Below are 56,341 nucleotides of genomic sequence, written 5' to 3'. Positions count from 1 at the left end.
GTCCAACGAGAACCGGTTTCGCGTCGAGCAGCCTGACATCTTCTCAGAAGTCAGCAAGGCCGGCGGCAAGACGGGTGCGGTGACACATTCCTACTGGTCGGAATTCTTCCGCGCCTATCCGTTCGACCTGGTCGAGGACATGGAATTCGACGAACCAGACGGGCCGATCACGCATGGCCGCTTCCACACCATGACCGGCTACAACGCTCGCAACCAGATGACGCCGAGTGATGTTGACCTGTTCGCGACGCTGACCATGCTGACCAAACGCCACGGCATCGACTATGGCATCCTGCACACCTGCACGCTGGATTCGATGGGGCACCGCTTCGGCCACGACTGCCACGAGATGGACCATGCCGTCTATGCGATGGACGGCATGCTGGCGGCCTTCCTGCCGCGCTGGATCGAAGCCGGTTATGAGGTGATGGTCACCGCCGACCATGGCCAGACCGACCGTGGCCATCATGGAGGCCATGACGACGAGATGCAGGATTTCGCGCTGTATTATTTCGGCGCCGGCAAGGGACCGCAGGCCGATACGCTGCTCGATCAGCTGCAGCTGGCGCCGACGGTTCTGAGCCGGCTGGGTGTTCCCGTGCCCGCGACGATGATGGCTAAGTCTTTCTTGGGGTGAGAAGCGGTCCGCGTAGCGGACGAAAAGCCAATTGCTTGGCTTTTCGAGCTTCGAACGCCCTGAGCCTGCGAAGGGCCGGGTGGTGATAACCCATCCCCCCTGCCAGCCCTGCGCTATGGCTTCGGGCGTTCGTCACTTCAATCGACAAATCGTTGTCGATTGACCCGCCTCCGGCGGACGCTCCTCCCCCTCTGGCAACCGCCCCGCTCTTCGGTTAGCCTCCGCAAAATTCCTTGGCGGAGGATGAACCTTTTTGGACCGATCAGCGACAGAGCAGACAGGAGCCAGGCGGCTCGACCGGCCATGACGGCAGCGACGGAGACTGATCGCGCGCTTGTCGACCGGGTCGCGAAGGGCGACCGTGCCGCCGTGCGGCTCCTGTTCATGCGTCACCACGCGCGGGTCTACCGCTTCGTGGCGCGCCAGACGGGATCGGAAATGATGGCTGACGATATCGCCAACGAAGTGTTCCTCGAGCTGTGGCGCCAGGCGCCAAGCTTCGAGGGACGCTCCGAAGTCTCGACATGGCTGCTCGGCATCGCCCGTTTCAAAGCGCTGTCCTTGCTGCGCAAGAAGAAGGAAGACTGGATCGACGACGAGGCCGCTGCCGCGGTGCCCGACGGCGCCGATACGCCGGAAGTCGTCACCATGAAGGAAGACAAGGCTGCCGCCTTGCGGCGCTTCGTCAACGCATTGCCCGATGAGCATCGCGTGGTGATCGATCTTGCCTATTATCACGGACAGTCGGTGAGCGAGATCGGTGAGGTGCTCGACATTCCGGTCGCGACCGTCAAGACCCGGATGTTCTACGCCCGCAAGAAACTCGGCGAGGCCCTCAAGGCCGCCGGTCACGACAGGGGGTGGCCATGAGCGCCGCTGAAAAGATGTCGCGCCGCGACGAAATGGAAACGCTGCTGCCGTTCTATCTGAACGGCTCGCTGGAAGGTTCGGATCTGGAAGCCGTCGAGGAATGGCTGGCCAGCGATCCGGCCGCACTTGCCGCCCTTGGCGAAGCGGAAGCCGAATTCTCCGGCACCACCGCCGCCAACGAAGCGATCCGGCCGCCGGCCGATGCGCTCAGCCGCTTCGCCAGGGCGCTCGACGCCGAGGCCGGGCCTGCGCGCAAACCGGCAGGTTCGTCCTGGCTGGCGCAGGCCTGGGGCCGCTTCATGGCGGTGCCGGTTGGCGTCGCCTGGGCCGCGGCCGCGGTTCTGCTGGCCCTGGTCATGGTGCAGTCGTTTGTCGAGCCTGGCGGCAAGGGCAATGACTTCGAGATTGCCGGCGCGCAAGACGATCTGGCGAAAATGCCGTTCGCCCTGGTCAAGTTCAAGCCGGATGCCAAGATGTCGGACATTTCTGGCTTCCTCGGCAGCAACGGGCTGAAGATCATCGGTGGACCGACCGCCGACGGCGTGTTCCGGCTTGGCATGCCGGCTGCCAGCGCAGCCGACTATGCGAAGCAAATCGGCCTTATTGCCGCCCAGCCTTTTACGGAGACTGTGATCGAGGGAAGGAAACCGGTTGATGGCGGCTGAGGCAGTCATTCGATTTGCGGCAATGCTTGCGGCGGCGATGACAATCGCCGCCGTGCCCGCGTCAGCACAAACCAGCGACCCCAATCCCGATCAGACGAAAACCGACTGCCGCAACGGAGCCAACGCGTCGGGAGCCGACTGCGCCAAGGGTGGCAGTGATACAAAAAGCGGATCGGACGCAGGCCAATCCGGCGCTGTCTTCCTGCCGGCGCTGATCGTCGACCTGTTTCCCAATCCGGCGCCGGTGCCGACGCCACGGCCGGCGCCCGCAACGCCGCCGGCCGACACTCAAGCCGGCCCCCCGCCTGGCGGCCCGATCGTCTCGCCGACCGATCTCATCGCCGTTCAACCGCCGCGCGCGGTGGTCGGCGATTTCGTGCCCGACGAGGTGCTGGTGACCGTCGACGGCGATGCCGGCACTGTCCAGCAGATCGCCGCTTCCTTCGGCCTCCAGGTGCGCTCGCAGCGCCAGTCGCGGCTGCTTGGCACCACGCTGGTGCGCTTCGGCATTCCCGACGGCCGGCCCGTGGGCGCCGTGCTGGCGCAACTGGCCGCCGATGGCCGCACACAGCGGCGCGAGCCCAACCATGTCTATTCGCTGCAGCAGGCCGCCAGCATCGTCAACTATGCCTTCGACCGCATCGCGCTCGATGCCAAACAAGCCAGTGGCGAAAATGTCCGCATCGCGGTGATCGACACCGGGATCGACGACACCAACCCGGCGCTGGCGGGCGTCATTGCCGGGCAATTCGACGCCATGCCCGGCGTACCGATCGAAAAGCGCGATCACGGCACGTCGATCGATGGCCTGATCGCCGGCGTCGGCGCGCTGGAAGGCATGGCGCCCGGCGCCAGGATCTACCACGCCCGTGCCTTCGAGGGCGGCAAGTCGACCATGGACGTCATCCTGTCGGCGCTCGACTGGGCAGCGGAGCAGGACGTGCGCATCATCAACATGAGCTTCGTCGGGCCGAAGAACGACCTGCTCGGCGTCGCCTGCCGCAATGCCCGCGCGCTCGGCATGGTGCTGGTCGCCGCCGCCGGCAACAATGGGCCCAAAGCACCCTATGGTTATCCGGCCGCCTTCGACGGCGTCATCGCGGTGACCGCCACCGACGCCAGGGACGGGCTGATGCCGCAGGCCAATCGCGGCGCCTATGTCTTCATCTCGGCGCCCGGCGTCGAGATGGTGGCACCGAGCGGCGCCGGCTCGGACGTGGTCACCGGGACCTCGTTTGCGGCGGCGATCGTGAGCGGCGCCATCGCCAACCTCATCCATGCCGCGCCCGATCGCTCGGCCGACGACATCGAGAAGTCGCTCGCGGCAACGGCCAGGGATCTCGGCCCCAAGGGCCGCGACAATGATTTCGGCTACGGGCTGCTGGACATCAAGGCGGCGGCAAAGGAGTAGGTCTAACGTTGGCCGCCCAGCATTATGCCGTTTTCCTGAAGCTGTCGCCGCCTTGAAGGGTACGCATGCAGGGCTTTGATCTCCCTGCTTCGGTGTCGAGCGAAATTTTGGCCGGGCCGACAGAGGTGTTATCTTGCACCTATACCGGAGGGGGGACTATGCGGAACGCAGTGGTCTGTTCAGGCGGCATCGACTGCTATCTCGGCGCTGGGCCGCTGGCGAAGGCGTCACGTTCATCTTTGCCCACATCAAAGCGCTGCAACGACTCTGGCACAAGGGCCTGCGGCAAATGAGGAGCAACGCCAATGTCCTTGATGCGGTGGTCGTCGGGGCCGGCTGGGCCGGCCTAGGCGTCAGCTATTCGCTGACACGGCAAGGCCTGCGGCATAGCATATTGGAGCGAGGCCGCATCGGAGAAACCTGGCGCACGCAGCGGTGGAATACTTTTCGGATGAATACCCCCAACGTGCAGACTGTCATGCCAGGCGACAGCTATGACGGTTCAGACCCGTTCGGTGCCCTAACGCGCAACCAGTTCGTCGCCCTCCTTGAGGACTTCGCCGAGCGGAACGGGCTCCCGGTCGAACCGGACACCGCGGTGACCGAACTCACCGGCGTGCACGAGAATGGCGCGTATCGACTGACCACCTCGCGCGGCACATTTTTGGCGCGGAACGTGGTGATCGCGAGCGGTGATATGAACTGTCCGGCGCGCCCACCTTGGACCGCTGCGTTGCCGCCGAGCCTCCGCCAGATCGACGCTTCGGATTACCGCAGCGCCGCCGATCTCCCGGATGGAGCGGTGCTGGTGGTCGGAAGCGGCCAGTCGGGTGCCCAGATCGCGGAGGATTTGACAGAAACAGGCCGAACAGTCTTCCTTGCCACCAGTCGGGTCGGACGGCTCTCACGGCGCTACCGAGGTCGCGACATCATGATCTGGCTCGTCGAAAGCGGGTTTCTCGACGTACGTCGAGAGGAAATCATTCGACTTGCGGGACGCGTTCCACCTCGTGGTCTGCTTGGGGCGGAATACACGTTAAGCCTCCAGGGACTCAGTGCCCGCGGTATCGTGCTGCTTGGCCGGTTCGCAGGCGTCGAGGGCGGCGGCTGTCTCTTGTTCGACGACGATCTGGAAGCGAACGTTCGTTTTGCGGACGAAGCTTCGGCCAACGTCAAACGCTATATCGACGAGTATATCAGCCGCTCCGGAATCGATGCTCCCCTTTCGGAACCCGATCCAGCGGAGACTGTCGCAGTCCATCTACCCAATCCGGCTGTCCGTTCTCTTGATGTTGCCAAGTCCGGCATCACGACCGTGGCGTGGTGCACTGGCTTCCGGGGCGATTTCAGTTGCGTGAATCTCCCGGGGGTGCTCGACTCGCAAGGACAGCCTATTCATGAGGATGGCGTGGCCGTTCAGCCAGGCATCTACTTCGCCGGGCTAGATTTTGCCTCCACGCGCAAATCAGGCACAATATTGGCGATTGCCGAGGAGGCACATCGCCTTGTCGAACACATCGTGAGGCATTCCTGACGGGCTGTCTGCCCTACGCAGGTGCGCCGGCCACCGATCCCCTGACCACCAGGTCGACCGGCCAGACCTCGCCTCGCGCCCCCTCTTCCAGCCCCGAAATCCGTGCCGCCAGCCGCTCGGCGACGCGGGCGCCGGCGAGACGGATGGATGAACGCGTCGTCGACAGCGGCACCGAGAAATTCTCCGGCCTTAGCCAGGGGAAGACATCGTCATGGGCGATCAGCGACACGTCAGCCGGAATGCTCAGGCCGAGGTCGCGCACAGCACGAACGACGCCCAGCGCCATGATCAGGCTGGAGCAGGCGATCGCTGTCGGCGCGTCGCCCTCTTCCAGCAAACGCCTGGTGGCGCGATAGCCGTTCTCCTCGGTCATCGCCACCGAGCAGACATGGCGCTCGCCCAATGTCAGCCCGCTCGCGGCAAGCGCCCGGCGCACGCCGCGTTCGCGATGGATGGCGAAGGTCTCGCGATCGTCGCCGTTGATCAGCGCCAGCCGCCGGTGGCCGAGCTGGATCAGCAGCCTGGCCGCCTCGTGGAAGGCGCCCTCGTTGTCGATGTCGGTGAAGGCATAGTCGAAGTCGAAACCTTCGCTGCGGCCATGGACGATGAAGGGAATGCCGAGCGTGTTGACCAGCGCCACGCGCCGGTCGGCGGGCCTTGGCGACGAGATGTAGACAGCATCGACCTGCCGGTTGGCGACGATGCGCCGGTAGGTGGTCTCTTGGTCGTCGGCGTCGGCCGGCGACAGCACCAGGTCGAGTTCATGCGAGCGGGCGTAGTCGCCGAGGCCGGACAGGAACTCGACGAAATGCGGATCGATATCGACAGCGGCACCGGTCGGCAGGACATAGCCGATCATCCCGGTCTTGCCGGTCGCCAGCCGGCGCGCGCTCGGATTGGGGCGGTAGCCATGGCGCTTGGCGGCATCCATCACCCGCCGGCGCGTTTCCTCGTTGACCTCGGGATAGCCGTTCAGGGCGCGGCTTACCGTGGTCTGCGAAAGTGCCAGCATATGGGCGAGCTGCTTGAGGTTCACGAAAGGTCTCCATTCCCTCAAAGCGCTTTCAGATTGAATCGACCCAAGTGCCGTAAGGGCCGGTCCATAGGAGGATGAACCATAGACGCGGTTTAGGCCGGTTTGAAACAAAAATTGCTGCTGCACCGCCATAAAAGCATGTTGCAGCGCACTTTTTCTATCGCAAACGTGCGAAATTAAATCGATTAGTTCGCCAGCCTCTTGACTTCCAGGCGATTCAATGGCGAGATCAAAAAAGCCAAAGCGCTTTGGAAGACTCTTCGAAAGGTTGCGGTTCCTTTCTGACTGAGTCACAGTCCTGCGGCGTCGGCGGGCGGAATGGAGGTTCCGTCCGGTGTGTGTGACCCACTGGGAGGAATACCGATGAAGAAAATGCTTTTGCTGGGTGCTGCGTTTGCCACGCTCGCCCTGAACGCGCCCGCGCATGCCGAGCTGAAGTTCAAGCCAGGCGAAGACAAGCGCTTCAACTGGGCGAACTACGAAGAGCTCAAGAAAGTCGACCTCAAGGGTGAGACGCTGTCGATCTTCGGACCGTGGCGCGGTGAGGACGAAGGCCTGGTGCGCGGCGTTCTCGACTATTTCTCGGAAGCCACCGGCGTCGAGATCAAATACTCCTCCTCGGAGAATTACGAACAGCAGATCGTCATCGACACACAGGCCGGTAGCCCGCCCAACATCGCCGTGCTGCCGCAGCCGGGCCTGATCCAGGACCTTGCATCGAAAGGCCTTTTGACGCCCCTCGGTGACGACACCGCCAAATGGGTCAAGGACAATTACGGCGCCGGACAGTCATGGGTCGATCTCGGCACCTTCAAGGACAAGGACGGCAAGCCGGGCTTCTTCGCCTTCCCCTACAAGGCCGACGTGAAGTCGCTGGTCTGGTATTCGCCGGATAATTTCGAGGAAGCCGGCTACAAGGTGCCGAAGACGCAGGAAGAACTCGCCGATCTCGAAAAGAAGATCATCGCCGATGGCGGCAAGCCGTGGTGCATCGGTCTCGGCTCGGGCGGCGCCACCGGCTGGCCGGCAACCGATTGGGTCGAAGACCTGATGCTGCGCACCCAGCCTCCGGAAGTCTATGACAAATGGGTGAAGAACGAGATTCCGTTCAACGATCCGGCGGTGGTCAACGCCATCGACATCTTCGGCAAGATCGCCACCGACGACAAGATGGTCGATGGCGGCGCCAAGGCGGTTGCGGCGACTGATTTCCGCGACAGCCCGAAGGGCCTCTTCGCGGTGCCGCCGAAATGCTACCTGCACCATCAGGCATCGTTCATCCCGACCTTCTTCCCGGAAGGCACCAAGGTCGGCCAGGACGCGGACTTCTTCTACTTTCCGCCCTATGCCTCCAAGCCTGAACTGGGCACGCCCGTGCTCGGCGCCGGTACGCTGGCGATGATCACCAAGGACTCCAAGGCAGCGCGCGCGTTCATCGAATTCCTGAAGATGCCGCTCGCCCATGAGATCTGGATGGCCGAGGGCGGTTTCGTGACGCCGCTCAAGTCGGTCAACAAGGATGCCTATGCCAGCGACGCGCTGAAGAAGCAGGGCGAAATCCTCGCCAACGCCTCGACCTTCCGCTTCGACGGTTCCGACCTGATGCCGGGCAAGATCGGCGCCGGCGCCTTCTGGACCGGCATGATCGACCTGGTCGGCGGCAAGTCCGCGCAGGATGTCGCCACCGACATCCAGAAGAGCTGGGACGCCATCAAGTAGGTGACCGACAGGTAAGCAGCCGATCGTTCGGCTGGACGTTTGGACCATCCGATCCTGACTGGATCCGGGTCCTGGAGGCCCGGATCCGACCGGCGGCCCGCGCCGCGGCGACTATCATGAGCACACAGACATCCGGCATGAAGCGTGATCAGCAAAGGGAAAACCCATCTTGCCTGGCGATCGCGCTCTGAACAACTGAATCGGCGCATCTCACCGCCCGAACCGTTCGGCTTTGGCTGATGATGCGCAGGGGGAGGGACCCATGGCGGCTCAGATTTTCTCGGCCATTTTCGTCATCATCGTCGGCGTCGGCGGTTGCGTCGCCTATTTCTGGGGCGCCAACAAGCTGGTCGACCTGATATTCCCGTCGCGCGGCGTCGCCGGTGCCGCGGCCATCGACAATCTGCGTCGGCAAGGGCTGGTCCGTCCCTGGCTGTTTGTTGGCCCAGCGATGATCATCCTGACCATCTACCTGATCTATCCCGTGGTCGAGACGCTGCGGCTGTCCTTCCTCGATCGCGGCGGCATCAATTTCGTCGGCTTCGCCAATTACGAATGGGCCTTCGGCGACCGCGAGTTCCGCAACTCGATCCTCAACAACATCATCTGGCTGGCGGTCGTGCCCGCCGCCTGCACCTTCCTTGGACTGATCATCGCCGTGCTCACCGACAAAATCTGGTGGGGCACGATCGCCAAGAGCCTGATCTTCCTGCCGCTGGCGATCTCCTTCGTCGGCGCCAGCGTCATCTGGAAATTCATCTACGAGTATCGTGGCGAGGGGCAGACGCAGATCGGCATCCTCAACGCCATCATCCAGCATTTCGGCGGCCAGCCGCAGGTCTGGATATCGCTGCCGTTCTGGAACAATTTCTTCCTGATGGTGATCCTGATCTGGATCCAGACCGGCTTTGCCATGGTCATCCTATCCTCCGCCCTGCGCGGCATTCCCGAAGAGACACTGGAAGCCGCCGTCATCGACGGTGCCAATCCCTTCCAGATCTTCTGGAAGATCATGGTGCCGCAGATCTGGGGCACCATCGCTGTCGTCTGGACCACGATCACCATCTTGGTGCTCAAGGTGTTCGACATCGTGCTGACGATGACCAACGGCCAGTGGAACAGCCAGGTGCTGGCCAATCTGATGTTCGACTGGATGTTCCGTGGCGGCGGCGATTTCGGCCGCGGCGCCACCATCGCCATCATCATTATGATCGCGGTCATTCCGATCATGGTCTGGAACATCCGCCAGGCGAACAAAGAGACGGGAGGGCATTGAGATGGCCGTTGCGACCGGAAATTCCTTCGCCAGCCGCTTTGGCGTCCACATTGCCGTGCTTGTCTTCGTCGCGATCTGGACCATACCGACGCTCGGCATCCTGGTCTCTTCGCTGCGCGACAAGAACCAGATCATCGCCTCGGGCTGGTGGAATTCCTTCTCCAGTTCCACTCAGACGGAAGCCGGCCGCCTGCCGGCCGCCTCGACGCAAGTCGAAAAGGACGGCAAGTTCGTCCTTGAGGGCAACATCTTCGGCGACGGCGCCAAGCGCAACATCAGCGCCTTCGGCGTCAAATCGGCGGCACCGACGCAATATCCCGCCGGCACGACAGCCGATCTCGGAGACGGCGTGACATTGCTGCTCAACGCCGATGGCAGCTTCGTCATGGCCTCGCCCAAGGCGTTCGAAGGCGATCGCGGCCAACGCGTCTACTATGCCTCGTCGGCGCCACCGAAATTCACCACCGACAACTACAAGACGGTGCTGTTTTCGGAAGGCATCGGGCGGTCATTCATGAACTCGCTGACCGTCACCATCCCGGCGACCGTCATCCCGATCCTGATCGCCGCCTTTGCCGCCTATGCACTGGCCTGGATGCGGTTTCCCGGCCGGGCACTGCTGATCGCGGTCATCATCGGCCTGCTGGTGGTGCCGCTGCAGATGTCGCTGATCCCGCTTTTGAAACTCTACAACGGCGTCGGCTCTTTCTTCGGCATGCCGTCGAAGACCTATCTCGGCATCTGGCTGGCGCATACCGGCTTCGGCCTGCCCTTCGCCATCTACCTGCTGCGCAGCTACATTGCCGGCCTGCCGCGCGAGATCATGGAATCGGCGCGCATCGACGGCGCCAGCGATTTCGAGATCTTCGTAAAGATCGTCTTGCCGCTGTCGTTCCCGGTGCTGGCCTCGTTTGCCATCTTCCAATTCCTGTGGGTATGGAACGATCTGCTGGTGGCGATGGTTTTCCTGGGTACAGAGGCAGACCAGATCGTGCTGACCGCCAAGCTCAACGCCCTGTTGGGCTCACGCGGCGGCGACTGGGAGATCCTGACGACATCGGCTTTCGTGACCATCATCGTGCCGCTGATCGTCTTCTTCTCGCTGCAGCGCTATTTTGTCCGCGGGCTGCTTGCCGGCTCGGTGAAAGGAGGCTGAGACGATGCAATCCGCTTTGAAGGCCAGTTCGAAGCCCGATCTCGCCATCGATAGCGACTGGTGGCGAGGCGCGGTGATCTACCAGATCTATCCGCGCAGCTACCAGGACTCGAACGGCGACGGCATTGGTGACCTCAAGGGCATCATCGGGCGGCTGCCCTACATCGCGGCACTCGGCACGGACGCCATCTGGATTTCGCCGTTCTTCAAGTCGCCGATGAAGGATTTCGGCTATGACGTGTCCGATTACTGCGACGTCGATCCGATGTTCGGCTCGCTGGCCGATTTCGACGCGCTGACCGCCGAGGCACACAGGCTGGGCTTGAAGGTGATGATCGACGAAGTGCTGTCGCACACCGCCGACAACCATCCATGGTTCAAGGAAAGCCGGTCGAGCCGCACCAACCCGAAGGCCGACTGGTACGTCTGGGCAGACGCCAAGCCGGACGGCACGCCGCCCAACAACTGGCTGTCGATCTTCGGCGGCTCGGCTTGGCAATGGGACACCAGCCGCCAGCAATATTACCTGCATAATTTCCTGGCCGAGCAGCCCGACCTCAACTTCCACAACCGCCAAGTCCAGGACGCGTTGCTCGACGTCACCCGTTTCTGGCTGGAGCGCGGCGTCGACGGCTTCCGGCTCGACACCATCAATTTCTACTTCCACAGCCAGGGCCTGGAAAACAACCCGCCGCTGCCGCCGGAGGAGCGCAACGACCAGACCGCACCCGCGGTCAATCCCTACAATTACCAGGACCATCTCTACGACAAGAGCCGTCCGGAGAACCTCGGCTTCCTCGAACGCTTCCGCGCCCTGCTCGATGAATATCCGGCAACCGCCGCGGTCGGCGAGGTCGGCGATTCGCAGCGCGGGCTGGAAGTGGTGGCGGCCTACACCGCCGGCGGCAAGCGCGTGCACATGTGCTATTCCTTCGATTTTCTGGCGCCGGAAAAGATCAGTGCGGCCAAGGTCCGCTCGGTGCTGGAATCTTTCGGCAAGGTCGCCAGCGACGGCTGGTCGTGCTGGGCCTTTTCCAATCATGACGTGATGCGCCCGGCCTCGCGTTGGGCAGCCAATGAGGCCGACCCGATCGCCTACCTCAAGGTCATCTCGGCGCTGCTGATGTCCTTGCGCGGTTCGGTCTGCATCTATCAGGGCGAAGAGCTTGGGCTTGGCGAGGCCGACCTGCGGTTCGAGGATCTGCAGGACCCCTACGGCATCCGCTTCTGGCCTGAATTCAAAGGCCGCGACGGCTGCCGCACGCCGATGGTGTGGGACGGCAGCGCCAGCAATGGCGGCTTCTCGTCGGCAAAACCCTGGCTGCCGGTGCCGGCCAAGCATCTGGCGCAAGCGGTCAATGTCCAGCAGGGCGACGAGAGTTCGCTGCTCGAGCACTACCGGCGCTTTCTCAGCTTCCGCCGCGCCCATCCGGCGCTGGCCAAGGGCGATATCACCTTCATCGAAAGTGAGGGCGACACGGTCGCCTTCACGCGCCGCGCCGGCAACGAGCAGGTGGTCTGCGTCTTCAATCTGGGCGCCAGGCCGACCGAGGTTGACCTTGGCAACCGATCGCTGCAACCTTTGCCCGGGCACGGATTTTCGGGGCAGGCGAGCAGCGGCTCCATACAGCTTGGCGGCTACGGCGCCTGGTTCGGGCGCATCGACTGAATTCAAATCACTGGGAGGAAACCAATGGCCGATGTCACGCTAAGACAAGTGAAGAAGTCCTACGGCACTCTGAACATTCTCCACGGCATCGACCTCGATATAAAGTCGGGCGAGTTCATCGTCTTTGTCGGCCCGTCTGGCTGCGGCAAGTCGACATTGCTGAGGTCGATCGCCGGGCTCGAGGAAATCACCTCCGGCGAGCTCAGAATAGCCGGCGAGGTGGTGAACGACGTGCCGCCATCGAAGCGGGGCATCGCCATGGTGTTCCAGTCCTACGCGCTCTATCCGCACATGACCGTCTACGACAACATGGCGTTCTCGATGAAGATCGGCAAGGAAAACAAGGCCGAGATCGATCGCCGCGTACGCCAGGCGGCGGAAATCCTGCAGCTGACCAAATATCTCGACCGCCTGCCCAAGGCGATGTCGGGCGGCCAGCGCCAGCGCGTCGCCATCGGCCGTGCCATCGTGCGCAATCCGAAAGTGTTCCTGTTCGACGAGCCGCTTTCGAACCTTGACGCCGCACTTCGCGTCGCCACCCGCATCGAGATCGCCAAGCTCAAGGAATCGATGCCCAACACGACCATGATCTACGTCACCCATGACCAGGTCGAGGCGATGACGCTGGCCGATCGCATCGTGGTGCTCAAGGACGGCCATATCGAACAGGTCGGCACGCCGATGGACCTCTACAAGAAACCCGGCAACCTGTTCGTTGCCCAGTTCATCGGCTCGCCGGCCATGAACATCCTGCCGGCGACCATCGACAAGACCGGCAACCCGACCGTCGTCAGCCATGTCGGCGGCCGCAAGGCAACCGTGCCGATCACCACGCCGGCTTCGGCGAAGGGTACCGCGGTGAGTTTCGGCGTGCGGCCGGAGGATCTGATCATCTCCAGCGGCGCTGACTATCTGTTCGAGGGAACGGTCGATTATGTCGAGCAGCTCGGCGAGGTCCAGCTGGTCTATATCGACATCGGCCGCGCCGATCTGCCGCTGGTGACCAAGCTGCCCGGCAATGTCGAGGTCAAGCGCGGCTCGACATTGCGGCTGAGCGCCAATGGCGAGGACCTGCATATCTTCGATACGGATGGGCATTCCTTTGCGCTGCAAAAGCCGGAAGCAAAGGCGGCCAAAAAAGAGCGGCGGGCTTGGCCCGCCGCTCTTCTTTTGAAGATCAGCTTCGGCTGTTAGCGGCCGAAGAGGTTCCGGTCGCTGCCCTGAGGGGCGGACTTCTGTACGTCGCCCGACGAATTGAGCAGCTTCTCGACGAGGCCACCGCTGTTGCGGATCGAGCTCGTGTGCGCGGTGTCAACCGAAGTGACGGCAGGCTGGTTGGCGCCGTTGGAGCCAAAGTTGTCGCTACCGGCGAAGGCACTGCCGGTGATGGCCAGAACGGCGGCGGCAGCAATAAGGATCTTGTTCATTTTAGTCTCCTGAATTTCTAGATTTCGCCAGGACGGCAGGCATACCCGCCGTCAACTGGGAAATTGGTTGTTAGCGACCGAAGAGGTTGCGATCGCTGCCCTGAGCGGCCGTCTGGGCAACCGGTTCGGATGTCTTGGTGGAAGCCGTGTACGACTGGTCGACCGCCGCGGCAGGCTGATTGGCGCCGTTCGAACCATAGTTGTCGCTAGCGGCGAAGGCGCTGCCGGAAATGGCCAGAACGGCTGCGGTAGCAAGAATGATCTTCTTCATTTCAAGTCTCCTGAATTTCTGGATTTCGCCAGGACGGCAGGCATACCCCCCGTCAACTGGTGATTCGGCTGTTAGTGGTTGCCGAAGAGGTTACGGTCGCTACCCTGGGCAGGCGTCTGAGCAGCCGGTTCCGACTTCTTGACCGAAGCGGTGTACGAGCTGTCGACAGCAGTGGCTGCCGGGGCGTTCGAACCATAGTGGTCGCTACCATTAGCGAAGGCGCTGCCGGAAATGGCCAGAAGGGCGGCGGCAGTGAGAATGATCTTTTTCATTTTATGTACTCCAGTATTTTTAGTATTTTTCCCGTCCGTATAGCGGCGTGTCTTGGGAGGAAATCGCGTCGTTCGGACAGCCCCGATGTGGTAGGACCGGTCTGCCTTTTCCAATCACGAAGTTGTTCCGTGTGGACCATGAATCCGCCACTTGAAATTGCGCCAAGGGCTTCTACACAATACTTTTTCCATATATTTATCAATATGTTAGCCAAAGCCGCCAGTCATATCACCAACTGTTTCGTAGGCCCAGCGTTCACACCGTCCTGCACGCACCGTCAACAGAAACGAACCGTTCGGTTCGATTTTAGTGACCGCTAATAGTCACTTTTCGAAACTGTTAACCCTTTTTGACCTCGGTCAGGGGTCGGTTTCGAGGAGATTGCAGATGGGAAGGCCGCCGCGGAGATAGGATTTCAGCGCGGCAATCGCCAACCGGGGCGTTTCGCGTGCGTGTCGCGCCGCATGGATACGATGTCGTTTTCATGCCGATGACGCGTCCGCGATCGTGGTTAGATCATACCATCTCAGGTGCCACTTCGTGACGACGGGGCGGAGAATTGGGAAGCCGGTCAGAATCCGGCGCTGCCCCCGCAACGGTGGTGGAGTTCAAGTCGCAACGGGAGACCACTGGGCAACTGCCTGGGAAGGTGTCGCGATGGTCCGCAAGGACAACTCCAGAGCCCGGAAACCAGCCCAAGATTTCTAGACTCGACTGATCGCGGTGGGCGGTCAAGAGGTGGATCGTGCATGTCCGACGCATCGCCGGCCTGCGTCCAATCCTTCCTCCGTCACCACCAGTTCAGTCCTTAAAGCGAGGACAGGACATGGATATTCGCAACGACATGCTGAGGCTCTTAAACAGCCGCAGGCAAGGCTTTTCGCTAGAGCAGCCGTTCTACACCGATCCAGACTACTTCAAGCTCGACATGGAGCTGATCTGGTATCGCGACTGGCTGTTCATCGGCCACGATTGCGAGCTTCCGAAGCCGGGCAGCTACATCACAGTGCAGATCGGCGACTATCCGGTCGTTCTTGTCCGCGACCAGCAAGGCAAGATCAACGCCTTCCACAATTCCTGCCGGCATCGCGGCAGCCGCGTCTGCAACACCGAGAAGGGTACGGCGGCAAAGCTCGTCTGCCCCTATCACCAATGGACCTATGAGCTCGACGGCCGCCTGCTGTTTGCCCGCCAGATGGCCGACGGTTTCGACAAGAGCCAGTTCGGCCTGAAGCCGGTCGCCTGCGAAAACGTCGGCGGCTACATCTTCATCTGCCTGGCCAAGGAGCCGGCGGATTTCGCGCCGATGCGGGCGATGATCGAACCTTATCTTTTGCCGCACCGGTTGCGCGAAGCAAAGATCGCCTTCGAGAGCACGATCATCGAGAAAGGCAACTGGAAGCTGGTCTGGGAAAACAACCGCGAGTGCTACCACTGCGCCGCCAATCATCCCGAACTGTGCAAGACCTTCCCCGAGGCGCCGACCGTGACCGGCGTCAACGGCGCCGATAGCGACCCCGAGATGGTCGCGCATTGGGCCAAATGCGAGGCCGCCGGCCTGCCGAGCAAATTCCGCATCGATCCGGCCGGACAGTATCGCGCCACCCGCGCGCCACTGCTGCGCGATGCCGTCAGCTACACCATGACCGGCAAGCTGGCGGTCAAGAAGAACCTTTCCGACACCGTCTCCGCCGACCGGATCGGCACCTTGATGCACTATCACTATCCGACGACCTGGAACCACATCCTCATCGACCACGCGGTGACGTTCCGGGTGCTGCCGATCAGCGCCACGGAAACGGCGGTGACGACCAAATGGCTGGTGCACAAGGATGCGGTCGAGGGCATCGATTACACCATCGAAGACCTCACCCATGTCTGGACCGAGACCAACGACCAGGACCGCCGCATCGTCGAGGAAAACGCCTTCGGCATCCTGTCGCCCGCCTATGAGCCCGGCCCCTATTCGGAGCTGCATGAGGGTGGCGTGATCCAGTTCGTCGAATGGTACGCGTCGTTCATCGGTCCGCGCCTTGCCGAAGGCGAGCGGCCGACCCTGCGCAGCGTCGCCTAGCGCATGTCGCCCAAAAGTGCGCAGCGGTTTTGGGACATGCACAAAACAAAAGGGACAAGAGGATGAATGCGATGACGGATCTTGGCCTCTATCGCCATCTCGACCAGATGACGCCGTGGAACGACAGGCTGCAGGTGCTGGAAGTGATCGGCGTCAGCGACGAAGCGCCTGACGTTAAGACCTTCACCTTCCGCTCCGACAACCAGACCTGGTTCCGCTACAAGCCCGGCCAGTTCGTGACGCTGGAACTGCCGACCGCCGACGGGCCGCTGATGCGCACCTACACGCTGTCGTCCTCGCCATCGCGGCCGTTCTCGATCGCGGTGACAGTGAAGGCGCAGGCCGGCAGCATCGGCACGCGCTGGATGTTCGATCATCTGACGCCCGGGTCGCACGTCAAGGCCTATGGGCCGACCGGTGATTTTTCGCTGCACAGCCACCCGGCGGCCAAGTATCTGTTCATTTCGGCAGGCTCCGGCGTGACACCGATGATGTCGATGCTGCGCTGGCTGAATGACTGCGCGCCATGGACCGATGTCGGCTTCGTCAACTGCGCACGCCGCCCGGAAGAGATCATTTTCCGCAAGGAACTCGAACTGCTCGGCAGCCGTATGCCCGGCCTGTCGCTCGGCTTCATGATCGAGGAGCGGTCGAGCCGCGAGGGCTGGTTCGGCCATATGGGCCGCATCGACGCGATCCGGCTGCCACTGCTGGCGCCCGATTTCCGCGAGCGCGAAATCTTCTGCTGCGGCCCCGATCCCTTCATGCGCGCCGTGCGCGGCATGCTGGACTCAGCCGGCTTCGACATGACGAAATATCATCAGGAGAGCTTTGCGGCGCCTGTCGTGGAAGAAATCCCGGCGCCATTCGCGTCGCCGGCTGAAAACGGTGCCGCCATTGTCGCCGAAGCCGCGACGCCGATCCGTTTCGCGCTTTCGGATGTCGACGCCGAATGCGTCGCCGGCCAGACGGTGCTGCAGACGGCACGGGCCTCGGGCGTGCGGATTCCCGCCGCATGCGAGTTCGGCCTGTGCGGCACCTGCAAGGTGAGGAAGGTCGCGGGCAACGTCGAGATGAGCCACAATGGTGGTATCCTCGATCACGAAATCGACGACGGTTTTATCCTCGCCTGTTGCTCAAAACCGCTTTCGGCGCTCGAAATCGAGGCGTGATCCGCTTGGAGCCGCCGCGCGCGTTGGCTTGCCAAGAAAGAATCGAGTGTTTACAGGCCTTATGAGCTGAGCGACCGCGCCGACCGACGATTGCTCGCGCAGCTATGGGGGTCAAGAGCAATGCGTCATACCGATGTATACGCGATTTCGAGCAAGGACATTGTCTTTGAATCCTTCGACGGCGAAGCCGTCGTGCTCGATCTTTCGAGCGGGAAGTACTTCGGATTTTCCGATTCGGGCAGCAGGATCTGGCAGGCGCTATCGTCCGGCGTCGATGCCCAGGCTCTGATCGGGCTGACCGCTGGCGCCTCGACGATTGGCCCGGCTGAACTCGAAGGCTTCGTATCGCAATTGCTCGAGCTGGGGCTGCTGGTTGGCCTGGATGCGCCGCCGCAGCCGCTGCCTGACGAATTGCTTGCCGAGCTTGCCGCCACGAGCGAGCCGCTCACCGTGAATGTCCACGACGACCTCGCCGACCTGATCATCGTGGATCCTATCCATGAAGTCGAGGAGCCGGTTGGCTGGCCGGCGGTCAAACAGGCATCCTGACGAGCCGCCGGTTGCACCGCGATAGAAGGGCGCTGGACTTGGCCATGTCGCGCGTCACTCTCGAAACCTTGCCGGATTACGCCCGGCATCTCATCGCCGCCGCTGAACGCGCGGCCGCGTACAATCCAGTCGTGCGCAAGATCCGCCTGCCCCGGCTGGAGCTTACCGCGCATCTCGGCCCCGGCGTGCTGGCGGATGCACTCGGCCATGCTTTGGTCGAGACCAGGGACGATCAACCTGAAACGTCCAGTTGCCGCATTTTCATTGTTCATCCAGGCATCCCCGGCATCCCCGAGCCGGCCAAGTGGGGCGACGCGCATTTCACCGAGCACGGCTTTGCCAAGCGGCTCGCCGAGACCGGGTTGCGTGGCCACCATTTTCACGATCTCGACTTCTGGCAGTTCTACGATCCGCAACGTCGCGTTGGCGTGCAATTGATGGCCTCGACTGACGCCTTTCCACCGTGGGAGCCGGGAGCGCCGCTGCGGGCCTTCCTGCACTGGGAGTATGCGGCGCGCGGCATGCGCCTTGCCCATGCCGGCACGCTCGGCGCCAATGGCAAGGGCGTTCTGCTGGCCGGCGCGGGCGGCGCTGGGAAATCCGGGACCGTCGCTGCCGGCCTCCTCAATGGGCTGGACAGCGTCGGCGACGATTATGTGCTGATCGATCTCGCCAACGGCGTGAGTGCCAGCCCGCTGTTTTCGACGCTCAAGCAGGATCCCCAAGGGTTTTCTCGGCTTGGACTCACGCACCGGCTGCCGGCCCATGGTCCGCTCAACTGGCAAGGCAAACATACTTTTCACATTGCCGATATTGCGCCTCAGCCGGTGCCTGCAACTCTGGACATCGTTGCGCTGGTGGTGCCACATATCGGCGGGGGCGGGGCAAGTTCGATCATGCCGGTATCGCGCAGGGATGCCATGATTGCCTTGGCGCCGTCCGGGATAGCGCAGATGCCGGGCGAGCGGGAAAGCGGCTTTCGCTTCTTCAGCGACCTGACCCGCCTGCTGCCATGCTACCGTCTGTCGCTGGGAACGCAGCCACAGGAGATAGCCGGCACGATTGCGGACTTTCTCGCGCGGGGCGCTTCGTGAAACTGAGCGTGATAATGCCTGTCTACAATCGCGAGCGCTATGTGGTTTCTGCATTGCGCTCGCTCGTGCGGCAGCGTGATGCCGCCGATCTCGACATTATCGTCATCGATGACGGCTCGACCGACGGCTCAGTGGAGGCCGTGCGCTCGATGATGCGCGAGACCCCCTGCATCCGCCTGTTCCGGCAATCCAACATGGGCGTCACCAAGGCGCGCAATGCCGGGCTGAAACAGTTGCTACCGCAGACGCGCCTGGTGTCGTTTCTCGATTCGGACGACATCTCCCCGATGGGGCGCTTCACGGCGGATCTCGCCTGCTTCGAAGAGGATCCCGGCCTCGACCTGACCTATTCGCGCATGACGCTGGTGGACAAGATAGATGGCGAGACGCTGGAACCAGCCGCCGACAGCCACTCCATCACCGTCCGAGGGATCCACCTGTCAGCCGGAATCTTTGCGCGAGACCTCATCGAGCGCACCGGTGGCTTCGACGAGGATTTCAAACAGGCCGAGGACACCGACTATCTGTTGCGTATCTTTGAGAGCCAAGCAAAATACGTTATGCCCGATACGGTGGCTCTCTATTACCGGCGTCATCCCGGCAACATGACCAAGGAAGCCGATGTGCCCTTTCGCGAGTTCATGCGCGCCATTCACAAGTCGATGAAGCGTCGCAGGGCCGACCCCAGCTTGCGCCCAGTGGAGGGAATCTTCGACGTCAAGGATCTCGCGCAGTGGCGATTCCCGTAATGGCAGGCTACGGCGTCGTCATTCCGGCTTTGAACGCGGCCGCCACCATAGGCGCGGCCCTGAACTCCGTTCTGGCCCAGACGGTAAAGGCGGAGGCTATCGTCGTGGTCGATGACGGTTCGACCGACGATACGGCTGCCGTGATCGACGCGATGAACCTGCCGGTAACGGTGCTGCGGCAAGAGAATGCGGGGCCCGGAAGCGCCACAACCAAGGGTTTTGCCGCACTCTCGACTCCGTTCGTCGCGACGCTCGATGCCGACGACCTGTGGCTGGCGGACAAGATCGAAAAGCAGCTGGGCTATCTCAACCGTCATCCCGCAACAGCGGGCGTTTTTACGCACTGGCGGACGTTTCGCGGTGACAGGCCCGATTTGCCCGAGGCGGCCAGTGTGGCGGGCTGGTCGCGCACGACGATGATGATCCGCCAGGAGGTGGTGCAGACCGTCGGTCCCATCATCGACCCACCCGGCGGCCGCGGCGAGATGATCGACTGGATCGCCCGGGTTCGTGAGGCAGGCTTTGTCCTTGCCATGCTCGACGACATGCTTGCATTGCGCCGCATCAGGCCGGGCAGCCTTTCCTATGGCCGCGACCCGGAGCGCGACCGCGGCTACCTCCAGGTGGCAAGGCTCGCCATGCAGCGGCGAGCTCAGAACAAGGCGGGCTCCAGTTGAAAGCCAGGCCCGTTCGCCGTATCGGGCGTCGCTTCCCGGATTATGGTTGGTCCTGGCCGACCGGCCAGCTCGACCAGTTGCTCAAGGCGGCGCTGCTCTCCGATGAAGACGCAGCCGCTGGCTGCGCCGCGCGCTGGCTGGACGAGAACGACATCGACCTTGTCTCGTTTAGGGAACACCGGTTGCTCGCTGCCATCTCCGACAGGTTCGGCAGAAAGCTTGCCGGCCATTCCGCCTATCCGCGCCTTGTCGGCCTGCAGAAGATGCTGTGGACCAAGTCGCGCATGGCGATGCGCGAGGGCGAGCCGGCGCTGAAGGCAATGGCCGACGGTGGCGCCGACATCATGCTGATAAAGGGCGCCAGCCGCGTTGCCTTGAATGCGTCGGCGCAGCGTGGCCGGGTGGCGCACGACATCGACATACTGGTGCGCCCGCGCGACATGGCTGCCGCCTTCGACATCCTGTGTGATCGCGACTGGCAGATCGCCTCGGGCGTCAGCGCGCAATATCTGCGAACCCGGTTGGCGTCGCTGCGGTCGATGAATTTCTTCAAGGGCCGTTTCGGCGACATCGACCTGCACCAGCTCGGCTATGACGGGTCGCAGGCAAGCGCGGAAGACGATCTGGCGATCTGGCAACGGGCGATCCCGGCCGAATTCAGCGGCGTCGCGGTCTTCGTGCCGTCGCCGGCCGATCGCATGGCCCTGGCCATCGCCCATGGCGGCCTCGATGCCCACACCCATAGCGACTGGCTTGTCGATTGCGCGGTCGCCATCCATGGCGGAGACGTCGACTGGGACGTGTTCCTAGACATCGTCGGCAGACGCGGCCTGGCCGTTCCGGCGGCGGTGGCATTGTCCTATCTGGCGTTTGAGATCGGCGTTGCTGTGCCCGAGTCGACATTGGCCAGGATCTTCGAGATGGCCGACCGGGCTGGCCTGTCGCGTTGGTCGTCGGTTCTGCAGGCCAAGCCGCGCACGGATTTCGGCGGCCTTGTCTGGCTGTCGCGCGGGCTTGCCAAGCAATTGCGCCTGAAGCGGAAGAAGGGCCGGTTGCAACAGGAGCCGCCCGCCAAGGCCTGGCGCGGCAGATCGGCCGCGCGCAAACCGCAAGCCTCACCGGCGCCATTGGCGTTTTCGCAGGCCATCGCCTGTCCGCAAACGACCGGCGACATGATGCTTGATATCACCGTCAGGATCAGTGTTCCGCCGGTCCGACGCCGTATCGAAATGGAAATCAATGCCGGTGACGACCATATCGCTCGGCTGCGCGCCATGGCCATCAGCCGATCCGGCAAGGAACGCGTGCTGCATTTTCGCGGCAAGGTGAAGCTCGACGGCGCGCGGAACGCCCTGACGCTCGAAGCGCGACCGTCGCGCCAGTTTCGTGAATGGAACGACGAGGCCACGGTGGCTGCCTATGGCGCCTTGCCTTTCCAGCTGTTGTCGGCGGATTTCTCGCCGATTGGCTGAAGAGCGAAAGGCGGCGTTCGTTCAAACTCCGTACCGTTCGGTGCGAATGTTTTGCGCCGCAACGCCGGCATCGATCAGCGCCTGGGCGGCGGCGGAAACGAACGCATTGGAGCCGCAGACAAAGGCGAGACCGGGCGGCTCGGGCAGCCGCGCCATCGCTTGCGCCATCATCGCGACGTCCACCCGCCGCGAATAATCGGCGGGACGGCGTGCGGCCTCGCGCGTCAGCGTCAGCACCAGATCGAAGCCGTGCTGGCGATCATCGAGGGTGATCAGTTCGTCACGAAAGATCACTTCGTCCCAGACCCGAGCTGAAAAGACCAGGACGACGGGCACGCTCGAATTCTGCGCGGCGCGATGGCGGACCATCGACATCAAGGGAACGACGCCCGAACCGCCGCCGACCAGCACAAGCGGGCCATTCTCATCTTCTGGCCAGACGAAATGCCCGCCGAGCGGTCCGCGCAGTTCGATTTCGTCGCCAATTGCCGCGACCTCGTGGAAGAAGGGCGAAACCTCACCGTCGTCGAGTTTTTCAATCGCCAGTTCGATCACATCGTTCGTTTCGGGTGCGGAGGCGATGGAATAGGAGCGGCGCGCCTGATAGCCGTCGGGCGCCGTCAGCCTGACGTCGACATGCTGCCCGGCGCGATAGGCAAAGGGCCGAGACGGCTGGAAGAAGAAGCTGGTGACACGCGGCGTGCGCTTTTCGATGCGGACAATCCTGACTGTCTGCCAAGGCGATTGCACTGCCGCTGCATCGCTCATGGATCGTCCGTGTAGCGCTGTTCGCGCCACGGATCGCCGTAGATGTGGTAGCCGCGCAATTCCCAGAAACCGGGTTCGTCGCGCGTGGTGAATTGCAGGCCGTTCAGCCATTTGGCCGACTTCCAGAAATAGAGATGCGGCACTAGCAGTCTTGCCGGGCCACCATGGTCCGGCGTTATCGGCTTACTTTCGTAAAGCAGCGCCACCATGGCCTTGCCGGCGGTGAGATCCTTGACCGGCACATTGGTCGTGTAACCATCGAACGCGTGCGCCAGCGTGAAGCCGGTCGGTGGCTCCAACCCCGCGTCGGCAAGGATATCGTCGACCAACACACCCTGCCACGGCGTGTCGAACTTGGTCCATGCGGTCACGCAATGGATGTCGCGCGTCATCTTGGTCAACGGCAGCGCGTTGAACTCGGCCCAGTTCCATGTCTTGATCGGGCGTGGCCCATGCTTCAGGGTGAAAGACCAATCCTCGATGCGCACACGCGGCGTTGGGCCGGCCGACAGCACTGGAAAACCCTGTTCGAGATATTGGCCGGGCGGTATGCGCGCATCGCCATCGGTTGGCGGGCGCCGTCCTGAAGAGAAACCCCGGGTGACCATCGCGGCAATCCCCTGCATCAAGCCACCATCGGCCTGATGCAGTGTTCTTGAAGATGTCGTGGCGGGCAACCGAAATCTTGACGGGCAGAGGCCGGCGGGGATCGTCACCGACGAGCCCTGCCGATCCTGCATTCACGTCAACGCCACATGTCAGCCGTTGGCGAAAGGCACCGCAACATAGATCTGGCTGCCTTCGCGCTCGACCAGCAGAAGCACAGACTTGCGGCCGGACTTGCCGGCCTGGGCGATCGCCTGCGTCACTTGCCTGGCGCTCTTCACCGGTACCTGATTGACGGCGGCTATGATGTCGCCGGCCTGGATTCCGGATGCCGCGGCCGCCTTGTCTGGATTGACGCTGGCAACCATCGCGCCGTGCTGATTGTCGGCGAGATTCATCTGCTCGCGGATGTCAGGGGTGATGTCCATCAGGCCAAGCCCGATCGCCGGAAGGCGCGAGCCTTGCTCGGCGCTTGGCGTGCCGGAACCGTCGTCCGCCGACGCGGTCTTCACATCGTCGGTGTTGCGGCCGACAGCGACGGAAATCTGTACCGCCCTGCCCTTGCGCCAAACGACCAGCGTCTCCCGGGCGCCGGGCGCGACATTGGCGACCGCCCGCGACAGGTCCTTGGGATCCTTCACGTCCTGTCCGGCAAAGCTGGTGATGACGTCGCCTGTCTGGACACCGGCGCCGGCTGCCGGCGAGCCGTCATTGACCTGCGAAACCAGCGCGCCGCCAGGATGATCTAGCCCAATGGCGCTAGCCACATCCGGCGTCACCGGCTGGATCTCGACGCCGAGATAGCCGTACTGGATCGAGCCGTCCTTCATCAGCTTGGCGACCACTTTCTGGGCCTGATCCGACGGAATGGCGAAGCCCACGCCGACGCTGCCGCCATTGGGCGAATAGATCGCCGCGTTGATGCCGACGACATTGCCGTTTATATCGACCAGCGGACCACCGGAATTGCCGTGATTGATCGGGGCGTCGATCTGGATGAAGTCGTCAAACGGTCCGCTGTGCAGGTCGCGGCCGCGTGCAGAAACAATGCCTGCGGTGACCGTGGTGCCGATGCCGAACGGATTGCCGATCGCCAGCACCTGGTCGCCGGTCATCAACTTGTCGGAGTCACCCCATTTGACCGTCGGCAGGGACTTGCCGGCTTTGATCTTGAGCACGGCGAGATCGTTCTTGGCGTCGCGGCCGACGAGCGTTGCGGGAAGTTCGGTGCCATCGTCGAGCGTCACCTTGATCGAAGAGGCGCCATCGATGACGTGATTGTTGGTGACGATGGTGCCATCGGAGGCGACGATGAAGCCGGAGCCGAGTGCCTCGGCCCGCTGTGCCTGTTCCTGCGGCGGCGTGCGCGGAGCAGCCCTGCCCTTGTCGCCGAAGAACTGGCGGAAATAGTCGTCGAATGGCGAGTTGCCGAGAGGCATGCCGTCATCGGTGCTTTCCGGCTGCGCCTTCATGACGGTGGTAACCGTGACCACGGCCGGCTTGTCGGCGGCCACGATGGGAGCGAACGAACCGTTGGGCGCAGTGATGCCGGCGACAGGTGTCTGGGTTGTCGGAACGGTGTTGCCCGCGCTTTGGGCGAAAGAGATCACGAAGGGGGATATGATTAGCGCAGCGCCCAGCAAGGCCGCGACGCGATGTCTGCGAAGGATATCTGACATGGTCGTTTGTCCGGGCGAGAGTTGATCCTGCGCCATGGCCTCTTCCCATGCAGGGAAAAGGTTTCCGGCGTGTCGAGGGTCGCTATTGCCTGTCTCGCCTGGCATGGCAGCCGACCGGATCGACAGCCTGCATCTAGGGCGCAGATCGGCCCGATTTAGGGTTTTCGGGCGACCTTACGAAGATTTAATCTCCGGACGACGGCAGGTCACAATGTCGTCAGGCGGGGCTTTTCTACTCCGCCGGGCGTCAGATCCCGACGGTTCGCCCGAGATAGGTCGTGGCAATCGCGCGCATGCGCTTGCCGTCGAAGCTCGGTCCGTGTCCGCCATGACCGATGCGGATCGGCAGGTCGAGCAGGCGCTGCATCGTACTGACATAGGCGACCATGTCCGAATCCGGCAGGTCGTCGATCAGCGTGTCGTCGTAGATGGCGTCGCCGCTGAAGAACAGGCCGTCAGCCTCATCGAACAGCGCGATAGAATCCGGGGAATGGCCGGGCAGATGCAGCACACGAAACTGCCGGTCGCCGAGATCGACCACATCGCCCTCGTCCAGGGTTCGCGTCAACGGCGCGGACGGGATATTGTAGTCGGCCGCCTTCCAGCCCGGCGCCGGCAGTCTCGAGACGGCGCCTTCGAGATCGTGGAACATGTAAGCGTAGGTCGCCGCCACATCCATGCTCTCGAATTGTTCCGCGTTCATCCTTGGCCCGGCCCGCAACGGAAATTCGTGCAGCGAGCCGACATGGTCGAGATGGATGTGGGTGGCGACGACCAGCAGCGGCTTGCCGTTGAACGTCTCGATCTCGGGCGCCAGCGGGCAGATACCCATGCCGGTGTCTACGAGCAGGTCGGCGTCGCGGCCGCGCAGATGCCAGATGTTGGCGCGCAGGTACTCATGCACGAACGGTTCGGTCAGCATCGTTGTCTTGTCGTCGACGATGCTCCTGCTGAACCAGTCCATCAGACGAAGGGCTTCCCGACCTTGTACTTTTCCGGCACCAGCCGCTTGAGGTAGGCCATGCCGGCATCGGACAGCTGATTGACGTCGGGCTTCATGAAATCATCCGGCATGTGGCGGGTCTTGCCGGCGACGTTCTTCAGCGGCACCTTCTTCAGCACCGTTTTGGTGCCGTCATATTGCAGCGCCACCGAGCCGCCACCCTGTTCGGCGACAGTGACTGCAAAAGCGCCGGCATCGAAAGCCTCCTGCGCGTCGACGGCGCTAATGGCGCCGATATAGCCGCGCGGCATGTAGCCGAGTGCGTCGACGCGGGCCCGCTTGCCCGGCAGGCCTTCGGCCAGCGCGCGCTCAAGTGCGGCCGGCAGGTCACTGCCCGACAACTTGACGTTGCCATGCGCGTCGCGCTCCAGTTTGTCCGGCGGCACCAGGCTTTCGACCAACGCCTTGCCGTCGGCGGTGCTGACGCCTTCCGATACGGCGACGATGCATCGTTTGTGGCGATCGAGCGTGGCGCGGACGTCATCAATGAAGCCAGCGGCCGAGAATGGGCGCTCGGGCACATAGACGAGGTGCGGTCCGCTGTCGAGGTCGAGCTGCCAGGCAGCGGCCGCGGCAGTGAGGAAGCCGGCATGCCGGCCCATGACGATGCCGACATAGATGCCTGGCAGAGCGCGAAAATCGAGATCGACGGAGAGGAAGGCGCCGGCGACGAACTCGGCCGCGGAGATGAAGCCCGGCGTGTGGTCGTTTTCCTCAAGGTCATTGTCGATGGTCTTCGGCGCATGGACGAAGGCGATAGAGCCGCCGGCGGCGTCGGTCAGGATCTGCTGCGTGCCCGACGTGTCGTTGCCGCCGATGTAGATGAAAGCGTCGGCGCCGGCCTTCTTCAGGCCGTTGAGGATGACGTCGCAATAGGCAGCATCCGGCTTGTCGCGGGTCGAGCCAAGGGCCGCACTTGGCGTGCCCGCAATCAGCCGCAGCCGGTCTTCCGGGATGGCGGAGAGGTCGACATAATTGCCGTCACGAATGCCGCGCACGCCATGGATGGAGCCGAGGACCTTGGCGCCGGGATGCCGCTTGCGGATCTCCAGCGTCGCCCCGACCACCGTCTGGTTGATGACGGCGGTTGGGCCGCCGCCCTGCGCGATAACAAAAGTTCCGGCCATTCCTGACGTCTCCCGAGCGATGAATTCGCAGGCACATTCGCCTGTCTTTCGTTATCGCGCAACGGAAGAGTGGACCGGGTGACGCGTCAGACGACGACGACCGGATTTTTCTTGGAGACGCGGCTGTAGAGATCGATGATGTCCTGGTTGATCAGGCGCACGCAGCCCGACGACATCGCCTGGCCGATGCTCCACCACTCGGGCGAACCGTGGATGCGGTAGCCGGTATCCTTGCCGTCCTGGTAGATGTAGAGGGCGCGGGCGCCGAGCGGGTTGGTGAGGCCGCCGGGCTGGCCGGCCTGCCACTTCACCAGTTCCGGCTTGCGGGCGATCATTTCGGGCGGAGGCGTCCAGGTCGGCCATTCCCTGCCGTACTGGATGTTGGCGCGGCCCGACCAGCGGAAACCGTCCTTGCCGATGCCGACGCCGTAGCGGATGGCATCGCCGCCCGGCTGGACGAGATAGAGCATGCGCTCCTGCAGATGGACGACGATGGTGCCGGGCGCCTCGCCTGTCGTGTCGACGACGATCTGGCGGCGGAATTCCGACTTTACCTTGAGATAGGGCACTTCCGGTACATTGAAGCCGCCATCCGTCATCGCGGCATACATCACGCCGGGGCTGGTGATGTTCTTGTCGACGCTGATGCTCGGCCGGATCGGTATCGAACCGGTGGTGACGTTGTCGAGGTCGAGCGCCGGCAGGCCGCCTCCCGAGGTCGAGCAGCCGGCGGCGCTGAGCAGCGCGAGCGCCCCTGCCCCGGACAGGACGGCACGGCGGGAAAGATGATGATCGGTTTCGAATGCGTCGCCGTTTCGCGGCGGCGTCAGACCTTGCGGCAACTCACGCATATACCCAAACCCTACGCTGTCGGCGGGAAGCACGGTCCGGCCGGATAGTAGGCATTTTCATCATTCATGGTTGATAAAGCGTGAAGACCTTGCACAGCTTGCGTTTGCGCGTTGCCCGGCGGGCGCTCGACCCTCCTGCCTGACCATTGACTGGGATCTGCTGCACAAAAAGACCTCGGTCGTGTCATAATCCCGGCGCCGGCGTTTCCTACCTCTCAAGCGATCAGCGAGGGGCCTCCAAGTGCAAGACCTTGAAAACCGACATCACGCTTTTTGCCGCTGCCATTGTCGCGGCATCAACCGCTCTCGGTGCCAATGTCAGCCCGGCCGATATCGTGAGCACGCTGAGCGGCGCGAACTGACGCCGGTCTGCCGTTGGCGCAGTTAGGGAAATCGCCTCTTTACATTCTCCCGGGCCTAAGGATTTATCCTCTTCCTTGAGCTCAAAGGAGACGGGCATGTCCTTCGAAAACTGGGCCGCCTTTGCCGCCGCGTCGACGATTCTTCTCATCATTCCGGGTCCGACCATCCTGCTGGTCGTGTCCTACGCACTGGGCCAGGGCTGGCGCACCGCCCTGCCGATGGCCGTCGGCGTGGCGCTGGGCGACTTCACCGCGATGACCTTGTCGATGCTGGGCATCGGCGCGCTGCTGGCGGCTTCGGCGACCGTCTTCACCATCCTGAAGCTGATCGGCGCCGGCTATCTGATCTATCTCGGCGTGAAACTGTTTCGCGCCGGCGGCGCGCTGAAAGCCGAACCGCGCACCGATGCGGTATCATCGGCCAAGATGATGGCGCATGCCTGGCTGGTCACCGCGCTCAACCCGAAAAGCATCACCTTCTTCGTCGCCTTCCTGCCGCAGTTCCTCGACCGCCACGCCGATTTCTGGACGCAGATGCTGATCTTCGAGACGACCTTCCTGGCGCTCGCCTGCGCCAATGCCTTCGGCTATGCGCTGATCGCGGCACGCGCACGCAACGTCGTGCGCAATCCCAAGGCAATCCGCATCTTCAACCGCACCGGCGGCACGCTGCTGGTCGGCGCCGGCATCGCCACTGTGGCGATGCGTTCGGGTAATTAGGCTCTCTGACCGTGATCCCGAAACCGGTTTCCGGAATCATGGCCGGCTTCACCATTTGACGCTGAAGCCGAGATTGCCTTCGAGGACACGGCGTTTGTCGCCACCGAGATTTGTGGTGTAGTCGCCGGTGGCGAAGATGCTGACCTTGGCGCCTTCGTCGCAGCAAAGCAACATCTCCTTCCGCACTCTCCAAACGACTGTTCGGAAGTATTTTTTCAGATGCCGCGTCGCGTTGTTTCGATTTTACAAAGTTTAACCTGCCTATCATGGTTGCCAAACTGGAAAGACTACTGAAACGCTCTAACGAAGCGCGTGAGTGGCGTGTCCGTGGCCCATGCTTTAGGATCCCCTCGGGCCGAAGGATCGAGGGCCTGTCACGGGTCGATGAAAGGACATCGCATGGCAATCAGGGACGCATTCGGCCTGACGCTTTCTGGTGCAACGGAGGTGGGATTCGCGACCTACAACCAAGCGGTGCGTGAACTGCAGTGCTTCATCGGCGACCCCGTTGCCTCCATCGACAGCGCCATCGCGGAAGATCCCGGCTTCGTCATGGCGCATGTCTTCAAGGGCTATCTCTTCGGCCTCGCCACCGAGCGGGAGGCGACGGCGGTGGCCAAGGCTTGCCATGAGGCGTCACTGCCGCTTGCCGCGACCACACGCGAGCAGGCGCATGTCGCAGCCCTTGGTCACCTCGCCAACGGGCGTTGGCATGAGGCCAGCCGCGTTCTTGAAGATATCACCATCGAGACCCCGCGCGACGGGCTGGCGCTGCAGGTCGGCCACCAGATCGATTTCTTCACCGGCAATGCCCGCATGCTGCGCGACCGTATCGCCCGCGCCCTGCCAGCCTGGCAAAGCGGCATGCCCGGCTACCACGCCATGCTCGGCATGCAGGCGTTCGGGCTGGAGGAAATGGGCGACTATATCAGGGCCGAACAGCTTGGCCGCTCGGCAGTCGACATGGAGCCGCGCGACGGCTGGGCTCAGCATGCCGTCGCCCATGTCATGGAGATGCAAAGCCGGCAAAGGGATGGCATCGCCTGGATGCGCGCTAACCCGGAAGCGTGGACACGGGAGAGCTTCCTGCAGGTCCACAATTGGTGGCACCTGGCGCTGTTCCATTATGATCTCGGCGAAACGGACGACGTTCTTGCGCTCTATGATGGCCCCATCTACGGCGTGCAATCGACGATGGCGCTCAACATGGTCGATGCCTCGGCAATCCTGTGGCGGCTCCGCCTCGGCGGTTTCGATGTCGGCGACCGCTGGGCAGAGCTCGCCGCCAACTGGCGCAAGGCAGGCGCCGGCCTTTATGCCTTCAATGATGCCCACGCGATGATGGCCTTTGTCGGTGCAGGGCTCGACGCCCCGGCTCAGACCTTGCTCGAGGCGCAGCGTGAGGCCATGCGCGGCAATGACGACAACGCGGCTTTCACAAGGGATGTCGGCCATCCGCTGACGCTTGCCATCAAGGCGTTCGGTGAGGGCAACTATACCGAGACCGTGCGCCTGATCCGGCCGATCCGGGCAATCGCCCATCGTTTCGGCGGCAGCCACGCCCAGCGCGACGTCATCGACCTGACACTGATCGAGGCGGCCCTGCGCGCCGGCGAGGGTGCGCTGGCCAGGGCGCTCACGGCAGAACGTTCGATGGCGCGACCCGACAGTCCGCTGTCAGCGCTGTTTCTGCGACGCGCCGCCGATTTGTCGGAGAATTGACCCGAAGCGGATCTTGTTTTAAAAACTGGCCAAGCCAGATTTTTTCGGAGCTCGAAAAAATTAATGGCATGGGAGGAAATCATGTATCTCGGCCTCGATCTCGGGACATCGGGCGTCAAGGCGCTGCTGATCGATGCCGGGCAGACCGTCATCGGCTCCGGCCATGCGTCGCTCGATGTTTCACGCCTGCATCCAGGCTGGTCGGAACAGAATCCCGACGACTGGATCCGGGCCTGTGAGGAGGCGGTTGCCGACCTCAAAGCCAGGCATCCCAGGGAATTCGCTGCGGTCAAGGGTATCGGCCTGTCCGGCCATATGCATGGCGCAACGCTGCTCGATGCCGCCGACAAGGTGCTGCGCCCCTGCATCCTGTGGAACGACACACGCAGCCATGCCGAGGCCGCCGTCCTCGATGCCGATCCGCGCTTCCGCGCGCTGACCGGCAACATCGTCTTTCCCGGTTTCACCGCGCCAAAGCTTGCCTGGGTGAAGAACAACGAGCCCGCTGTCTTCGCCAAGGTCGCAAAAGTGCTGCTGCCCAAGGATTTCCTGCGGCTCTGGCTCACGGGCGAACACATTTCGGAAATGTCGGATTCTGCCGGCACGTCCTGGCTCGATGTCGGCAAGCGGCGCTGGAGCGCGGACCTGCTCGCGGCGACATCGCTCGACGAAAAGCAGATGCCGTCGCTGGTCGAGGGTACGCAGAAGGCCGGCGCCTTGCGCGCCGACTTGGCCTCGAAATGGGGCGTCCCGGCCGGCATTCCGATCGCCGGTGGCGCCGGCGACAATGCCGCCTCGGCCTGCGGCATGGGCACGGTCGGCGCCGGCCACGCCTTCGTTTCGCTCGGCACATCGGGCGTGCTGTTTGCCGCCAATGCTTCCTACCTGCCCAACCCGGCAAGTGCCGTCCATACCTTCTGCCACTCGCTTCCGAACACCTGGCACCAGATGGGCGTCATCCTGTCGGCAACCGATTCGCTCAACTGGCTGTCCGAAATCACCGGGAAGAGCGCCGGCGAATTGACCGCCGAACTCGGCGACACGTTGAAGGCGCCCAGCGGGGTGTCCTTCCTGCCTTACCTCTCAGGCGAGCGCACACCCTACAATGATTCCGCCATTCGCGGCGCGTTCACCGGCCTGGCGCATGAATCGAGCCGTGCGGTGCTGACGCAGGCCGTGCTCGAAGGCGTCGCCTTCGCCTTCCGCGACAGCCTCGAAGCCCTGGCCACAGCCGGCACGACCTTGACGCGGGTGACGGCGATCGGCGGCGGTTCGCGTTCGCGCTATTGGCTGAAGGCGATTGCCACCGCGCTTCAACTGCCTGTCGACATTCCCGCCGACGGCGACTTCGGCGCCGCCTTCGGTGCTGCGCGCCTCGGCCTGATCGCGGCGACGGGTGCCGATCCGCTTCAAATCTGTACGGCACCGAGGACCGATGCGACGATCGAACCGGACGCCGCCCTAGGGGGTGTCTACGCGGAAGCTTATCAGCACTACCGGGCGCTCTATCCGGCAATCAAGGTCACCACGGCGTGAGCAACTTCTCGCCCACGCCGCGGCTTGCCAGCTCACTGCGCCGGCACCTTGTCGAGGAAGCCGGTGACGCTCTTCAGGCAGCCGTTCTCGATGACGCCGATGTCGGTGCCTTCGATGACGGAAGGAATGCCTTCCGGACCAAGGTTCCACGAGAAGCGGATCTTGTCGGCAAAACCGTCCGGCGCGCCCTTCAGCGAGAATCGGAAGCCGGCAAAGCGCTGCTGCACGCCGTCGATCAGAGCCGCGACGCCCGCATGGCCATCGCCCTGCATGAGTGGATCGCGGTAGCTGACGTCTTCAGTGAAGGTCGCCTTGAGCAAGTCGGCCCGGCGCTCGGCATCGCTCTCGTTCCAGGCGGTGATGTAGTTTTGGGCGATCTTGTTGAGGTCGGTCATGGTCTGTCTCCTTTGTTTGACGGTTTTGACACGAGCCTTTTCGACCAGCGGAAGAACGAAACCAATTACGCCTGAGGTAATCAGGGCGAATTACCTGAGGTAATCAGGGCGAACTATTCGAAAGAGGAAAAAGACCATGAGCAGCGGATTTTTCGGCGACATCCAGAAAATCAAGTACGAGGGGCCAGATTCGACCAATCCGCTGGCCTACCGGTTCTACAATCCCGATGAGGTCGTCGCCGGCAAGCGGCTGGAAGACCATCTGCGCTTTGCCGTCGCCTATTGGCATTCCTTTGCCTGGCCGGGCGGCGATCCGTTCGGCGGCCAGACCTTCGACCGTCCCTGGTTCCCCAAGGCCGGCGGCATCGATACGATGGAACTGGCCAAGCTCAAGGCCGATGTCGCCTTCGAGATGTTCTCGCTGCTCGGCGCTCCCTATTTCTGCTTCCACGATGCCGATGTGCGGCCGGAGGGCAAGGACTTTTCCGAAAGTGCGGCTCGCCTCGACGAGATCGCCGACTACTTCGCCGGAAAGATGAAGCAGACCGGCGTCAAGCTGCTTTGGGGCACGGCCAACCTGTTCTCCAATCGCCGTTTCATGTCGGGTGCGGCCACCAATCCCGATCCGGATGTGTTTGCCTATGCGGCGGCGACGGTAAAAAGCTGTCTCGACGTCACCAAGCGGCTGAAGGGCGAGAACTACGTGCTGTGGGGCGGGCGCGAGGGCTATGAGACGCTGCTCAACACCGACCTTGCCCGCGAGCAGGAGCAGGCCGGCCGGTTCCTCAGCATGGTCGTCGATTACAAGCACAAGATCGGCTTCAAGGGCACGATCCTGATCGAACCTAAGCCGCAGGAGCCGACCAAGCACCAGTATGATTACGATGTCGCCACCGTCTACGGCTTCCTCAAGCGCTTCGGGCTGGAGAAGGAGGTCAAGCTCAACATCGAGCAGGGCCACGCCATCCTGGCCGGCCATTCCTTCGAGCACGAGCTGGCGCTGGCCAATGCGCTCGGCGTCTTCGGCTCGATCGACATGAACCGCAACGACTACCAATCGGGCTGGGACACCGACCAGTTCCCCAACAACGTGCCCGAGATGGCGCTGGCCTACTACCAGGTCCTGCAGGCCGGCGGCTTCAAGACCGGCGGCACCAATTTCGACGCCAAGCTGCGCCGCCAGTCGCTCGATCCGCAGGACCTGCTGATCGGCCATATCGGCGGCATGGACTCTTGCGCACGCGGTCTGAAGGCCGCGGCCCGCATGGTCGAGGACAAGGCGCTGTCAGCCCCGCTGGCCGAACGTTATGCCGGCTGGAACACGGCCGAGGGCAAGGCGATGCTTTCCGGCAAGCGCACGCTGGAAGACATCGCCGAGCGCGTCGTCAAGAAGAAGATCGAGCCGCAGCCAAGGTCGGGCCGTCAGGAACTGCTGGAAAACATCGTCAACCGCTACGTGTGAAGCCCGATCTCTGGACCGACATCCGCTACCTCTGGCTGAAAGCCGCAGCCATCACCATCTGCTAGTCAGCGCATTTCGCGAGAGGCTGCCGAGGATCGCATGGATCTTTGGCGGCCTGCACGCGATCAAGGTGCCGCACCGCCGAAAAGGCGACGCGGCGGCCTTTACTTTGATGCATGTCGTCGTCCCAAAACCGCTGTGCACTTTTGGGGGGACGTGCATTGGCAGGAGACGGGAAATGGCAGAGGATCGAACCATCGTGCGCCCGGCGCAGGCAAGCGATATCCCGGCTTTGAAGCGGCTCCTGTAGGAAACATTCGAAGGCACCTGGCTGCCTAACATCACCGAGGCAGCGGCGCAGCGCTATGTCGAGACGGATATTGGCGGGCGTTATGTCGACCAGAGCTGGCCTAAATTTGCCGTTGCCGAGATCGATGGCGCGGTCGCCGGCCTGATCCATTGGCGCGCGGACTTCATCGAAGCCCTACACGTCATGGCGTCCCGTCAACGGCAAGATGTCGGCCGCAAGCTGCTTTCCCATGCCGAACAGGCGATCGGCGCCGCCGGATCGGCGCAGGCGCGGCTGGAAACCGACACGTTCAACATGCCTGCGCAAGCACTCTACAAGGCGGTCGGCTATATCGAGAAAACCCGCTATCCAGATGACGAATGGGACAGTGGCTTCACCACGGTGCTGTTCGAAAAGTGGCTGTAGATTTCTGCTTGACCTGACCTGCCCAGACGCAGGATCAAACTTTACGCGAGGGCGCGTCCGACGACACGGTTTTGCCCTTTGCCGCCCTTCAATGACCTCGCTCTTGCCTTCAAACAGCCGTCACGTATCTCGTATAAGACTGGCTCGTGGCGGGAGAGGAAGAAGGAGGCGAACCGATATGCAGAACGAACGTGAAATCGACGCCCTGCTCTCACCGGGCGAAGCCGGATCTATCATCGACCGGTTGATGGCGATGCCGAGGAAAACCGACGGCGCCAAGATCTCGAACGAGTGGGATCGCGCCGTCGCGAGCCGCTTTGAGACCCATCTTGCCAGACAGATGCGCTCGCAGATCGACGGCGACCGTCAGAACGCGGCCTGATCGCCCGTTGAAACCTACCCCCTCCGCAGCCTGATCGGCGCTTCGCCGAAAGCCCTTGAAAACGCTCTCGAAAACGCCGCGGCGGACGAAAATCCGGTCCGCCCGGCAATATCGGCCATGGCTACCCTTGTATCGACCACCAGCCGGCGGGCGGCGCCGAGGCGCAGCCTGAGGTAATAGGCGCCCGGCGTCTCGCCGATCGACTTGCGAAAGATGCTCTCCAGTGTCCGCGCCGTCACCCCGGCGCGCTTTGCCATCGCCTCTATGGTCAGCGGCTGATCGACATGCGATTCCATCAGCCGGATGGCTTGCGCAAGGCGCGGGTCGTAGCCGTCGAGCCGGCCGAGCGAGACCAGCGGCTGCGCGTCGGTGGCGGCGCGCGCCTGATCGTAGATAAAGACGCTGGCGACATCGAGCGCGACAGCCATGCCGAGCCGCGTGCGAATGAGATGCAGCATCAGGTCGAAGGTCGGCGACGCGCCACCCGACGTGAACACCGGCCCATCGATGACATAGCGGTCCGGGCGGACATCGACACCTGGGAAGGCCGAGGAAAAATCCTCCATGTCCTCCCAATGGGTGGTGGCGCTGCGCCCTTCCAAGAGGCCGGCACGCGCCACCAGCCAGGTGCCGGCTTCGACGCCGCCGCAAGCGCGTGCTGTCCGCGCCGCGCGACGCAGGCCCGACAACAGAGCCGAGGTTGCATAGTTCTGGGTGCCGAAGCCGGCGACGACGACAAGAACGTCGGTTGGCTCGGCCGCATCGAAGCGGCCACTGACCGCCACCGGCAGGCCGCATGTGGTGACCGGAGCCTCGCCGGTCACCGAGACCAGCCGGAAATCGAACAGGGTTTCACCGGAGATGCGGTTGGCGGCGCGCAGCGGATCGACGGCCGAGGCCACGCACATGATGGATGAGCCGGAAAACACCAGCAGCGTCACCTTGAGCGGCAGGCGCTCGGCACGAAAGATCGTTGGTTTCTCGCTTTTCGTCATGGAAGCTTCGTAAAACGCAAAACAGTTTCCGGCAAGTCGGGCATTGTTGATTGGTCTTTGTGCATGTCGTTATGCCAAAACCGGTTCCCACTTTTGGGCGACATGCATAGTGTTTCTATCGGAGGAGAGTTCCATGCCGCTTGCGATGAACCGTGAGGTTTTCATTACCTGTGCCGTGACCGGGTCCGGCGGCTCGCAGGATCGCAGCCCGCATGTGCCGCGCTCGCCCAAGCAGATCGCCGACTCGGCCATCGATGCGGCCAAGGCGGGCGCTGCGATCGTGCATTGCCATGTGCGTGATCCCGAAACCGGCAAGCCCAGGCGTGACGTGCATCTCTACCGCGAAGTGACCGAGCGCGTCCGCGAGGCCAATGTCGATGTGGTGCTGAACCTGACCGCCGGCATGGGCGGCGACATGGTGTTCGGCTCGCCGGAAGCGCCGCTGCCGCTCAACGAAAAGGGCACCGATATGGGTGGCGCCACCAACCGCATGGAACATGTGCGCCAGTGCCTGCCGGAAATCTGCACGCTCGACTGCGGCACCATGAACTTCGCCGAGGCCGACTATGTCATGACCAACACGCCCGGCATGCTGCGCGCCATGGGCGGCATGATGACTGCGCTCGGCGTCAAGCCGGAGATCGAGGCTTTCGACACCGGCCATCTGTGGTTCGCCAAGCAGTTGGTCGAGGAAAAGGTGCTCAACCCCGATGCGCTGGTGCAGCTTTGCATGGGCGTGCCGTGGGGCGCGCCTGACGACCTGAACACCTTCATGGCCATGGTCAACAATGTGCCGTCGACCTGGAACTGGTCGGCCTTCGCCATCGGCCGCAACCAGATGGCCTATGCCGCGGCAGCTGTGCTGGCCGGCGGCAATGTCCGCGTCGGGCTGGAAGACAATCTGTGGCTCGACAAGGGTGTGCTGGCGACCAATGCGCAACTCGTTGAGCGTGCCGCCAGCATCGTCACCAATCTGGGCGCCAGGATCATCGGCCCGGAGGAGGTGCGCAAGAAGCTGAACCTGACCAAGCGGGCGCCGATAGCCGCATAGATTATTCGCTGGGGAGGTCGGCATGAGTACCGTAAAATTCACCGCGATGAAGGATGGCGACCGGGACGACTACGAGTTCCTGACCGCGCATGAGATCGACTATGCGGCCAGGACCGGCGAGCGGCTGCTCGACGCGCTGGTGCAGCTCGACGAGGGCCTGTCCGGCTACAAGATCACCCGGCTCGGCCATTCGCTGCAGGCGGCAACGCGGGCCTGGCGCGACGGCGCCGACACCGACTGGATCACTTGTGCGCTGCTGCACGATATCGGCGACATCTATGCGCCCTACAATCACGATGAATATGCCGCATCGATCCTGAAACCCTTCGTGCGCGAACAATGCACCTGGGTGGTGGAAAAGCACGGCGACTTTCAGCGGCTCTATTATGCCCATCATCTCGGCGGCAACCGCCATGCGCGCGACCGCTTTGCCGGCCACGCCTATTTCGACGATTGCGACCAGTTTTGCGAACGCTGGGACCAGTCGAGCTTCGACCCCGACTATGACACGCTACCGATCGAATTCTTCCGGCCCTTCGTGCTCGAGGTCTTTGCCCGCAAGGCCTACGATGCGACCGTGATCCGCGCCGGAGAGCGCGTGCCTCTCACCGATCCAACAACAGCCAAGACAAGAACCGGAGCCTCCGCATGAGCATCATCAACAAGGCAGCCGCCATCGGCGGTGGCGTCATCGGTGCCGGCTGGGTGGCGCGGCTGCTCCTGAACGGCATCGACGTGTCGATCTTCGACCCAGATCCCGAGGCATCGCGCAAGGTTGGCGAAGTGATGAAGGGCGCGCGCCGCGCCTACAAGCAGATGGTGCCCGGCGGCCTGCCGAAAGAGGGCAAGCTGACCTTCGCCAAGACCATCGCCGAGGCGGTGGCCGATGCCGATTTCATCCAGGAAAGCGTGCCGGAGCGGCTTGACCTCAAACATCGCGTGCTGGCAGAGATCGACGCACATGCGCCGGCCAACGCGATTGTCGGCTCGTCGACCTCCGGCATCAAGCCGACCGACATGCAGGTGGCGATGAAGAAGCATCCGGAGCGGCTGGTCGTCGGCCACCCGTTCAACCCGGTCTATCTCCTGCCGCTGGTGGAGATCGTCGGCGGCGAACAGACCTTCCCCGAGGCGATCGAGGTCGCCAAGGAGATGTATACCTCGATCGGCATGAAGCCGGTCGTCATCCGCAAGGAAATCGAGGCCTTCGTCGGCGACCGCCTGCTCGAAGCGGCATGGCGCGAGGCGCTGTGGCTGATCAAGGACGGCATCTGCACGGTCGAGGAACTCGACGACATCATGCGCTATGGCTTTGGCCTGCGCTGGGCGCAGATGGGCATGTTCCAGGTCTATCGCGTCGCCGGCGGCGAGGCCGGCATGCGCCACTTCATGGCGCAGTTCGGCCCGTGCCTGAAATGGCCATGGACCAAGCTGATGGACGTGCCGGAGTTCAACGACGAGCTGGTCGACCTGATCGCCACGCAGTCGGACGACCAGGCGCATGGGCTGTCGATCCGTGAGCTGGAAAAGATCCGCGACGACAATTTGGTCGCGATCATGGACGCGCTGTCGAAGCAGAACAAAGGCAAGGGCTGGGGCGCCGGCGCTTTGCATAAGGACTACACCAAGCAGCTGGCCAAGCTGGCGGCGAAGAAACCGACGGCCTCCAAGGCCGCCGAGAAGGCCAAGGCCTTGAAGCCGGTAAAGAAAGCCGAGAAGCCAAAGAAAAAGACCGGCAAGAAGAAAGGCTGAGAGCATGGATTTCGGGCTGTCGGAGGAGCAGAGGCTCATCGTCGAGACGACGCGTGCGTTCGTCGAGAACGAGCTTTACCCGCATGAGCGCGAGGTCGAGCGCACCGGCGTGCTGCGCCGCGAGCTGATCGAGGAGATCAAGGTCAAGGCGATCGAGGCCGGGCTCTATGCCGCCAACATGCCGGCCGACGTCGGCGGCGCCGGCCTGGATACGGTGACCTGGCTGCTCTACGAGAAAGAACTCGGCCGCGCTAACTATGCGCTGCACTGGACCTGCGTGGCGCGCCCCTCCAACATCCTGCTTGCCGGCACGCCGGAGCAGCGCGAGAAATATCTGTTCCCCTGCATCCGTGGCGAGAAATGGGACTGCCTGGCGATGACCGAGCCGGGCGCCGGCTCGGATCTGCGCGGCATGAAGGCAACCGCCGTACAGGATGTGGACGACTGGGTGCTGAACGGCACCAAGCATTTTATCTCCCACGCCGACCTCGCCGACTTTGCGATCGTGTTCATGGCTTCCGGCGAAGAGGATTCGCCGCGCGGCAAGCGCAAGAAGATCACCGCCTTCTTCGTCGACAAGGGCACCAAGGGTTTCACGGTGCGTGACGGCTATCGCAATGTCTCGCATCGCGGCTATACCAACGCCATCCTTGAATTCGACGATTGCCGGCTGCCAGCAAGTCAGGTTCTGGGCGAAGTCCACAAGGGTTTCGACGTCGCCAATTCATGGCTCGGCGCCACCCGGCTACAGGTCGGCGCCACCTGTCTCGGCCGTGCCGAGCGGGCGCTTGGCCATGCGGTGGAATATGCCGCGCAGCGCCAGCAGTTCGGCCAGCAGATCGGCAAGTTCCAGGGCGTGTCGTTCAAGCTCGCCGACATGGCGACCGAACTGAAGGCCGCCGACCTGATGGTGTTCGAAGCCGGCTGGAAGTACGATCAGGGCACCGTCACCGACCAGGACATGGCCATGGCCAAGCTGAAGGCCACCGAAATGCTCGCTTTCGTCGCCGATGAGGCGATCCAGGTCCATGGCGGCATGGGGCTGATGGACGACCTGCCGCTGGAGCGTATCTGGCGCGACGCGCGCGTCGAGCGCATCTGGGAAGGCACGTCCGAGATCCAGCGCCACATCATTTCAAGGGCGCTGCTGCGCCCGTTTGGGGCATAACATATGCATAGACTTGAGCGTCTCCTGCGGCCGAAATCGATCGTCGTGTTCGGCGGGGCGCAGGCTGCAGCCGTCGTCGCGCAATCGATCAAGATGGGCTTTGCCGGCGAGATCTGGCCGGTGCATCCGACCAAGGGCGAGGTCGCCGGCCGCAAGGCCTATCGCTCTGTCGCCGATCTGCCGGGCGCGCCGGATGCCGCCTTTGTCGGCGTCAACCGGCATTTGACCATCGAAGTGGTCAAGGCGCTGGCTGAACGCGGCGCCGGCGGCGCCGTCTGCTTTGCCGCCGGCTTCCTCGAGACCGAGGCCTATGACGACGACGGCGAGCGGCTGCAGGCCGAGCTGGTCGCGGCAGCTGGCTCGATGCCGATCATCGGGCCGAATTGCTATGGCCTGATCAATTACGCCGACGGCGCGCTTCTGTGGCCCGACCAGCATGGTGGCATAAGACTGGCCGAGGGCGGCAAGGGCGTTGCCATCATCACCCAGTCCTCCAACATCGCCATCAACATGACCATGCAAAAGCGCGGTCTGCCGGTCGCCTTTCTGATGACCGCCGGCAACCAGGCTCAGACCGGCCTGTCCGAGATGGCGCTCGGCCTGATCGAGGACGAGCGGGTCACGTCGCTCGGCCTGCACATCGAGGCCTTCGATTCGGTAGCCGGCTTTGAACGGCTGGCGGCCCGAGCCCGCGAGCTGAAGAAGCCGATCATCGCCATGAAGGTTGGCCGTTCCGAACAGGCCAGACAGGCGACCGTCTCGCACACCGCCTCGCTGGCCGGTTCGGACGCGGCCTCGGGCGCGTTCCTGAGACGGCTTGGCATTGCGCGCGTCGATTCCATCCCCGCCTTCATCGAGGCGCTGAAGCTGTTGCACATCACCGGGCCTTTGCCCGGCTACAAACTGTCGTCGATGAGCTGCTCGGGCGGTGAAGCCTCGGTCATGGCCGACAGTGCCGAAGGCCGCTGGGTCAATTTTCCGGTGCTGACTGACAGGCACCGTGCCCATGTCAAATCGACGCTTGGGCCGCTGGTCGCTGTCGCCAACCCGCTCGACTACCACACCTTCATCTGGAACAACGAGCCGGCGATGACCGCCACCTTCACCGCCATGGTGTCGGGCGGCTTCGACTTGAACATGCTGGTGCTGGATTTCCCGCGCCCGGACCGCTGCTCGGACACCGACTGGTGGGCGACGCTGCGCGCCTTCGAATCGGCGCTGAAGACAAACAAGGCGCAAGGCGCGATCGTCTCCTCGCTGCCGGAAAACCTGCCCGAGGAATACACCGCCGGGCTGATGGCGCGCGGCATGGTGCCGTTGTTCGGAATTTCCGAGGCGATGGATGCAGCCGGGGCGGCAGCCTTCATCGGCTGGGCCTGGGCTGAGCCGCAGGCGCAGCCGATCGACACGTCCGCCGCCGGTGCGCCTGGCGGTGACCACATCACCCCTGATGAGGCCGAGGCGAAGTCCCGCCTCATTCAGGCCGGCCTGCCGGTGCCGAAAGGCGAACGCGCCGCCAATGCGGTCGAGGCGGTGATCTCGTCCATGGCGCTCGGCTTCCCCGTGGCGCTGAAGGCGCTCGGCGTCACCCACAAATCCGAGGTTGGCGCTGTCAGGCTCAATCTCAGGGATGCCGAATCCGTCAGCACGGCAGCGCATGACCTGTTGCCGCTCGGCACGGGGCTCTATGTCGAGCGCATGGTGCGCGACGGCGTCGCCGAACTGATCGTCGGGTTCACCCGCGACCCGATGTTCGGCGCGGTGATGACCTTGGGGACTGGCGGCGTGCTGGTCGAGCTGTTGCGCGACAGCGTCACGCTGATGCTGCCGGCAACGCGCGACGACATCGAGGCGGCATTGCGCGGCCTGAAACTGTTCCCGCTGCTCGACGGCTATCGCGGCAGGCCGAAAGCCGATGTCGCCGCTGCCATCGACGCCATATCGGGCATTGCCGGCTTCGTGCAGAAGAATGCCGGCGAGATCGAGGAACTCGACATCAACCCGCTGATCGTCTGCGCGGAAGGCAAGGGCGCCTGGATCGCCGACGCACTGCTGGTGCTGGGAGACAAGAAGAATGTCTGACGTCATTTCGACCCGCCGCGAAGGCACCATCCTTGAGGTCACGCTCGACCGGCCCAAGGCCAACGCCATCGACCTGAAGACCTCGCGGCTGATGGGCGAGACCTTCAAGGCGTTTCGCGACGATCCGGAGTTGCGCGTCGCCATCGTCAAGACCGCGGGCGACAAGTTCTTCTGCGCCGGCTGGGACTTGAAGGCGGCCGCCGGCGGCGACGCGGTCGACGGCGACTATGGCGTCGGCGGCTTTGCCGGCCTTCAGGAATTGCGCGACCTCAACAAGCCGGTCATCGCTTGCGTCAACGGCATGGCGGTCGGCGGCGGCTTCGAGCTGGCGCTGTCCTGCGACCTCATCTACGCCTCCGATCATTCGTCCTTCGCGCTGCCCGAAATCCGCGCCGGCACGCTGGCCGACGCGGCAACGATCAAGCTGCCGAAGCGCATGCCCTACCATGTCGCCATGGACCTTTTGCTCACAGGCCGCTGGATGGATGTCGCCGAGGCGCATCGCTGGGGCCTGGTCAACGAAGTGTTGCCCAAGGAGAAGCTCGAGGAGCGCGTCTGGGAGATCGCCCGGCTGCTGGCCAGCGGCCCGCCGCTGGTCTTCGCCGCGATCAAGGAAACGGCGCGTGTGGCCGAGGCGCTTACATTCCAGGACGCGATGAACAGGGTGACGCGGCGCCAACTGGCGACCGTCGATGCGCTCTACGGCTCCGAGGACAATATGGAAGGCTTTCGCGCGTTTGCGGAAAAGCGCGATCCGGTTTGGAAGGGGAAATGACCCACTTTTACCCTCCCCTCGATGGGGAGGGTCGGACCGAAGGTCCGGGGTGGGGTGAAGCACCCGCCGCTTCGCGGCGACTTCCCCCATCAAGGGGAGGTAAAGGAGTTCCATGACCGACTATAAAACCCTCATCGACGCCGAGACCTGGGCCTTCATCGAGCGGACCAATTCCTACTATCCGCCCGATACGATCGACTACACGATCGCGCAGCAGCGCGGGATCTACGACCGCATGTGCAGCGAATTCTTTGCCGGCTATCCCGAAGGCATTGCGGTCGAAACCTCAGCCATTGCAACGCCCACGCACGACATTCCGATCCGTACCTACCGAAGCGCTCGCCAAGCAGCCGCGACGGTGCTGTATTTCCATGGCGGCGGCTTCATCCTCGGCGGCTTGGACAGCCACGACGATGTCTGTGCAGAGCTGTGCGCCGGCACCAGCCATGAGGTGGTCTCGGTCGATTATCGGCTGGCACCGGAACATCTGCATCCGGCCGCCTTCGACGACGTGATGAGTGCCTTCGAATGGGCCGCGACCGCTTACAGGCACCCGATCCTGCTTTGTGGCGACAGCGCCGGCGGCAATCTTGCCGCCGCGGTCAGCCACGCGACGCGCGGCCATCCACGAAAGCCGATCGGCCAGGTGCTGATCTATCCCGGCCTCGGCGGCGATCGGTTGAAGGGATCCTATGTCACGCATGCCGAAGCGCCGATGCTGACCATGCGCGATCTCGAATTCTACAAACACATCCGCACTGGGGGGCAGGACCGCAGCGGCGATGCAACGCTGGCCCCGCTCGCCGACACCGACTTCTCCAACCTGCCGCCGACGGTGCTGATCACCGCGCAATGCGACCCGCTGTCATCGGACGGTGAAACCTATCGCGACCTGATCATTGCGGCAGGCGGACGCGCCGCCTGGTTCGAAGAACCAGGGCTGGTGCACGGCTATCTCAGGGCTCGGCATACGGTCGGCCGCGCCCGCGCGAGCTTCACCCGGATTGCGGGCGCGATAGGCGCCCTTGGGCAGGGCGTCTGGCTCTGGTGAGCGATTTCATCGTCTGACGGTTCAAGACTTACCGCACCGAGGCGGCGGCCGCCCGGCCGGCGCCGCGGCCGGAAAAGATGCAGCCGCCGAGGAAGGTGCCCTCAAGCGCCGCATGGCCATGCACGCCGCCGCCGCCGAAGCCGGCGGCTTCGCCAACGGCGTAGAGTCCCGCAACCGGCTGGCCGTCGGCACCCAGCACGTGGCTGTCGAGATCGGTCTGCAGACCGCCCAGCGTCTTGCGTGTCAGGATGTTGAGGCGGACCGCAATCAGCGGGCCATTCGCCGGATCGAGCATCTTGTGCGGCTTGGCCGTGCGGATCAGCCGGTCGCCGAGGTAAGCACGCGCACCGCGCAACGCGGTGATCTGCATGTCCTTGGAGAACGGATTGTCGAGTTGCCTGTCGCGGGCGCGGATTTCGCGTTCGACCTGGGCCAACTCAAGCAGCGGCTCGCCGCCGGCCAGCGCGTTCATGCGCGCGACAAGCGTCGGCAGGTCGGCCTCGACGATGAAATCCTCGCCCTTCTCCATGAACGCCTTGACCGGACCCGGGATGCCCGATGTGGCGCGGCCGAGCACCTGGCGCCAGCTCTTGCCGGTCAGATCAGGGTTCTGCTCGGAGCCCGACAGCGCGAACTCCTTCTGGATGATCTTTTTGGTCAGGATGAACCAGGAATGGTCGAAGCCGGTGCTCATGATGTGACTGAGCGTGCCCAGCGTGTCGAAGCCGGGATAGAGCGGCACCGGCAGACGCTTGCCGCGCGCCAGCCACAGCGATGACGGACCGGGCAGGATGCGGATCGCATGATCGGTCCAGATCGGCGCCCAGTTCCTGATACCCTCGACATAGTGCCACATGCGGTCGCGGTTGATGATCGAGCCGCCGGCCCGTTCCGTGATCGCCAGCATGCGGCCGTCGACATGGTCGGGCACGCCGGTGGTCATACGCTTCGGTGCAGGGCCCAGCCGCTTGGGCCAATTTTCCCGCACAAGCTGATGATTGCCGCCGATGCCGCCGGAGGCGACGATCACCGCTTGCGCATGAAGCTCGAAATCACTGGCGATTTCGCGCGAACTCTTGTGGCCGCGCTCGACGGTGCTGGGCTGCAGGATATCGCCACGGACGCCGTCGACGGTCGCGCCCGTGCGAGTCAACTCGTTGACCCGGTGGCGGAATTTGAAACTGATCAGTCCGCGCTTCTGCGCCTCGCGCACGCGCTGGACGAAAGGCTCGAGCACGCCGGGGCCGGTGCCCCAGGTGATGTGGAAGCGCGGCACCGAATTGCCGTGGCCGATGGCGTTGCCGCCGCCGCGCTCGGCCCAGCCGACGACGGGAAAGAATTTCAGGCCGCGCTGCAGGAGCCATGAGCGTTTCTCGCCGGCGGCGAAGCCGACATAGGCTTCCGCCCATTTGCGCGGCCAGAAATCCTCCGGCCGATCGAAAGCGGCGGTGCCCAGCCAGTCCTCGAGCGCCAGATCGTGCGAATCGCGGATGCGCATGCGCCGCTGCTCCGGCGAATCGACGAGGAAAAGGCCGCCGAACGACCAGAACGCCTGGCCGCCGAGCGACTGCTCCGGCTCCTGGTCGACGATGATGATTTTCTTGCCGGCTTCGGCAAGCTCGGCGGCGGCGACCAGTCCGGCAAGGCCGGCGCCGACAATGATCACATCCGCATCGTCAGCCATCTTTCCTCCCAGAATTGGCCGGCTACTTTAATGCAAGGAGTCAGACGGTCTCCCAGCCGTCCGTGCCGCCGGCGCGGAAGATGGCGTCGATGACCTTCTGGTTGAGCACCGATTCCTCCAGAGTGAAGACGCGCTCCTTGCCGCCCTGTGCCGCACGCGCGAAGGTCTCGACCTCCAGCCGGTACTGCTGGGTACCGGGAAAACGGAACACTTGCGCTTCGGTGTGGTTCTGGTTGTGCAGTTCGACGCGGTGGTGGTCGTAGAGCCCGGCGTTGAAGGGCGAGAACACCTCGATGAAACCCTTCTCGCCGTGGAACACCATGACCTGGCGCGCCGCCATCTGCGTCGACAGATAGAAGGACAGTTCGAAGTCGCCGAAATCGGCGCGGATCGAGGAATAGATATCGGTGCCGAATTTCTTGTCGCGCTCGATCGTCGCCTGCACGCGCAGCGGTTCCTTGCCGGTGGAAAAACGAGTCGACACGGTCGGGTAGACGCCGATGTCGGGCAGCGCGCCGCCGCCGAGGTCGAGCTGGTTGCGCATGTTGTTGGGGTCGACATTGTAATAGGAGAAGGCGCCCTGCACATGGCGCAGTCGGCCGATGGCGCCGCTGGTTATGAGGTCGCGCACCTTGATCCATTGCGGGTGGTAGATGACCATGAAGGCTTCGCAAACCAGCACTTTTTTGGCGTCGCGCAGGTTGATCAACGGCACGATGTCCTTGGCGTCGAGTGCCAGCGGCTTTTCGACCAGCACATGCTTGCCGGCTTCGATGGCCTTGGCCGTCCATTCGACATGCTGCGAGGTCGGCAGCGGGATGTAGACGCCGTCGACCTCGTTGGAGGCAAGCAGGTCCTCATAGGAGCCGAAGGCATGGCGTGCGCCGAAGCGCTCGGCGAGCGCCTTGGCCTTCGACAGGTCGCGGCTGGCGATCGCCGACAGCACGCCGTTCTCCGCCTCGACCATCGCCGGCAACAAATGCTCGCGGCCGATCTTTGCCGTCGACAACACACCCCATCGGAACATCAGGCTTCTCCATAGCGATTACAGGCAACGAGGTTTGCCCGAAATCAGCGGAAAAGCCAATGCGCAGTGCTGGGTTCCTCGCCCCACGAAGTGGAGCGAGGAAGAACCCGTTCAGCCCCTTTTGCCGGTCAGCATCATGTCGAAGTCGACGACGTTCGAATAGATCGGCGTGCCGACATCCATGCCGTAGCGCGACCTGAGCACCTTGCCGGTGACATGGAATTTTATCGTGCCGGCCTTGAGACCACCAAGCTCGGCCGTGAATTTTTCCGGGAACGTCTTGCCGCGCGCCGTCAGCCGGCCGGTGACGAGAGCCGTGGTGTCGCTGGTTCGGGTCACGCCGGTCGAGCGGAACTGGATTTCGGGGCTGTTGGCGGCATCAAACACGGCGTCGGAACGCAGGAAGGCATCGATGCGGCCCTGGCCGGTGCCGACGCTTTCGGGAAAGATGGTGAAATTGACCTGCGAGCGCCCGACATCGCTGTTGTCGATGCGGATCGAGCCCTTGAAGCGGGCGAAGGTGCCGTTGAGGCCGCCGCCGCCGACCTTGCCTATGGAAAAGTGGATGCTGGAGTTGGCCGGGCTGATCGAATAGCTGCCGGCCGCGTCACCAAGCGCGACGGCCGCTGAAACAGGCGTGGCAAGACAAGCGGCGACCGCCGCAAATCCAAGGATGCGTGCAAACATGGGGATGTTCCTTGTTGGAGGCAGCGCATTTTCTGCGCCTTCTTTCCGTGAACGAATGGACCGGCCGCTCTATTCCGCACTGTCGCCTGACAAAGGCGTGATCATGCGCGTGAGCACGCCATCCCTAAGCTGGAAATGGTGCCGCAATGCCGCCGCGACATGGACGGCGACCAGCGCCATGCCGGCATAGGCGAGATACCAGTGCGCCGCCGCCCAGAAGCTTTCAGCGCCATCCGATTCTGCCAGCGGCAGGTTCGGCATGATGAACAGATTGAACGGCAGGCTGGGGATCTCCAGCATCGACACCGACACCAGCGCCCAGCCGGACAAGGGCAAGGCAAGCTGAAACGCGTAGAGCGCAAAATGCGCCAGCGGCGCGGCCCGACGCTCCAGGATTCCGACAGAGCGCGGCAGCGCCGGCGCGGCATTGCCGAGACGCCAGGCGATGCGCAGGATAATCAGGCCGAGCAGCAGAAAGCCGAAGGATTTGTGCAGTTGGATCAGTTCGAAGGCGGTGCGCTGGCTGGTCAGCCGCACCATGACGAAACCGAGCGCGAACTGGCCGATGAATATCAGAGCGATCAGCCAGTGGAGAATGATCGTGCCCCAGCCATAGCGGGTCGTGCTGTTGGTGATCGATGTTTGCATGGGACGTGAACGAATGTGGGGGCGGGTTTCTTCCGGCGCGCTTACCCGCTCACCTTGAAGAAATCGACGAAGGCCCTGAGCGCCGGCCGCATCTGGCGGCGGCTGGGGTAGTAGACGAAGAACCCGTCGAAGGGCGGGCACCAGTCCTCCAGCACGCGTACAAGCCTGCCGTCGGCGATCGCCGCGCTGACATAGCCTTCGAACACAAAGGTCAGGCCGGCGCCGTTGATCGCCGCTTCGACATTGAGGCGATCCTCGCCGACGATCAGCGGGCCTTCGACTGATATCTCCAGCTCCTCGCCATCCTTTTCGAACTCCCAGCGGTAGAGCACGCCGCTCGAGAAGCGGAAGCGGACGCAGCGATGTGCCGCCAGGTCGCGTGGATGCAGCGGGCGCGGCATGGTCTCAAAATAGGAAGGGGCGGCAACCACGGCGCCACGGATCGATGCTCCGATCCGCACCGCGACCATGTCCGGCTGCAGGCTTTCGCCGAGCCTGACCCCGGCATCGAAGCCGCCTTCGACCACATCGGTGAAGCGGTCCTCGACGACGATCTCCAGCACGATATCGGGAAAGGCCTGGGCAAACGCCCCGAGCCGTGGCGCCAGTGTGAGCTGTGCTGCGGTGCGGGGTACGCTGAGCCTCAGATTGCCGGCCGGCCGATCGCGCGCCTCGATCGCCGTCTCCAGCGCCAGGTCGATCTCCAACAGCGCCGGCCGCAACCGTTCCAGCAACTGCGCACCTTCTTCGGTAGGTGCGACGCTGCGTGTGCTGCGTGACAGCAGGCGTACGCCAAGCCGCGCCTCCAGGCTGGACACAGCGTGGCTGACCGCCGATGGCGCGATGGCCAATTCCCTGGCCGCGCCTCGAAAGCTGCCGCATTGGGCGACGGTCGCCAGCACGGCTAGCTGTGAAAGGTGTGCTCGATTCATTGATCTATTTCTTGGAACAGCCCGTACGAAGAAGAGCCGATTATCGAGCAGACCGCAAGGCGCTATCTCTGCTGCATCACAACATGGAGACGCGTGATGCAAACCCGCAAGCTAGGAACTGAATTGAACGTCTATCCCGTCGGCCTCGGCTGCATGGGCATGAGCTTCGTCTATGGCGGCCAGCCGGAAGCCGACGCGATCGCCACCTTGCATCGTGCCGTCGAGATCGGCGTCAATTTCTTCGACACGGCGGAAGTCTATGGCCCCTACGAGAACGAGATCCTGCTCGGAAAGGCGCTGAAGTCGGTGCGCGACAAGGTAACGATCGCCACCAAATTCGGCTTCAGGATTCTGGAGGAAGGCACCGGCACGGATCGCATGGCCGGTGTCGACAGCCGTCCCGAGCACGTCAAGGCCGTCGCCGAGGCGTCGCTGAAGCGGCTGGGCACCGATGTGATCGACCTCTACTACCAGCACCGCGTCGACCCCAACGTGCCGATCGAGGATACGGTCGGCGCCATGGCCGAGCTGGTGCGCGAGGGCAAGGTGCGCGCGCTTGGCCTGTCGGAGGCGAGCGCCGCGACCATCCGCCGGGCCCACGCCGTGCATCCGATATCAGCGGTGCAGAGCGAGTATTCGCTGTGGAGCCGCGACCCGGAAGACGAGGTGTTCGCCGTCTGCCGCGAGCTCGGCATCGGTTTTGTTCCCTACAGCCCGCTCGGCCGTGGCCTGCTGACCGGCACGATCGCCAAGCCCGAGGCCTTGAGCGACGACGACTGGCGCCGGACCTTGCCGCGCTTCCAGGCCGAGGCGATGGAAGCCAACGCCGCTGTCATCGCCACCTTGGAAAAGCTGGCTGCTGAAAAGGGCGTGACCTCGGCGCAGTTGGCGCTGGCCTGGGTGCTGCACCAGGGCGATTTCATCGTGCCGATCCCCGGTGCCCGCAAAATCGGTCACCTCGAGCAGAACACGGCAGCGGCCGCGATCGAGCTGAGCGCGGCCGAGGCGCAAGCCATTGGTGATGCGCTGTCGCCCGACAAGGTCATGGGCAAGCGCTACCCTGAGGAGTTGCTGGCGCTGGTGAATGGGTGAGTTAGGTCACCACTGGTAATCGAAGGGGGCGCTTCCGCGCCTCTTTTTGCGTGTCAGGAGGCGTAGAAGTCGTTTCAAACTTTCATAGACTTTACCACGGCACAACCGTGATCTCCGGCCAATTCTCCCTCGCCCTCGCACCCTTCGTCTCATGCGTGTGCTGATTGTCCATCACCCGGCTGGGCGTGATGCGAAACGAAAAGAGGTCATCGAGCCCGAACGGCGCCACCAACTCCAGCTGCCGTCAGTATCGTATCGAACCCCGACCGCATGCGTCTTCGAGGCAAAATAACTGACGGGTTCGCTGGAACTCGTATAGCGCGGGCACGGCCGGCCGAATTTCTGTGGATACCACAAATGCACCCGCGCCTGGTTGCGCAGCTCGACCGGCAGCGCCAACCCCTCGAAATGCCGCGCCGCCCGGCGGATCACCGCGTCCTCAGCCTCGTAGGAGAGATCGCTGTCATCGAAATAGAATAAGTCGACATCTTTGATGCCGTAGCCGGATGGCTTGCCCGTCAAATGGTTCCAGACGGAATTATAGAGCACGCCTGAAACCACCAGCCAGTCCGGCAGCGCCAGCGTGCGGGCACGCTCCAGCGCTTCGCGGACCAGCGGGTCCGCCGACACGATGTCGAGAAACGCCGTGCGCTGTTCTTCAAACGGGAGCCCGGAATAGCGCAGATGGTCCATCGCCCTTTGGAGGGCGATTCGCCATCTGCTCGCAAGTTTTTTAGCCCCTCAGCACACCACCGGTCTGCTTGCCGACGTTCTCGACGATGCGCCTGGCCAGCGCCTCGAAATCCTCGTCGGTCAGCGTCTTTTCGACCGGCTGGATCGACACTTCGATGGCGATCGATTTCTTGCCCTCGCCGAGCGAAGCGCCTTCGAAAATATCGAAGACCGAGACAGCAGTGATCAGCTTCTTGTCGGCCGCAAGCGCCGCGCGGACCAGCGCGCCGGCTTCAACTGACCTGGCTACGACGAAGGCGAAATCGCGTTTCACCGCCTGGAAAGCGGAGAGATCCAGCCTGGGCTTGGTTTTCGTCGGCTTGGCCTTCGGCTCGGGCACGGCATCGACGAACACTTCGAAGCCGCAGAGCGGTCCGGAAACATCGAGCCCCTCCAGCGTCTTCGGATGGAATTCGCCGAAGGTGCCGAGCACGGTTTTCGGGCCGAGCTTGATCGTGCCGGAACGACCGGGATGATACCAGGCCGGGCCGCCCGCCTCGATCTGTAGCCGGTCGACCGGCGCGCCGCAGGCTTCGAGCGCGGCAATGGCGTCGGCCTTGGCGTCGAACACGCCGACCGGGCCTGAATTGCCGGCCCAGTTGCGGCCGGAGCCGTCGAGCTTGGCGGTGCCGCGGCGCACGCCGGCGGCCACGCGCCGCTGCTGGTCGGCGCCATCGCCTTCATAGGTGCCCGACACTTCGAACAACGCCACGTCGCCAATGCCCTTGTCGGCATTGCGCTGGGCGGCGGCGATCAGCCCCGGCAGCAGCGACGGCCGCATGTCGGACATGTCGGCGGCGATCGGGTTGGCGAGCTTCAGCGCGGTCTGGCCACCGCCGAACAGTTCGGCGTGTTTGGCCGGAATGAACGACCAGGTGACGGCCTCCATCATGCCGCGCACGGCAAGCGCGCGCTTGGCGGTGCGGGTACGAACCTGCAGCGTGGTGAGTATCTTTGCGTTGACCGCGTCATGCGCACCGAGCGGCTGCGGTGCGATGTTGTCGACGCCGTGGATGCGCATGATCTCTTCGACCAGATCCGCCCTGCCGTCGACATCTGGGCGCCAGGACGGCACGGCGACGTTGACGACATCACCCGACCCCTGAGGCTTGAAGCCGAGGCGCGACAGGATGTCGAGGCTTTCCGCCTTCGGCACCTCGATGCCGGTCAGGCGCTTCACTTCCGACAGCGGGAAGGAGATGATCTTCGACTTGTGTCCAGCATAGCCCGCCACTTCGATCTCGGTCGGCGTGCCGCCGCAGAAATCGAGCACCAGTTTCGTTGCCAGTTCGACGCCGGGCACCATGAATTCGGGGTCGACACCGCGTTCGAAGCGATAGCGCGCGTCGGTGATGATGCCGAGCGTGCGGCCGGTGCGGGCGGTGGTGATCGGATCCCAAAGCGCGGATTCGATCAGCACATCGGTCGTGTTCTCGTCGCAGCCTGAATGCTCGCCGCCCATGATGCCGGCGATCGACTCGACGCCATTGTCATCTGCTATGACGCACATCTCCGGCGTCAGCGTATATTCGCGGCCATCGAGCGCCTGCACCTTTTCGCCATCGCGCGCACGCCGCACGGTCAGATTGCCGGCGACCTTGCTGGCGTCGAACACATGCAGCGGACGGCCGCGGTCGAAGGTGACGTAATTGGTGATGTCGACCAGCGCGCTGATGGGTCTCAGACCAATGGCGATCAGCCGCTGCTGCAGCCATTTCGGCGACGGGCCGTTCTTGACGCCCTTGACCAGCCGCAGCGCAAAGCCGGGGCAGAGTTCCGGCGCCTCGATCGTCACCTTGACCGGGCACATGCCACTGCCGGCATGCGGCATGATGGCACCGCCGACGAGGCGGCCAAGCCCGCTCGCCGCCAGATCCCTGGCGATGCCGTAGACGCTGGTGGCATCCGGCCGGTTCGGTGTCAGGTTGATCTCGATGACCGGATCGTCGAGATGCGCATAGGCAGCGAAGCTGGTGCCGACAGGCGCATCCTCAGGCAGGTCGATGATGCCGTTGTGTTCGTCGGACAGTTCCAGCTCGCGCTCGGAGCACATCATGCCATGGCTTTCGACGCCCCTGATCTTGCCGACCGTCAGCGTCACGTCGATGCCCGGAACATAGGTGCCGGGCGCCGCAAAGGCGCCGATCAGGCCGGCTCGGGCGTTCGGTGCGCCGCAGACGACCTGCACGGGCGCCTTGCCGTCGCCCGTATCGACGGTCAGCACGCGCAGCCGGTCGGCATCGGGATGCTGCACCGCCGTCAGCACCCTGGCGATGACGAAGGGTTTCAGGCTCGACTTGTCGTCGACATGCTCGACTTCGAGGCCGATCGAGGTCAGCCGCTCGACGATCTCGTTGAGCGTGGCGTCGGTCTCGAGATGATCCTTGAGCCAGGAGAGGGTGAATTTCATGGGACTGTTCCGTCTCGTCTTTTGACGCTTGTTTTCAGATGTCTCGGCAGGTCGTCGGACATATGCAGGAAGGCAAGCTGCTCGCTGACATAGGCATGCAGCGTCGGCTCAAAATCGGCCGGCACGTCCATCGCGCCGAGCATGAAGTAGATGTCGTCCTCCAGCCGCTCGTCGACATAGGCGATGGGTGAGCCGCAAATGCCGCAGAACGAGCGCGTCACCGGGCCGCTCTCGAACATCTTCAGCGCCTTGCCGGTGAACACGACCTGATCAACCAGGAAGCCGACAAAGGCCGAGACCGGCGCGCCGCTGGCCCGCCGGCAATCGCCGCAATGGCAATAACTGACATGGTGCGGTTCGGCCAAGGCCTCGAACCGCACGGCGCCGCAGCGGCAGCCGCCGGTGTGCGGCGCTGTCATGCGCTCAAGCCCCCGAACAAGGTCGGCATGTCGAGCGGCCGGAAGCCGTAATGCGACAGCCAGCGCACGTCCGCGTCGAAGAAGGCGCGCAAATCCGGCATGCCGTATTTCAGCATGGCGATGCGGTCGATGCCCATGCCCCAGGCAAAGCCCTGATATTCGTCCGGATCGAGCCCGCCATGGCGCAGCACATTGGGGTGCACCATGCCACAGCCGAGAATCTCCATCCAGTCGGAGCCCTCGCCGAAGCGCACTTCGCCCGGCCGCGAGCGGTCGCACTGGATGTCGACCTCGAGGCTCGGCTCGGTGAACGGGAAGAAGGACGGCCGGAAGCGCATCTTCACCTGCGGCACCTCGAAGAAGGCCTTGCAGAACTCCTCCAGCACCCACTTCATGTTGGCGACGTTGGCCGTCTTGTCGATCACCAGCCCCTCGACCTGATGGAACATCGGCGAGTGGGTGGCGTCCGAATCCTGCCGGTAGGTCTTGCCAGGAATGACGATGCGGATCGGCGGCTTCTTCATCTCCATTGTGCGGATCTGCACCGGCGAGGTGTGGGTGCGCAAAAGCTTGCGCTCGCCCTTCTCGTCCGGCTGGAAGAAGAAGGTGTCGTGCATCTCGCGCGCCGGATGGCCTTCGGGGAAGTTCAGCGCCGTGAAATTGTAGTGGTCCGTCTCGATATCCGGCCCTTCGGCTATGGAGAAACCGAGATCGCCGAAGATCGCCGCGATCTCGTCGATGACCTGGCTGATCGGATGGATGCGGCCGCGCTCGGCCGGCGACTGCCGCACCGGCAGCGTCACGTCGACCTTTTCGGCGGCAAGACGCGCGGTGATCGCCACATCCTTCAATTCGGCCTTGCGCGCGGTGAGTGCATCGGTGACGCGGTTCTTGAGGCCGTTGATAACAGGACCCTTGACCTGCCGCTCTTCGGCGGTCATGGCGCCAAGTGTTTTCAGCATCTCGGACACGGTGCCCTTCTTGCCGAAGGCAGCGATGCGCACGGCCTCGATGGCCGGCTCATCGGCGGCCGACGCGATGTCGGCCAGAAGTGAGTTTTCAAGCGTATCCAGGCTGTTGGTTGCATCGTTCACGGTCAAACTCGCTACGTTGGGAGGTCGGCCTTAAAGTGAAAGTCACTTCTAAAGTGAAAATCACTCTACGGTTCAGGCAAAAGAAAAACCCGCGCCAGCCGTGCCAGCGCGGGTTCCCCAAATCAGAATTGCGAATGCTTGGGAAGCGCTGGTCTTAGGCGACAGCGCTTTCAAAAGCGTTCGGCGTGGTGTTCTTCAGATATTCGAGCGCCACCTTGGCCTTGGCGACCAGGGCTGCGAAAGCCTGCGGCTCGTGGATGGCCATGTCCGACAGGATCTTGCGGTCGATCTCGATGCCCGACTTGTTGAGGCCGTCGATGAAGCGGCCATAGGTCAGGCCATGCTCGTGCGTCGCGGCGTTGATGCGCTGGATCCACAAAGCGCGGAACGAGCGCTTGCGGTTCTTGCGGTCGCGATACGCGTACTGCATCGACTTTTCCACCGCCTGCTTGGCGATGCGGATGGTGTTCTTGCGACGGCCGTAGAAGCCTTTCGCGGCTTTCAGGACCTTCTTGTGCTTGGCGTGCGAGGTGACGCCTCTTTTTACGCGTGCCATGTCATGATCTCCTTAAAAGCAATTCCAGGAAAAGTGCCTTGCGGTTTTCCGTTCGGAATTGCGTAAAACAAAAGCGTGTCCAGACCGAATGCCTTATTTGAGCGGGATGTTATCCAAAAAGTCTGCAACTTTTTGGCATCACGCCTTAGAGGCCGTTCGGAAGAAAATTCTTGATGACCTTCTTGCCATCCGGTTCAGCCAGAACCATCGTGCCGCGGGCATTTCGAATGAACTTGTTGGAACGCTTGATCATGCCGTGACGCTTGCCGGCCGCAGCCGACAGGACTTTACCCGTACCTGTGATCTTGAACCGCTTTTTGGCGGCGGACTTGGTCTTCATCTTGGGCATTTTGCTACTCCGTCTAGTTGGCGCACTATCGCGCTTCTTGTTCGCTTCGGGCCGACCAAAGCCCGAAAAGCAAATGAAACCGCCACGGCATGCCCTGCCGGGCGGTTTTCTTGAACGGCGGTCCTATACGTCAAACATGACCTGTACGCAACACCCGACGCTATAGGACGTGCTATGAGCTTGTGGGTTGGCAAGGGCCCGGATAGCGCACCCATGCCAACGGAACTCGTAACATCTGTCGGATCGCGCCTACTCCCTTTTGAAATTCAGGCGATTTAGGGAGTTTGCGAACCGATACGTACTGTTGGCCTTTGTATACCTGTTCCCATCGAACTGGCGGTCCTCATAAAGCGACCACCACGAGAATAGCTGATCGCCAACGTTGCCCGTCACTTTGTCATCGGTAATTTCGAGCGTGATACGTTTCAATGAAACGCCAGAACCAAACGCTGCTACAAGATCGCCCGGATCGACTTTTCGCAGGCTCGTCGGATCGTTTGGATCCGGGAAGGTGACAAGCAGCGGATAACGGCTGCGTGGCACGTCTTCGGTGCCGCGGAATCGCATGATCGCCGGCAGAAGTCGCTCATAGTCGCCACGACTGTGGCCAAGTTTTTCATGAAACGTGTATTGGGCGATGTATTTGGTCTCTTCGCCGATCAACGCGAAGAGCTTGCCTCTCTGCCCGAGGTCAACCACCGTCGCCTCGCCTTCATAGCCTGATGGATAGACGTCAAACGCATTGGCTTCCTGCCACCAGACGTGAGATACGGCCGAG

General features: G+C 63.1%; 55 protein-coding genes, 2 pseudogenes and 1 riboswitch (2 of these 58 running past the window's edge). Of the genes and pseudogenes, 31 read left to right on the top strand and 26 right to left on the bottom strand.

All coding sequences use genetic code 11. From position 1 onward, the window contains the following. From ASD99_RS01950 to ASD99_RS01930, 5 genes are all read left to right on the top strand, one after another. Positions 1-637, top strand: partial view of an alkaline phosphatase family protein gene (locus ASD99_RS01950; RefSeq protein WP_057142685.1) — the 3' portion only. It extends 203 nt beyond the left edge of the window; only the last 637 of its 840 coding nucleotides appear in the window; its start codon lies beyond the left edge, outside the window; it ends in the stop codon at positions 635-637. A gap of 303 nt (positions 638-940) precedes the next feature. Then, entirely contained in the window at positions 941-1,507 is a 567-nt protein-coding gene (locus ASD99_RS01945) for a sigma-70 family RNA polymerase sigma factor (protein ID WP_057142684.1), read from the top strand. Then, the gene (locus tag ASD99_RS01940) at positions 1,504-2,172 is read left to right on the top strand and encodes an anti-sigma factor (RefSeq protein WP_082583114.1); all 669 of its coding nucleotides are present in this window, start codon (positions 1,504-1,506) and stop codon (positions 2,170-2,172) included. Before ASD99_RS01945 ends, ASD99_RS01940 begins: the two co-directional genes overlap by 4 nt. Beyond that, on the top strand, positions 2,162-3,583 hold the full coding sequence (locus tag ASD99_RS01935; RefSeq protein ID WP_057142538.1) for a S8 family serine peptidase: 1,422 nt from the start codon (positions 2,162-2,164) through the stop codon (positions 3,581-3,583). The genes ASD99_RS01940 and ASD99_RS01935 overlap by 11 nt, the downstream gene beginning before the upstream one ends. 289 nt (positions 3,584-3,872) lie before the next feature. Then, a complete protein-coding gene (locus ASD99_RS01930) occupies positions 3,873-5,117 on the top strand; it encodes a flavin-containing monooxygenase (RefSeq protein ID WP_057142683.1) in 1,245 nt (414 codons plus the stop codon). A 13-nt stretch (positions 5,118-5,130) separates the two neighbouring features. Here the strand turns inward: ASD99_RS01930 and ASD99_RS01925 are convergent, their stop codons facing one another. Beyond that, entirely contained in the window at positions 5,131-6,153 is a 1,023-nt protein-coding gene (locus ASD99_RS01925; protein ID WP_056589503.1) for a LacI family DNA-binding transcriptional regulator, read from the bottom strand. Positions 6,154-6,516: 363 nt separating this feature from the next. Between ASD99_RS01925 and ASD99_RS01920 the strand changes: the two genes are divergently transcribed. The 5 genes and pseudogenes from ASD99_RS01920 to ASD99_RS01900 form a co-directional block, all read left to right on the top strand. Further along, complete coding sequence (locus tag ASD99_RS01920) at positions 6,517-7,872, top strand: ABC transporter substrate-binding protein (protein ID WP_057142537.1); 1,356 nt, start codon at positions 6,517-6,519, stop codon at positions 7,870-7,872. A gap of 262 nt (positions 7,873-8,134) precedes the next feature. Continuing rightward, positions 8,135-9,148, top strand: coding sequence for a carbohydrate ABC transporter permease (locus ASD99_RS01915; protein ID WP_056589496.1), 1,014 nt, complete (start codon positions 8,135-8,137; stop codon positions 9,146-9,148). A 1-nt stretch (position 9,149) separates the two neighbouring features. Further along, positions 9,150-10,304: a carbohydrate ABC transporter permease gene (locus tag ASD99_RS01910; RefSeq protein ID WP_057142536.1), complete on the top strand. Its 1,155-nt coding sequence runs from the start codon at positions 9,150-9,152 to the stop codon at positions 10,302-10,304. A gap of 4 nt (positions 10,305-10,308) precedes the next feature. After that, positions 10,309-11,973 carry an alpha-glucosidase family protein gene (locus tag ASD99_RS01905; RefSeq protein ID WP_057142535.1) on the top strand — a complete coding sequence of 555 codons (1,665 nt, stop codon included), beginning with the start codon at positions 10,309-10,311 and terminating at the stop codon, positions 11,971-11,973. 24 nt (positions 11,974-11,997) lie between these two features. Next, positions 11,998-13,107, top strand: a pseudogene (locus ASD99_RS01900) (ABC transporter ATP-binding protein); the annotation flags it as partial. Positions 13,108-13,163: 56 nt separating this feature from the next. On the opposite strand, the gene ASD99_RS01895 reads toward ASD99_RS01900, so the two are convergent. The 3 genes from ASD99_RS01895 to ASD99_RS01885 form a co-directional block, all read right to left on the bottom strand. Further along, positions 13,164-13,400, bottom strand: a complete 237-nt coding sequence (locus ASD99_RS01895; RefSeq protein ID WP_056589482.1) for a DUF680 domain-containing protein — start codon at positions 13,398-13,400, stop codon at positions 13,164-13,166. A 70-nt stretch (positions 13,401-13,470) separates the two neighbouring features. Continuing rightward, positions 13,471-13,671 (bottom strand): DUF680 domain-containing protein, encoded by a 201-nt coding sequence (locus ASD99_RS01890; RefSeq protein WP_057142533.1) that lies wholly within the window; start codon positions 13,669-13,671, stop codon positions 13,471-13,473. A 71-nt stretch (positions 13,672-13,742) separates the two neighbouring features. Then, the gene (locus ASD99_RS01885) at positions 13,743-13,943 is read right to left on the bottom strand and encodes a DUF680 domain-containing protein (protein ID WP_056589476.1); all 201 of its coding nucleotides are present in this window, start codon (positions 13,941-13,943) and stop codon (positions 13,743-13,745) included. Positions 13,944-14,455: 512 nt separating this feature from the next. Beyond that, a riboswitch (cobalamin riboswitch) is annotated at positions 14,456-14,658 on the top strand. 112 nt (positions 14,659-14,770) lie between these two features. Here ASD99_RS01885 and ASD99_RS01880 point away from each other — a divergent pair. From ASD99_RS01880 to ASD99_RS01850, 7 genes are all read left to right on the top strand, one after another. After that, the gene (locus ASD99_RS01880; protein WP_057142532.1) at positions 14,771-16,018 is read left to right on the top strand and encodes an aromatic ring-hydroxylating oxygenase subunit alpha; all 1,248 of its coding nucleotides are present in this window, start codon (positions 14,771-14,773) and stop codon (positions 16,016-16,018) included. A gap of 71 nt (positions 16,019-16,089) precedes the next feature. Beyond that, a complete protein-coding gene (locus ASD99_RS01875; protein ID WP_082525561.1) occupies positions 16,090-17,190 on the top strand; it encodes a hybrid-cluster NAD(P)-dependent oxidoreductase in 1,101 nt (366 codons plus the stop codon). A gap of 120 nt (positions 17,191-17,310) precedes the next feature. After that, the gene (locus tag ASD99_RS01870) at positions 17,311-17,739 is read left to right on the top strand and encodes a PqqD family peptide modification chaperone (protein WP_057142531.1); all 429 of its coding nucleotides are present in this window, start codon (positions 17,311-17,313) and stop codon (positions 17,737-17,739) included. 44 nt (positions 17,740-17,783) lie between these two features. Further along, entirely contained in the window at positions 17,784-18,833 is a 1,050-nt protein-coding gene (locus ASD99_RS01865; RefSeq protein ID WP_057142530.1) for a hypothetical protein, read from the top strand. After that, positions 18,830-19,582, top strand: coding sequence for a glycosyltransferase family 2 protein (locus ASD99_RS01860; RefSeq protein ID WP_056589461.1), 753 nt, complete (start codon positions 18,830-18,832; stop codon positions 19,580-19,582). The genes ASD99_RS01865 and ASD99_RS01860 overlap by 4 nt, the downstream gene beginning before the upstream one ends. Beyond that, positions 19,567-20,259, top strand: coding sequence for a glycosyltransferase family 2 protein (locus ASD99_RS01855; RefSeq protein ID WP_244497577.1), 693 nt, complete (start codon positions 19,567-19,569; stop codon positions 20,257-20,259). Before ASD99_RS01860 ends, ASD99_RS01855 begins: the two co-directional genes overlap by 16 nt. Next, positions 20,256-21,731: a nucleotidyltransferase family protein gene (locus ASD99_RS01850; RefSeq protein WP_057142528.1), complete on the top strand. Its 1,476-nt coding sequence runs from the start codon at positions 20,256-20,258 to the stop codon at positions 21,729-21,731. The genes ASD99_RS01855 and ASD99_RS01850 overlap by 4 nt, the downstream gene beginning before the upstream one ends. 21 nt (positions 21,732-21,752) lie before the next feature. On the opposite strand, the gene ASD99_RS01845 is transcribed toward ASD99_RS01850, so the two are convergent. From ASD99_RS01845 to ASD99_RS01820, 6 genes are all read right to left on the bottom strand, one after another. Continuing rightward, entirely contained in the window at positions 21,753-22,499 is a 747-nt protein-coding gene (locus tag ASD99_RS01845) for an FAD-binding oxidoreductase (protein ID WP_057142527.1), read from the bottom strand. After that, positions 22,496-23,107, bottom strand: a complete 612-nt coding sequence (locus ASD99_RS01840) for a molybdopterin-dependent oxidoreductase (protein ID WP_057142682.1) — start codon at positions 23,105-23,107, stop codon at positions 22,496-22,498. The genes ASD99_RS01845 and ASD99_RS01840 overlap by 4 nt, the downstream gene beginning before the upstream one ends. Positions 23,108-23,257: 150 nt before the next feature. Beyond that, positions 23,258-24,784 (bottom strand): DegQ family serine endoprotease, encoded by a 1,527-nt coding sequence (locus tag ASD99_RS01835; protein ID WP_057142681.1) that lies wholly within the window; start codon positions 24,782-24,784, stop codon positions 23,258-23,260. A gap of 247 nt (positions 24,785-25,031) precedes the next feature. After that, a complete protein-coding gene (locus tag ASD99_RS01830) occupies positions 25,032-25,748 on the bottom strand; it encodes an MBL fold metallo-hydrolase (protein WP_057142526.1) in 717 nt (238 codons plus the stop codon). After that, positions 25,748-26,914: a diphosphate--fructose-6-phosphate 1-phosphotransferase gene (locus ASD99_RS01825; protein ID WP_057142525.1), complete on the bottom strand. Its 1,167-nt coding sequence runs from the start codon at positions 26,912-26,914 to the stop codon at positions 25,748-25,750. Before ASD99_RS01825 ends, ASD99_RS01830 begins: the two co-directional genes overlap by 1 nt. A gap of 86 nt (positions 26,915-27,000) precedes the next feature. Continuing rightward, the gene (locus ASD99_RS01820; RefSeq protein WP_057142524.1) at positions 27,001-27,765 is read right to left on the bottom strand and encodes a L,D-transpeptidase; all 765 of its coding nucleotides are present in this window, start codon (positions 27,763-27,765) and stop codon (positions 27,001-27,003) included. 458 nt (positions 27,766-28,223) lie between these two features. On the opposite strand from ASD99_RS01820, the gene ASD99_RS01815 reads away from it, so the two are divergent. After that, positions 28,224-28,847 (top strand): LysE family translocator, encoded by a 624-nt coding sequence (locus tag ASD99_RS01815; RefSeq protein ID WP_057142523.1) that lies wholly within the window; start codon positions 28,224-28,226, stop codon positions 28,845-28,847. Positions 28,848-28,895: 48 nt separating this feature from the next. Here the strand turns inward: ASD99_RS01815 and ASD99_RS35070 are convergent, their stop codons facing one another. Beyond that, entirely contained in the window at positions 28,896-29,021 is a 126-nt protein-coding gene (locus tag ASD99_RS35070; RefSeq protein WP_274533677.1) for a hypothetical protein, read from the bottom strand. Positions 29,022-29,246: 225 nt separating this feature from the next. Here ASD99_RS35070 and ASD99_RS01810 point away from each other — a divergent pair, with 225 nt between their 5' ends. After that, on the top strand, positions 29,247-30,569 hold the full coding sequence (locus ASD99_RS01810; RefSeq protein WP_057142522.1) for a tetratricopeptide repeat protein: 1,323 nt from the start codon (positions 29,247-29,249) through the stop codon (positions 30,567-30,569). 81 nt (positions 30,570-30,650) lie between these two features. Further along, positions 30,651-32,105: a xylulokinase gene (xylB, locus tag ASD99_RS01805; RefSeq protein ID WP_057142680.1), complete on the top strand. Its 1,455-nt coding sequence runs from the start codon at positions 30,651-30,653 to the stop codon at positions 32,103-32,105. 32 nt (positions 32,106-32,137) lie between these two features. On the opposite strand, the gene ASD99_RS01800 is transcribed toward xylB, so the two are convergent. Then, positions 32,138-32,500, bottom strand: a complete 363-nt coding sequence (locus ASD99_RS01800; RefSeq protein ID WP_057142521.1) for a nuclear transport factor 2 family protein — start codon at positions 32,498-32,500, stop codon at positions 32,138-32,140. Positions 32,501-32,636: 136 nt separating this feature from the next. Between ASD99_RS01800 and xylA the strand changes: the two genes are divergently transcribed. Then, positions 32,637-33,962, top strand: coding sequence for a xylose isomerase (gene xylA / locus ASD99_RS01795; protein ID WP_056589422.1), 1,326 nt, complete (start codon positions 32,637-32,639; stop codon positions 33,960-33,962). Between the two features lie 61 nt (positions 33,963-34,023). On the opposite strand, the gene ASD99_RS34500 is transcribed toward xylA, so the two are convergent. Further along, a complete protein-coding gene (locus ASD99_RS34500) occupies positions 34,024-34,422 on the bottom strand; it encodes a hypothetical protein (RefSeq protein ID WP_244497576.1) in 399 nt (132 codons plus the stop codon). Here ASD99_RS34500 and ASD99_RS34495 point away from each other — a divergent pair. After that, positions 34,303-34,677 carry a GNAT family N-acetyltransferase gene (locus ASD99_RS34495; RefSeq protein ID WP_320410751.1) on the top strand — a complete coding sequence of 125 codons (375 nt, stop codon included), beginning with the start codon at positions 34,303-34,305 and terminating at the stop codon, positions 34,675-34,677. The two genes, ASD99_RS34500 and ASD99_RS34495, sit on opposite strands and share 120 nt — an antisense overlap. 178 nt (positions 34,678-34,855) lie before the next feature. Continuing rightward, positions 34,856-35,059 (top strand): hypothetical protein, encoded by a 204-nt coding sequence (locus ASD99_RS01785; protein ID WP_056589415.1) that lies wholly within the window; start codon positions 34,856-34,858, stop codon positions 35,057-35,059. A 14-nt stretch (positions 35,060-35,073) separates the two neighbouring features. Here ASD99_RS01785 and ASD99_RS01780 read toward each other — a convergent pair whose 3' ends face one another. Continuing rightward, on the bottom strand, positions 35,074-36,054 hold the full coding sequence (locus ASD99_RS01780) for a GlxA family transcriptional regulator (RefSeq protein WP_057142520.1): 981 nt from the start codon (positions 36,052-36,054) through the stop codon (positions 35,074-35,076). A gap of 133 nt (positions 36,055-36,187) precedes the next feature. On the opposite strand from ASD99_RS01780, the gene ASD99_RS01775 reads away from it, so the two are divergent. From ASD99_RS01775 to ASD99_RS01745, 7 genes are all read left to right on the top strand, one after another. Then, positions 36,188-37,105: a 3-keto-5-aminohexanoate cleavage protein gene (locus tag ASD99_RS01775; RefSeq protein ID WP_056589410.1), complete on the top strand. Its 918-nt coding sequence runs from the start codon at positions 36,188-36,190 to the stop codon at positions 37,103-37,105. Between the two features lie 22 nt (positions 37,106-37,127). Continuing rightward, complete coding sequence (locus tag ASD99_RS01770; protein ID WP_057142519.1) at positions 37,128-37,757, top strand: HD domain-containing protein; 630 nt, start codon at positions 37,128-37,130, stop codon at positions 37,755-37,757. Continuing rightward, positions 37,754-38,857 (top strand): carnitine 3-dehydrogenase, encoded by a 1,104-nt coding sequence (locus tag ASD99_RS01765; RefSeq protein WP_056589405.1) that lies wholly within the window; start codon positions 37,754-37,756, stop codon positions 38,855-38,857. Before ASD99_RS01770 ends, ASD99_RS01765 begins: the two co-directional genes overlap by 4 nt. Positions 38,858-38,861: 4 nt before the next feature. Further along, a complete protein-coding gene (locus tag ASD99_RS01760) occupies positions 38,862-40,025 on the top strand; it encodes an acyl-CoA dehydrogenase family protein (RefSeq protein ID WP_057142518.1) in 1,164 nt (387 codons plus the stop codon). A 3-nt stretch (positions 40,026-40,028) separates the two neighbouring features. Then, positions 40,029-42,107 (top strand): acetate--CoA ligase family protein, encoded by a 2,079-nt coding sequence (locus tag ASD99_RS01755; protein WP_057142517.1) that lies wholly within the window; start codon positions 40,029-40,031, stop codon positions 42,105-42,107. Beyond that, positions 42,100-42,882 carry a carnitinyl-CoA dehydratase gene (locus ASD99_RS01750; protein ID WP_056589398.1) on the top strand — a complete coding sequence of 261 codons (783 nt, stop codon included), beginning with the start codon at positions 42,100-42,102 and terminating at the stop codon, positions 42,880-42,882. The genes ASD99_RS01755 and ASD99_RS01750 overlap by 8 nt, the downstream gene beginning before the upstream one ends. A 112-nt stretch (positions 42,883-42,994) precedes the next feature. Continuing rightward, complete coding sequence (locus ASD99_RS01745; protein WP_057142516.1) at positions 42,995-43,933, top strand: alpha/beta hydrolase; 939 nt, start codon at positions 42,995-42,997, stop codon at positions 43,931-43,933. Positions 43,934-43,961: 28 nt separating this feature from the next. Here ASD99_RS01745 and ASD99_RS01740 read toward each other — a convergent pair whose 3' ends face one another. From ASD99_RS01740 to ASD99_RS01720, 5 genes are all read right to left on the bottom strand, one after another. Further along, positions 43,962-45,617: an FAD-binding dehydrogenase gene (locus ASD99_RS01740; protein WP_057142515.1), complete on the bottom strand. Its 1,656-nt coding sequence runs from the start codon at positions 45,615-45,617 to the stop codon at positions 43,962-43,964. 40 nt (positions 45,618-45,657) lie between these two features. Then, complete coding sequence (locus tag ASD99_RS01735) at positions 45,658-46,644, bottom strand: Gfo/Idh/MocA family protein (protein ID WP_057142514.1); 987 nt, start codon at positions 46,642-46,644, stop codon at positions 45,658-45,660. Between the two features lie 111 nt (positions 46,645-46,755). Next, positions 46,756-47,331 (bottom strand): YceI family protein, encoded by a 576-nt coding sequence (locus tag ASD99_RS01730; protein ID WP_056589389.1) that lies wholly within the window; start codon positions 47,329-47,331, stop codon positions 46,756-46,758. 69 nt (positions 47,332-47,400) lie between these two features. Next, positions 47,401-47,979, bottom strand: a complete 579-nt coding sequence (locus ASD99_RS01725) for a cytochrome b (RefSeq protein WP_056589386.1) — start codon at positions 47,977-47,979, stop codon at positions 47,401-47,403. A gap of 41 nt (positions 47,980-48,020) precedes the next feature. After that, positions 48,021-48,911, bottom strand: a complete 891-nt coding sequence (locus tag ASD99_RS01720; RefSeq protein ID WP_056589384.1) for a LysR family transcriptional regulator — start codon at positions 48,909-48,911, stop codon at positions 48,021-48,023. 96 nt (positions 48,912-49,007) lie between these two features. On the opposite strand from ASD99_RS01720, the gene ASD99_RS01715 reads away from it, so the two are divergent. Next, positions 49,008-50,003 (top strand): aldo/keto reductase, encoded by a 996-nt coding sequence (locus ASD99_RS01715; protein ID WP_057142513.1) that lies wholly within the window; start codon positions 49,008-49,010, stop codon positions 50,001-50,003. Positions 50,004-50,094: 91 nt separating this feature from the next. Here ASD99_RS01715 and ASD99_RS01710 read toward each other — a convergent pair. The 7 genes and pseudogenes from ASD99_RS01710 to ASD99_RS01680 all read right to left on the bottom strand — a co-directional run. Beyond that, positions 50,095-50,696, bottom strand: a pseudogene (locus ASD99_RS01710) (nucleotidyltransferase family protein). Positions 50,697-50,736: 40 nt separating this feature from the next. Continuing rightward, positions 50,737-53,145, bottom strand: a complete 2,409-nt coding sequence (pheT, locus tag ASD99_RS01705) for a phenylalanine--tRNA ligase subunit beta (protein ID WP_057142512.1) — start codon at positions 53,143-53,145, stop codon at positions 50,737-50,739. Beyond that, complete coding sequence (locus ASD99_RS01700; RefSeq protein WP_057142511.1) at positions 53,142-53,564, bottom strand: GFA family protein; 423 nt, start codon at positions 53,562-53,564, stop codon at positions 53,142-53,144. Before ASD99_RS01700 ends, pheT begins: the two co-directional genes overlap by 4 nt. After that, positions 53,561-54,658, bottom strand: a complete 1,098-nt coding sequence (gene pheS / locus ASD99_RS01695) for a phenylalanine--tRNA ligase subunit alpha (RefSeq protein ID WP_056590104.1) — start codon at positions 54,656-54,658, stop codon at positions 53,561-53,563. The genes ASD99_RS01700 and pheS overlap by 4 nt, the downstream gene beginning before the upstream one ends. A gap of 154 nt (positions 54,659-54,812) precedes the next feature. Then, a complete protein-coding gene (gene rplT, locus ASD99_RS01690; RefSeq protein ID WP_023672281.1) occupies positions 54,813-55,214 on the bottom strand; it encodes a 50S ribosomal protein L20 in 402 nt (133 codons plus the stop codon). A gap of 145 nt (positions 55,215-55,359) precedes the next feature. Further along, on the bottom strand, positions 55,360-55,563 hold the full coding sequence (rpmI, locus tag ASD99_RS01685) for a 50S ribosomal protein L35 (RefSeq protein ID WP_006201248.1): 204 nt from the start codon (positions 55,561-55,563) through the stop codon (positions 55,360-55,362). A 249-nt stretch (positions 55,564-55,812) separates the two neighbouring features. Next, on the bottom strand, positions 55,813-56,341 hold the 3' portion of the coding sequence (locus tag ASD99_RS01680) for a hypothetical protein (RefSeq protein ID WP_162256672.1). Its footprint extends 206 nt past the window's final position; the window shows 529 of its 735 coding nt (coding positions 207-735); the start codon falls outside the window, past its right edge; it ends in the stop codon at positions 55,813-55,815.

It is taken from the genome of Mesorhizobium sp. Root695 (assembly GCF_001428185.1).
Taxonomy (GTDB): Bacteria; Pseudomonadota; Alphaproteobacteria; order Rhizobiales; family Rhizobiaceae; genus Mesorhizobium.
Note: the sequence above shows the minus strand (reverse complement) of the source record. Positions and strands in the feature narration are given on the sequence as shown.

Coding starts and splice junctions, on each gene's coding strand:
- ASD99_RS01945 (WP_057142684.1), top strand. CDS start 941: ATGACGGCAGCGACGGAGACTGATCGCGCGCTTGTCGACCGGGTCGCG.
- ASD99_RS01940 (WP_082583114.1), top strand. CDS start 1,504: ATGAGCGCCGCTGAAAAGATGTCGCGCCGCGACGAAATGGAAACGCTG.
- ASD99_RS01935 (WP_057142538.1), top strand. CDS start 2,162: ATGGCGGCTGAGGCAGTCATTCGATTTGCGGCAATGCTTGCGGCGGCG.
- ASD99_RS01930 (WP_057142683.1), top strand. CDS start 3,873: ATGAGGAGCAACGCCAATGTCCTTGATGCGGTGGTCGTCGGGGCCGGC.
- ASD99_RS01920 (WP_057142537.1), top strand. CDS start 6,517: ATGAAGAAAATGCTTTTGCTGGGTGCTGCGTTTGCCACGCTCGCCCTG.
- ASD99_RS01915 (WP_056589496.1), top strand. CDS start 8,135: ATGGCGGCTCAGATTTTCTCGGCCATTTTCGTCATCATCGTCGGCGTC.
- ASD99_RS01910 (WP_057142536.1), top strand. CDS start 9,150: ATGGCCGTTGCGACCGGAAATTCCTTCGCCAGCCGCTTTGGCGTCCAC.
- ASD99_RS01905 (WP_057142535.1), top strand. CDS start 10,309: ATGCAATCCGCTTTGAAGGCCAGTTCGAAGCCCGATCTCGCCATCGAT.
- ASD99_RS01895 (WP_056589482.1), bottom strand. CDS start 13,400: ATGAACAAGATCCTTATTGCTGCCGCCGCCGTTCTGGCCATCACCGGC.
- ASD99_RS01890 (WP_057142533.1), bottom strand. CDS start 13,671: ATGAAGAAGATCATTCTTGCTACCGCAGCCGTTCTGGCCATTTCCGGC.
- ASD99_RS01885 (WP_056589476.1), bottom strand. CDS start 13,943: ATGAAAAAGATCATTCTCACTGCCGCCGCCCTTCTGGCCATTTCCGGC.
- ASD99_RS01880 (WP_057142532.1), top strand. CDS start 14,771: ATGGATATTCGCAACGACATGCTGAGGCTCTTAAACAGCCGCAGGCAA.
- ASD99_RS01875 (WP_082525561.1), top strand. CDS start 16,090: ATGACGGATCTTGGCCTCTATCGCCATCTCGACCAGATGACGCCGTGG.
- ASD99_RS01870 (WP_057142531.1), top strand. CDS start 17,311: ATGCGTCATACCGATGTATACGCGATTTCGAGCAAGGACATTGTCTTT.
- ASD99_RS01865 (WP_057142530.1), top strand. CDS start 17,784: ATGTCGCGCGTCACTCTCGAAACCTTGCCGGATTACGCCCGGCATCTC.
- ASD99_RS01845 (WP_057142527.1), bottom strand. CDS start 22,499: ATGAGCGATGCAGCGGCAGTGCAATCGCCTTGGCAGACAGTCAGGATT.
- ASD99_RS01840 (WP_057142682.1), bottom strand. CDS start 23,107: ATGGTCACCCGGGGTTTCTCTTCAGGACGGCGCCCGCCAACCGATGGC.
- ASD99_RS01835 (WP_057142681.1), bottom strand. CDS start 24,784: ATGTCAGATATCCTTCGCAGACATCGCGTCGCGGCCTTGCTGGGCGCT.
- ASD99_RS01830 (WP_057142526.1), bottom strand. CDS start 25,748: ATGGACTGGTTCAGCAGGAGCATCGTCGACGACAAGACAACGATGCTG.
- ASD99_RS01825 (WP_057142525.1), bottom strand. CDS start 26,914: ATGGCCGGAACTTTTGTTATCGCGCAGGGCGGCGGCCCAACCGCCGTC.
- ASD99_RS01820 (WP_057142524.1), bottom strand. CDS start 27,765: ATGCGTGAGTTGCCGCAAGGTCTGACGCCGCCGCGAAACGGCGACGCA.
- ASD99_RS01815 (WP_057142523.1), top strand. CDS start 28,224: ATGTCCTTCGAAAACTGGGCCGCCTTTGCCGCCGCGTCGACGATTCTT.
- ASD99_RS35070 (WP_274533677.1), bottom strand. CDS start 29,021: ATGTTGCTTTGCTGCGACGAAGGCGCCAAGGTCAGCATCTTCGCCACC.
- ASD99_RS01810 (WP_057142522.1), top strand. CDS start 29,247: ATGGCAATCAGGGACGCATTCGGCCTGACGCTTTCTGGTGCAACGGAG.
- xylB (WP_057142680.1), top strand. CDS start 30,651: ATGTATCTCGGCCTCGATCTCGGGACATCGGGCGTCAAGGCGCTGCTG.
- ASD99_RS01800 (WP_057142521.1), bottom strand. CDS start 32,500: ATGACCGACCTCAACAAGATCGCCCAAAACTACATCACCGCCTGGAAC.
- xylA (WP_056589422.1), top strand. CDS start 32,637: ATGAGCAGCGGATTTTTCGGCGACATCCAGAAAATCAAGTACGAGGGG.
- ASD99_RS34500 (WP_244497576.1), bottom strand. CDS start 34,422: ATGGATCAGGCCGGCGACCGCGCCATCGATCTCGGCAACGGCAAATTT.
- ASD99_RS01785 (WP_056589415.1), top strand. CDS start 34,856: ATGCAGAACGAACGTGAAATCGACGCCCTGCTCTCACCGGGCGAAGCC.
- ASD99_RS01780 (WP_057142520.1), bottom strand. CDS start 36,054: ATGACGAAAAGCGAGAAACCAACGATCTTTCGTGCCGAGCGCCTGCCG.
- ASD99_RS01775 (WP_056589410.1), top strand. CDS start 36,188: ATGCCGCTTGCGATGAACCGTGAGGTTTTCATTACCTGTGCCGTGACC.
- ASD99_RS01770 (WP_057142519.1), top strand. CDS start 37,128: ATGAGTACCGTAAAATTCACCGCGATGAAGGATGGCGACCGGGACGAC.
- ASD99_RS01765 (WP_056589405.1), top strand. CDS start 37,754: ATGAGCATCATCAACAAGGCAGCCGCCATCGGCGGTGGCGTCATCGGT.
- ASD99_RS01760 (WP_057142518.1), top strand. CDS start 38,862: ATGGATTTCGGGCTGTCGGAGGAGCAGAGGCTCATCGTCGAGACGACG.
- ASD99_RS01755 (WP_057142517.1), top strand. CDS start 40,029: ATGCATAGACTTGAGCGTCTCCTGCGGCCGAAATCGATCGTCGTGTTC.
- ASD99_RS01750 (WP_056589398.1), top strand. CDS start 42,100: ATGTCTGACGTCATTTCGACCCGCCGCGAAGGCACCATCCTTGAGGTC.
- ASD99_RS01745 (WP_057142516.1), top strand. CDS start 42,995: ATGACCGACTATAAAACCCTCATCGACGCCGAGACCTGGGCCTTCATC.
- ASD99_RS01740 (WP_057142515.1), bottom strand. CDS start 45,617: ATGGCTGACGATGCGGATGTGATCATTGTCGGCGCCGGCCTTGCCGGA.
- ASD99_RS01735 (WP_057142514.1), bottom strand. CDS start 46,644: ATGTTCCGATGGGGTGTGTTGTCGACGGCAAAGATCGGCCGCGAGCAT.
- ASD99_RS01730 (WP_056589389.1), bottom strand. CDS start 47,331: ATGTTTGCACGCATCCTTGGATTTGCGGCGGTCGCCGCTTGTCTTGCC.
- ASD99_RS01725 (WP_056589386.1), bottom strand. CDS start 47,979: ATGCAAACATCGATCACCAACAGCACGACCCGCTATGGCTGGGGCACG.
- ASD99_RS01720 (WP_056589384.1), bottom strand. CDS start 48,911: ATGAATCGAGCACACCTTTCACAGCTAGCCGTGCTGGCGACCGTCGCC.
- ASD99_RS01715 (WP_057142513.1), top strand. CDS start 49,008: ATGCAAACCCGCAAGCTAGGAACTGAATTGAACGTCTATCCCGTCGGC.
- pheT (WP_057142512.1), bottom strand. CDS start 53,145: ATGAAATTCACCCTCTCCTGGCTCAAGGATCATCTCGAGACCGACGCC.
- ASD99_RS01700 (WP_057142511.1), bottom strand. CDS start 53,564: ATGACAGCGCCGCACACCGGCGGCTGCCGCTGCGGCGCCGTGCGGTTC.
- rplT (WP_023672281.1), bottom strand. CDS start 55,214: ATGGCACGCGTAAAAAGAGGCGTCACCTCGCACGCCAAGCACAAGAAG.
- rpmI (WP_006201248.1), bottom strand. CDS start 55,563: ATGCCCAAGATGAAGACCAAGTCCGCCGCCAAAAAGCGGTTCAAGATC.